Annotated in this window: 51 protein-coding genes, 7 tRNA genes, 2 other RNA genes and 2 pseudogenes (1 of these 62 running past the window's edge); 36 read left to right on the top strand and 26 right to left on the bottom strand. The window is 50.3% G+C overall.

What is annotated here, in order from left to right; all coding sequences use genetic code 11:
* The 5 genes from sucA to ACJHYR_RS11770 form a co-directional block, all read left to right on the top strand.
* Nucleotides 1-2,579, top strand: partial view of a 2-oxoglutarate dehydrogenase E1 component gene (gene sucA / locus ACJHYR_RS11790; RefSeq protein ID WP_001181473.1) — the 3' portion only. It extends 223 nt beyond the left edge of the window; only the last 2,579 of its 2,802 coding nucleotides appear in the window; its start codon lies beyond the left edge, outside the window; its stop codon occupies nt 2,577-2,579.
* A gap of 14 nt (nt 2,580-2,593) precedes the next feature.
* On the top strand, nt 2,594-3,811 hold the full coding sequence (gene odhB / locus ACJHYR_RS11785; protein WP_000099823.1) for a 2-oxoglutarate dehydrogenase complex dihydrolipoyllysine-residue succinyltransferase: 1,218 nt from the start codon (nt 2,594-2,596) through the stop codon (nt 3,809-3,811).
* A gap of 93 nt (nt 3,812-3,904) precedes the next feature.
* Nucleotides 3,905-5,071: an ADP-forming succinate--CoA ligase subunit beta gene (gene sucC, locus ACJHYR_RS11780; RefSeq protein WP_001048602.1), complete on the top strand. Its 1,167-nt coding sequence runs from the start codon at nt 3,905-3,907 to the stop codon at nt 5,069-5,071.
* The gene (sucD, locus tag ACJHYR_RS11775; RefSeq protein ID WP_000025458.1) at nt 5,071-5,940 is read left to right on the top strand and encodes a succinate--CoA ligase subunit alpha; all 870 of its coding nucleotides are present in this window, start codon (nt 5,071-5,073) and stop codon (nt 5,938-5,940) included. The genes sucC and sucD overlap by 1 nt, the downstream gene beginning before the upstream one ends.
* Before the next feature lie 664 nt (nt 5,941-6,604).
* The gene (locus tag ACJHYR_RS11770) at nt 6,605-7,510 is read left to right on the top strand and encodes a LysR substrate-binding domain-containing protein (protein ID WP_001214258.1); all 906 of its coding nucleotides are present in this window, start codon (nt 6,605-6,607) and stop codon (nt 7,508-7,510) included.
* A gap of 33 nt (nt 7,511-7,543) precedes the next feature.
* Here ACJHYR_RS11770 and cobO read toward each other — a convergent pair whose 3' ends face one another.
* From cobO to ACJHYR_RS11715, 11 genes and pseudogenes are all read right to left on the bottom strand, one after another.
* Nucleotides 7,544-8,146 carry a cob(I)yrinic acid a,c-diamide adenosyltransferase gene (gene cobO / locus ACJHYR_RS11765; RefSeq protein WP_000388202.1) on the bottom strand — a complete coding sequence of 201 codons (603 nt, stop codon included), beginning with the start codon at nt 8,144-8,146 and terminating at the stop codon, nt 7,544-7,546.
* A 9-nt stretch (nt 8,147-8,155) separates the two neighbouring features.
* On the bottom strand, nt 8,156-9,808 hold the full coding sequence (locus ACJHYR_RS11760; protein ID WP_000042476.1) for a class I fumarate hydratase: 1,653 nt from the start codon (nt 9,806-9,808) through the stop codon (nt 8,156-8,158).
* 107 nt (nt 9,809-9,915) lie between these two features.
* Nucleotides 9,916-11,196, bottom strand: coding sequence for a dicarboxylate/amino acid:cation symporter (locus tag ACJHYR_RS11755; protein ID WP_000724204.1), 1,281 nt, complete (start codon nt 11,194-11,196; stop codon nt 9,916-9,918).
* Nucleotides 11,197-11,356: 160 nt separating this feature from the next.
* On the bottom strand, nt 11,357-11,674 hold the full coding sequence (locus ACJHYR_RS11750) for a DUF4387 domain-containing protein (RefSeq protein WP_000813947.1): 318 nt from the start codon (nt 11,672-11,674) through the stop codon (nt 11,357-11,359).
* Nucleotides 11,671-13,041: pseudogene (locus ACJHYR_RS11745) on the bottom strand (acyclic terpene utilization AtuA family protein). The gene ACJHYR_RS11750 and the pseudogene ACJHYR_RS11745 overlap by 4 nt, the downstream one beginning before the upstream one ends.
* Nucleotides 13,042-13,044: 3 nt before the next feature.
* The gene (locus tag ACJHYR_RS11740) at nt 13,045-14,286 is read right to left on the bottom strand and encodes a methylaspartate ammonia-lyase (protein WP_000695027.1); all 1,242 of its coding nucleotides are present in this window, start codon (nt 14,284-14,286) and stop codon (nt 13,045-13,047) included.
* Entirely contained in the window at nt 14,286-15,731 is a 1,446-nt protein-coding gene (locus ACJHYR_RS11735; protein WP_000423334.1) for a methylaspartate mutase subunit E, read from the bottom strand. The genes ACJHYR_RS11740 and ACJHYR_RS11735 overlap by 1 nt, the downstream gene beginning before the upstream one ends.
* A gap of 18 nt (nt 15,732-15,749) precedes the next feature.
* Nucleotides 15,750-17,138, bottom strand: coding sequence for a methylaspartate mutase accessory protein GlmL (gene glmL / locus ACJHYR_RS11730; RefSeq protein ID WP_410233112.1), 1,389 nt, complete (start codon nt 17,136-17,138; stop codon nt 15,750-15,752).
* Nucleotides 17,138-17,587 (bottom strand): methylaspartate mutase subunit S, encoded by a 450-nt coding sequence (glmS, locus tag ACJHYR_RS11725; RefSeq protein ID WP_000710394.1) that lies wholly within the window; start codon nt 17,585-17,587, stop codon nt 17,138-17,140. Before glmS ends, glmL begins: the two co-directional genes overlap by 1 nt.
* 546 nt (nt 17,588-18,133) lie before the next feature.
* Nucleotides 18,134-18,556 (bottom strand): hypothetical protein, encoded by a 423-nt coding sequence (locus ACJHYR_RS11720; protein ID WP_000613122.1) that lies wholly within the window; start codon nt 18,554-18,556, stop codon nt 18,134-18,136.
* Nucleotides 18,557-18,636: 80 nt separating this feature from the next.
* Complete coding sequence (locus tag ACJHYR_RS11715; protein WP_059328162.1) at nt 18,637-19,581, bottom strand: hypothetical protein; 945 nt, start codon at nt 19,579-19,581, stop codon at nt 18,637-18,639.
* 805 nt (nt 19,582-20,386) lie between these two features.
* Here ACJHYR_RS11715 and cydA point away from each other — a divergent pair.
* The 22 genes from cydA (at nt 20,387) to pnuC (ending at nt 32,744) form a co-directional block, all read left to right on the top strand.
* Complete coding sequence (gene cydA, locus ACJHYR_RS11710) at nt 20,387-21,955, top strand: cytochrome ubiquinol oxidase subunit I (protein WP_000884361.1); 1,569 nt, start codon at nt 20,387-20,389, stop codon at nt 21,953-21,955.
* Nucleotides 21,956-21,970: 15 nt separating this feature from the next.
* Entirely contained in the window at nt 21,971-23,110 is a 1,140-nt protein-coding gene (gene cydB, locus ACJHYR_RS11705; protein WP_000568275.1) for a cytochrome d ubiquinol oxidase subunit II, read from the top strand.
* Nucleotides 23,111-23,124: 14 nt separating this feature from the next.
* Nucleotides 23,125-23,238 carry a cytochrome bd-I oxidase subunit CydX gene (cydX, locus tag ACJHYR_RS11700; protein WP_000270282.1) on the top strand — a complete coding sequence of 38 codons (114 nt, stop codon included), beginning with the start codon at nt 23,125-23,127 and terminating at the stop codon, nt 23,236-23,238.
* Nucleotides 23,238-23,531: a cyd operon protein YbgE gene (ybgE, locus tag ACJHYR_RS11695; RefSeq protein WP_000034602.1), complete on the top strand. Its 294-nt coding sequence runs from the start codon at nt 23,238-23,240 to the stop codon at nt 23,529-23,531. Before cydX ends, ybgE begins: the two co-directional genes overlap by 1 nt.
* A gap of 149 nt (nt 23,532-23,680) precedes the next feature.
* Entirely contained in the window at nt 23,681-24,085 is a 405-nt protein-coding gene (gene ybgC, locus ACJHYR_RS11690) for a tol-pal system-associated acyl-CoA thioesterase (protein ID WP_001098384.1), read from the top strand.
* A complete protein-coding gene (tolQ, locus tag ACJHYR_RS11685; RefSeq protein ID WP_000131314.1) occupies nt 24,082-24,774 on the top strand; it encodes a Tol-Pal system protein TolQ in 693 nt (230 codons plus the stop codon). The genes ybgC and tolQ overlap by 4 nt, the downstream gene beginning before the upstream one ends.
* Before the next feature lie 3 nt (nt 24,775-24,777).
* Nucleotides 24,778-25,206 (top strand): colicin uptake protein TolR, encoded by a 429-nt coding sequence (gene tolR / locus ACJHYR_RS11680; RefSeq protein WP_000090097.1) that lies wholly within the window; start codon nt 24,778-24,780, stop codon nt 25,204-25,206.
* 64 nt (nt 25,207-25,270) lie between these two features.
* A complete protein-coding gene (gene tolA / locus ACJHYR_RS11675) occupies nt 25,271-26,536 on the top strand; it encodes a cell envelope integrity protein TolA (RefSeq protein ID WP_000030637.1) in 1,266 nt (421 codons plus the stop codon).
* Nucleotides 26,537-26,668: 132 nt separating this feature from the next.
* The gene (tolB, locus tag ACJHYR_RS11670) at nt 26,669-27,961 is read left to right on the top strand and encodes a Tol-Pal system beta propeller repeat protein TolB (protein WP_001295307.1); all 1,293 of its coding nucleotides are present in this window, start codon (nt 26,669-26,671) and stop codon (nt 27,959-27,961) included.
* A 34-nt stretch (nt 27,962-27,995) separates the two neighbouring features.
* A complete protein-coding gene (gene pal / locus ACJHYR_RS11665) occupies nt 27,996-28,517 on the top strand; it encodes a peptidoglycan-associated lipoprotein Pal (protein WP_001295306.1) in 522 nt (173 codons plus the stop codon).
* 9 nt (nt 28,518-28,526) lie between these two features.
* Complete coding sequence (gene cpoB / locus ACJHYR_RS11660) at nt 28,527-29,318, top strand: cell division protein CpoB (protein ID WP_000097567.1); 792 nt, start codon at nt 28,527-28,529, stop codon at nt 29,316-29,318.
* A gap of 164 nt (nt 29,319-29,482) precedes the next feature.
* Nucleotides 29,483-29,558: transfer RNA gene (locus ACJHYR_RS11655), tRNA-Lys, on the top strand.
* Between the two features lie 135 nt (nt 29,559-29,693).
* A tRNA-Val gene (locus tag ACJHYR_RS11650) sits at nt 29,694-29,769 on the top strand.
* Nucleotides 29,770-29,771: 2 nt separating this feature from the next.
* A tRNA-Lys gene (locus ACJHYR_RS11645) sits at nt 29,772-29,847 on the top strand.
* Nucleotides 29,848-29,898: 51 nt separating this feature from the next.
* Nucleotides 29,899-29,974, top strand: a tRNA-Val gene (locus tag ACJHYR_RS11640).
* A 3-nt stretch (nt 29,975-29,977) separates the two neighbouring features.
* Nucleotides 29,978-30,053 (top strand) — tRNA-Lys (locus ACJHYR_RS11635).
* A 146-nt stretch (nt 30,054-30,199) separates the two neighbouring features.
* Nucleotides 30,200-30,275 (top strand) — tRNA-Lys (locus ACJHYR_RS11630).
* Between the two features lie 33 nt (nt 30,276-30,308).
* Nucleotides 30,309-30,384, top strand: a tRNA-Lys gene (locus ACJHYR_RS11625).
* A 30-nt stretch (nt 30,385-30,414) separates the two neighbouring features.
* Nucleotides 30,415-30,540: non-coding RNA, RtT sRNA (locus tag ACJHYR_RS11620), on the top strand.
* A 30-nt stretch (nt 30,541-30,570) separates the two neighbouring features.
* Nucleotides 30,571-30,696, top strand: a non-coding RNA gene (locus tag ACJHYR_RS11615) — RtT sRNA.
* A gap of 247 nt (nt 30,697-30,943) precedes the next feature.
* A complete protein-coding gene (gene nadA / locus ACJHYR_RS11610; RefSeq protein ID WP_000115314.1) occupies nt 30,944-31,987 on the top strand; it encodes a quinolinate synthase NadA in 1,044 nt (347 codons plus the stop codon).
* A 37-nt stretch (nt 31,988-32,024) separates the two neighbouring features.
* Nucleotides 32,025-32,744, top strand: coding sequence for a nicotinamide riboside transporter PnuC (gene pnuC, locus ACJHYR_RS11605; protein WP_000345406.1), 720 nt, complete (start codon nt 32,025-32,027; stop codon nt 32,742-32,744).
* Here pnuC and zitB read toward each other — a convergent pair.
* Both zitB and ACJHYR_RS11595 read right to left on the bottom strand, forming a co-directional pair.
* Nucleotides 32,741-33,682 carry a CDF family zinc transporter ZitB gene (gene zitB / locus ACJHYR_RS11600; RefSeq protein ID WP_000951268.1) on the bottom strand — a complete coding sequence of 314 codons (942 nt, stop codon included), beginning with the start codon at nt 33,680-33,682 and terminating at the stop codon, nt 32,741-32,743. The two genes, pnuC and zitB, sit on opposite strands and share 4 nt — an antisense overlap.
* Before the next feature lie 113 nt (nt 33,683-33,795).
* A complete protein-coding gene (locus ACJHYR_RS11595; RefSeq protein ID WP_000784342.1) occupies nt 33,796-34,176 on the bottom strand; it encodes a YbgS-like family protein in 381 nt (126 codons plus the stop codon).
* A 315-nt stretch (nt 34,177-34,491) separates the two neighbouring features.
* Here ACJHYR_RS11595 and aroG point away from each other — a divergent pair, with 315 nt between their 5' ends.
* Complete coding sequence (aroG, locus tag ACJHYR_RS11590; protein WP_001109184.1) at nt 34,492-35,544, top strand: 3-deoxy-7-phosphoheptulonate synthase AroG; 1,053 nt, start codon at nt 34,492-34,494, stop codon at nt 35,542-35,544.
* Between the two features lie 165 nt (nt 35,545-35,709).
* Here aroG and gpmA read toward each other — a convergent pair whose 3' ends face one another.
* The 7 genes from gpmA to modE form a co-directional block, all read right to left on the bottom strand.
* Complete coding sequence (gene gpmA / locus ACJHYR_RS11585) at nt 35,710-36,462, bottom strand: 2,3-diphosphoglycerate-dependent phosphoglycerate mutase (protein WP_001295305.1); 753 nt, start codon at nt 36,460-36,462, stop codon at nt 35,710-35,712.
* Nucleotides 36,463-36,664: 202 nt separating this feature from the next.
* Nucleotides 36,665-37,705 (bottom strand): galactose-1-epimerase, encoded by a 1,041-nt coding sequence (gene galM, locus ACJHYR_RS11580; RefSeq protein WP_000931391.1) that lies wholly within the window; start codon nt 37,703-37,705, stop codon nt 36,665-36,667.
* Complete coding sequence (gene galK, locus ACJHYR_RS11575) at nt 37,699-38,847, bottom strand: galactokinase (protein ID WP_000053415.1); 1,149 nt, start codon at nt 38,845-38,847, stop codon at nt 37,699-37,701. Before galK ends, galM begins: the two co-directional genes overlap by 7 nt.
* 3 nt (nt 38,848-38,850) lie before the next feature.
* Nucleotides 38,851-39,897 (bottom strand): galactose-1-phosphate uridylyltransferase, encoded by a 1,047-nt coding sequence (gene galT / locus ACJHYR_RS11570; RefSeq protein ID WP_000191508.1) that lies wholly within the window; start codon nt 39,895-39,897, stop codon nt 38,851-38,853.
* Nucleotides 39,898-39,906: 9 nt separating this feature from the next.
* The gene (gene galE, locus ACJHYR_RS11565; protein WP_001265453.1) at nt 39,907-40,923 is read right to left on the bottom strand and encodes a UDP-glucose 4-epimerase GalE; all 1,017 of its coding nucleotides are present in this window, start codon (nt 40,921-40,923) and stop codon (nt 39,907-39,909) included.
* A gap of 262 nt (nt 40,924-41,185) precedes the next feature.
* On the bottom strand, nt 41,186-42,658 hold the full coding sequence (modF, locus tag ACJHYR_RS11560; protein ID WP_000096837.1) for a molybdate ABC transporter ATP-binding protein ModF: 1,473 nt from the start codon (nt 42,656-42,658) through the stop codon (nt 41,186-41,188).
* Between the two features lie 67 nt (nt 42,659-42,725).
* Nucleotides 42,726-43,514: a molybdenum-dependent transcriptional regulator gene (modE, locus tag ACJHYR_RS11555; RefSeq protein WP_001147439.1), complete on the bottom strand. Its 789-nt coding sequence runs from the start codon at nt 43,512-43,514 to the stop codon at nt 42,726-42,728.
* Nucleotides 43,515-43,642: 128 nt separating this feature from the next.
* Here modE and acrZ point away from each other — a divergent pair, with 128 nt between their 5' ends.
* The 4 genes from acrZ to modC all read left to right on the top strand — a co-directional run bounded on the left by acrZ (nt 43,643) and on the right by modC (nt 46,481).
* Nucleotides 43,643-43,792 (top strand): multidrug efflux pump accessory protein AcrZ, encoded by a 150-nt coding sequence (gene acrZ, locus ACJHYR_RS11550; RefSeq protein ID WP_000891515.1) that lies wholly within the window; start codon nt 43,643-43,645, stop codon nt 43,790-43,792.
* 165 nt (nt 43,793-43,957) lie between these two features.
* Nucleotides 43,958-44,731, top strand: a complete 774-nt coding sequence (modA, locus tag ACJHYR_RS11545) for a molybdate ABC transporter substrate-binding protein (protein WP_000101994.1) — start codon at nt 43,958-43,960, stop codon at nt 44,729-44,731.
* Nucleotides 44,731-45,420 (top strand): molybdate ABC transporter permease subunit, encoded by a 690-nt coding sequence (gene modB, locus ACJHYR_RS11540; protein ID WP_000604037.1) that lies wholly within the window; start codon nt 44,731-44,733, stop codon nt 45,418-45,420. The genes modA and modB overlap by 1 nt, the downstream gene beginning before the upstream one ends.
* 2 nt (nt 45,421-45,422) lie before the next feature.
* Nucleotides 45,423-46,481 carry a molybdenum ABC transporter ATP-binding protein ModC gene (modC, locus tag ACJHYR_RS11535; RefSeq protein ID WP_000891692.1) on the top strand — a complete coding sequence of 353 codons (1,059 nt, stop codon included), beginning with the start codon at nt 45,423-45,425 and terminating at the stop codon, nt 46,479-46,481.
* Here modC and ybhA read toward each other — a convergent pair whose 3' ends face one another.
* Nucleotides 46,482-47,300 (bottom strand): bifunctional pyridoxal phosphate/fructose-1,6-bisphosphate phosphatase, encoded by an 819-nt coding sequence (gene ybhA, locus ACJHYR_RS11530; RefSeq protein ID WP_001305595.1) that lies wholly within the window; start codon nt 47,298-47,300, stop codon nt 46,482-46,484.
* Nucleotides 47,301-47,454: 154 nt separating this feature from the next.
* On the opposite strand from ybhA, the gene pgl reads away from it, so the two are divergent.
* Nucleotides 47,455-48,450, top strand: a complete 996-nt coding sequence (gene pgl, locus ACJHYR_RS11525) for a 6-phosphogluconolactonase (RefSeq protein WP_000815435.1) — start codon at nt 47,455-47,457, stop codon at nt 48,448-48,450.
* A 40-nt stretch (nt 48,451-48,490) separates the two neighbouring features.
* Here pgl and ACJHYR_RS11520 read toward each other — a convergent pair whose 3' ends face one another.
* Complete coding sequence (locus tag ACJHYR_RS11520) at nt 48,491-49,444, bottom strand: LysR family transcriptional regulator (RefSeq protein ID WP_000679972.1); 954 nt, start codon at nt 49,442-49,444, stop codon at nt 48,491-48,493.
* 183 nt (nt 49,445-49,627) lie between these two features.
* Here ACJHYR_RS11520 and ACJHYR_RS11515 point away from each other — a divergent pair, with 183 nt between their 5' ends.
* From ACJHYR_RS11515 to ACJHYR_RS11505, 3 genes are all read left to right on the top strand, one after another.
* Entirely contained in the window at nt 49,628-50,680 is a 1,053-nt protein-coding gene (locus ACJHYR_RS11515; RefSeq protein WP_000723651.1) for a 4-oxalomesaconate tautomerase, read from the top strand.
* A 75-nt stretch (nt 50,681-50,755) separates the two neighbouring features.
* Complete coding sequence (locus tag ACJHYR_RS11510) at nt 50,756-52,189, top strand: anion permease (protein ID WP_001036475.1); 1,434 nt, start codon at nt 50,756-50,758, stop codon at nt 52,187-52,189.
* A 182-nt stretch (nt 52,190-52,371) separates the two neighbouring features.
* Nucleotides 52,372-54,633, top strand: coding sequence for a hydratase (locus tag ACJHYR_RS11505; protein WP_000593894.1), 2,262 nt, complete (start codon nt 52,372-52,374; stop codon nt 54,631-54,633).
* A 68-nt stretch (nt 54,634-54,701) separates the two neighbouring features.
* On the opposite strand, the gene ACJHYR_RS11500 is transcribed toward ACJHYR_RS11505, so the two are convergent.
* The 4 genes and pseudogenes from ACJHYR_RS11500 to yfdT form a co-directional block, all read right to left on the bottom strand.
* Nucleotides 54,702-55,985 carry a putative acyl-CoA thioester hydrolase gene (locus ACJHYR_RS11500; protein WP_001091563.1) on the bottom strand — a complete coding sequence of 428 codons (1,284 nt, stop codon included), beginning with the start codon at nt 55,983-55,985 and terminating at the stop codon, nt 54,702-54,704.
* Between the two features lie 134 nt (nt 55,986-56,119).
* The gene (locus ACJHYR_RS11495) at nt 56,120-57,190 is read right to left on the bottom strand and encodes a tyrosine-type recombinase/integrase (RefSeq protein WP_000533656.1); all 1,071 of its coding nucleotides are present in this window, start codon (nt 57,188-57,190) and stop codon (nt 56,120-56,122) included.
* Nucleotides 57,168-57,386 (bottom strand): excisionase, encoded by a 219-nt coding sequence (locus tag ACJHYR_RS11490; RefSeq protein WP_001303849.1) that lies wholly within the window; start codon nt 57,384-57,386, stop codon nt 57,168-57,170. Before ACJHYR_RS11490 ends, ACJHYR_RS11495 begins: the two co-directional genes overlap by 23 nt.
* 114 nt (nt 57,387-57,500) lie before the next feature.
* Nucleotides 57,501-57,671: pseudogene (yfdT, locus tag ACJHYR_RS11485) on the bottom strand (protein YfdT); the annotation flags it as partial.

Here is a 57,671-nt window from a genome sequence, read left to right as displayed (position 1 = left end):
GTTACTCTTCAACGATCTCCGACCCTGACACCAATGTGAAGCAGGTTAAAGTCCTGCAGCTCATTAACGCATACCGCTTCCGTGGTCACCAGCATGCGAATCTCGATCCGCTGGGACTGTGGCAGCAAGATAAAGTGGCCGATCTGGATCCGTCTTTCCACGATCTGACCGAAGCAGACTTCCAGGAGACCTTCAACGTCGGTTCATTTGCCAGCGGCAAAGAAACCATGAAACTCGGCGAACTGCTGGAAGCCCTCAAGCAAACCTACTGCGGCCCGATTGGTGCCGAGTATATGCATATTACCAGCACCGAAGAAAAACGCTGGATCCAACAGCGTATCGAGTCTGGTCGCGCGACTTTCAATAGCGAAGAGAAAAAACGCTTCTTAAGCGAACTGACCGCCGCTGAAGGCCTTGAACGTTACCTCGGCGCAAAATTCCCTGGCGCAAAACGCTTCTCGCTGGAAGGCGGTGACGCGTTAATCCCGATGCTTAAAGAGATGATCCGCCACGCTGGCAACAGCGGCACCCGCGAAGTGGTTCTCGGGATGGCGCACCGTGGTCGTCTGAACGTGCTGGTGAACGTGCTGGGTAAAAAACCGCAAGACTTGTTCGACGAGTTTGCCGGTAAACATAAAGAACACCTCGGCACGGGCGACGTGAAATACCACATGGGCTTCTCGTCTGACTTCCAGACCGATGGCGGCCTGGTGCACCTGGCGCTGGCGTTTAACCCGTCTCACCTTGAGATTGTAAGCCCGGTAGTTATCGGTTCTGTTCGTGCCCGTCTGGACAGACTTGATGAGCCGAGCAGCAACAAAGTGCTGCCAATTACCATCCACGGTGACGCCGCAGTGACCGGGCAGGGCGTGGTTCAGGAAACCCTGAACATGTCGAAAGCGCGTGGCTATGAAGTTGGCGGTACGGTACGTATCGTTATCAACAACCAGGTTGGCTTCACCACCTCTAACCCGCTGGATGCCCGTTCGACGCCGTACTGTACTGATATCGGTAAGATGGTTCAGGCACCGATTTTCCACGTTAACGCGGATGATCCGGAAGCCGTTGCCTTTGTGACCCGTCTGGCGCTCGATTTCCGTAACACCTTTAAACGTGATGTCTTCATCGACCTGGTGTGCTACCGCCGTCATGGCCACAACGAAGCCGACGAGCCGAGCGCAACCCAGCCGCTGATGTATCAGAAAATCAAAAAACATCCGACGCCGCGCAAAATCTACGCTGACAAGCTGGAGCAGGAAAAAGTCGCGACACTGGAAGATGCCACCGAGATGGTTAACCTGTACCGCGATGCGCTGGATGCTGGCGATTGCGTAGTGGCAGAGTGGCGTCCGATGAACATGCACTCTTTCACCTGGTCGCCATACCTCAACCACGAATGGGACGAAGAGTACCCGAACAAAGTTGAGATGAAGCGCCTGCAGGAACTGGCTAAACGCATCAGCACGGTGCCGGAAGCAGTTGAAATGCAGTCTCGCGTTGCCAAGATTTATGGCGATCGCCAGGCAATGGCAGCCGGTGAGAAACTGTTCGACTGGGGCGGCGCGGAAAACCTCGCTTACGCCACGCTGGTTGACGAAGGCATTCCGGTTCGCCTGTCGGGTGAAGACTCCGGTCGCGGTACCTTCTTCCACCGCCACGCGGTGATCCACAACCAGTCTAACGGTTCCACTTACACGCCGCTGCAACACATCCATAACGGCCAGGGCGCGTTCCGTGTCTGGGACTCCGTACTGTCTGAAGAAGCCGTGCTGGCGTTTGAATACGGTTATGCCACCGCAGAACCACGCACTCTGACTATCTGGGAAGCACAGTTCGGTGACTTCGCTAACGGTGCTCAGGTGGTTATCGACCAGTTCATCTCCTCTGGCGAGCAGAAATGGGGCCGGATGTGTGGTCTGGTGATGTTGCTGCCGCACGGTTACGAAGGGCAGGGGCCGGAGCACTCCTCCGCGCGTCTGGAACGTTATCTGCAACTTTGCGCTGAGCAAAACATGCAGGTTTGCGTACCTTCTACCCCGGCACAGGTTTACCACATGCTGCGTCGTCAGGCGTTGCGCGGGATGCGTCGTCCACTGGTCGTGATGTCGCCGAAATCCCTGCTGCGTCATCCGCTGGCGGTATCCAGCCTCGAAGAACTGGCGAACGGCACCTTCCTGCCAGCCATCGGTGAAATCGACGAGCTTGATCCGAAGGGTGTTAAGCGTGTAGTGATGTGTTCTGGTAAGGTTTATTACGACCTGTTGGAACAACGCCGTAAGAACAATCAACACGATGTCGCCATTGTGCGTATCGAGCAACTCTACCCGTTCCCGCATAAAGCGATGCAGGAAGTGTTGCAGCAGTTTGCTCACGTCAAGGATTTTGTCTGGTGCCAGGAAGAGCCGCTCAACCAGGGCGCATGGTACTGCAGCCAGCATCATTTCCGTGAAGTGATTCCGTTTGGGGCTTCTCTGCGTTATGCAGGCCGCCCGGCCTCCGCCTCTCCGGCGGTAGGGTATATGTCCGTTCACCAGAAACAGCAACAAGATCTGGTTAATGACGCGCTGAACGTCGAATAAATAAAGGATACACAATGAGTAGCGTAGATATTCTGGTCCCTGACCTGCCTGAATCCGTAGCCGATGCCACCGTCGCAACCTGGCATAAAAAACCCGGCGACGCAGTCGTACGTGATGAAGTGCTGGTAGAAATCGAAACTGACAAAGTGGTACTGGAAGTACCGGCATCAGCAGACGGCATTCTGGATGCGGTTCTGGAAGATGAAGGTACAACGGTAACGTCTCGTCAGATCCTTGGTCGCCTGCGTGAAGGCAACAGCGCGGGTAAAGAAACCAGCGCCAAATCTGAAGAGAAAGCGTCCACTCCGGCGCAACGCCAGCAGGCGTCTCTGGAAGAGCAAAACAACGATGCGTTAAGCCCGGCGATCCGTCGCCTGCTGGCTGAACACAACCTCGACGCCAGCGCCATTAAAGGCACCGGTGTGGGTGGTCGTCTGACCCGTGAAGATGTGGAAAAACATCTGGCGAAAGCCCCGGCGAAAGAGTCTGCTCCGGCAGCGGCTGCTCCGGCGGCGCAACCGGCCCTGGCTGCACGTAGCGAAAAACGTGTGCCGATGACTCGCCTGCGTAAGCGTGTGGCAGAGCGTCTGCTGGAAGCGAAAAACTCCACCGCCATGCTGACCACGTTCAACGAAGTCAACATGAAGCCGATTATGGATCTGCGTAAGCAGTACGGTGAAGCGTTTGAAAAACGCCACGGCATCCGTCTGGGCTTTATGTCCTTCTACGTGAAAGCGGTGGTTGAAGCCCTGAAACGTTACCCGGAAGTGAATGCTTCTATCGACGGCGATGATGTGGTTTACCACAACTATTTCGACGTCAGCATGGCGGTTTCTACGCCGCGCGGCCTGGTGACGCCGGTACTGCGTGATGTCGATACCCTCGGCATGGCAGACATCGAGAAGAAAATCAAAGAGCTGGCAGTTAAAGGCCGTGACGGCAAGCTGACGGTTGAAGATCTGACTGGTGGTAACTTCACCATCACCAACGGTGGTGTGTTCGGTTCCCTGATGTCTACGCCTATCATCAACCCGCCGCAGAGCGCAATTCTGGGTATGCACGCTATCAAAGATCGTCCGATGGCGGTGAATGGCCAGGTTGAGATCCTGCCGATGATGTACCTGGCGCTGTCCTACGATCACCGTCTGATCGATGGTCGCGAATCCGTGGGCTTCCTGGTAACGATCAAAGAGTTGCTGGAAGATCCGACGCGTCTGCTGCTGGACGTGTAGTAGTTTAAGTTTCACCTGCACTGTAGACCGACGTGGATAGGGTGTCGGTCTACGGTTTAAAAGATAACGATTACTGAAGGATGGACAGAACACATGAACTTACATGAATATCAGGCAAAACAACTTTTTGCCCGCTATGGCTTACCAGCACCGGTGGGTTATGCCTGTACTACTCCGCGCGAAGCAGAAGAAGCCGCTTCAAAAATCGGTGCCGGTCCGTGGGTAGTGAAATGTCAGGTTCACGCTGGTGGCCGCGGTAAAGCGGGCGGTGTGAAAGTTGTAAACAGCAAAGAAGACATCCGTGCTTTTGCAGAAAACTGGCTGGGCAAGCGTCTGGTAACGTATCAAACAGATGCCAATGGCCAACCGGTTAACCAGATTCTGGTTGAAGCAGCGACCGATATCGCTAAAGAGCTGTATCTCGGTGCCGTTGTAGACCGTAGTTCCCGTCGTGTGGTCTTTATGGCATCCACCGAAGGCGGCGTGGAAATCGAAAAAGTGGCGGAAGAAACTCCGCACCTGATCCATAAAGTTGCGCTTGATCCGCTGACTGGTCCGATGCCGTATCAGGGACGCGAGCTGGCGTTCAAACTGGGTCTGGAAGGTAAACTGGTTCAGCAGTTCACCAAAATCTTCATGGGCCTGGCGACCATTTTCCTGGAGCGCGACCTGGCGCTGATCGAAATCAACCCGCTGGTCATTACCAAACAGGGCGATCTGATTTGCCTCGACGGCAAACTGGGCGCTGATGGCAACGCACTCTTCCGCCAGCCTGATCTGCGTGAAATGCGTGACCAGTCGCAGGAAGATCCACGTGAAGCACAGGCTGCACAGTGGGAACTGAACTACGTTGCGCTGGACGGTAACATCGGTTGTATGGTTAACGGCGCAGGTCTGGCGATGGGTACGATGGACATCGTTAAACTGCACGGCGGCGAACCAGCTAACTTCCTGGACGTTGGCGGCGGCGCAACCAAAGAGCGCGTAACCGAAGCGTTCAAAATCATCCTCTCTGACGACAAAGTGAAAGCCGTTCTGGTTAACATCTTCGGCGGTATCGTTCGTTGCGACCTGATCGCTGACGGTATCATCGGCGCGGTAGCGGAAGTGGGTGTTAACGTACCGGTCGTGGTACGTCTGGAAGGTAACAACGCCGAACTCGGCGCGAAGAAACTGGCTGACAGCGGCCTGAATATTATTGCAGCAAAAGGTCTGACGGATGCAGCTCAGCAGGTTGTTGCCGCAGTGGAGGGGAAATAATGTCCATTTTAATTGATAAAAACACCAAGGTTATCTGCCAGGGCTTTACCGGTAGCCAGGGGACTTTCCACTCAGAACAGGCCATTGCATACGGCACTAAAATGGTTGGCGGCGTAACCCCAGGTAAAGGCGGCACCACCCACCTCGGCCTGCCAGTGTTCAACACCGTGCGTGAAGCTGTTGCTGCTACTGGCGCTACCGCTTCTGTTATCTACGTACCAGCACCGTTCTGCAAAGACTCCATTCTGGAAGCTATTGATGCAGGCATCAAACTGATTATCACCATCACTGAAGGCATCCCGACGCTGGATATGCTGACCGTGAAAGTGAAACTGGATGAAGCAGGCGTTCGTATGATCGGCCCGAACTGCCCGGGCGTTATCACTCCGGGTGAATGCAAAATCGGTATCCAGCCGGGTCACATTCACAAACCGGGTAAAGTGGGTATCGTTTCCCGTTCCGGTACACTGACCTATGAAGCGGTTAAACAGACCACGGATTACGGTTTCGGTCAGTCGACCTGTGTCGGTATCGGCGGTGACCCGATCCCTGGCTCTAACTTTATCGACATCCTCGAAATGTTCGAAAAAGATCCGCAGACCGAAGCGATCGTGATGATCGGTGAGATCGGCGGTAGCGCTGAAGAAGAAGCGGCTGCGTACATCAAAGAGCACGTTACCAAGCCTGTTGTGGGTTACATCGCTGGTGTGACTGCGCCGAAAGGCAAACGTATGGGCCACGCGGGTGCCATCATTGCCGGTGGTAAAGGGACTGCGGATGAGAAATTCGCTGCTCTGGAAGCCGCAGGCGTGAAAACCGTTCGCAGCCTGGCGGATATCGGTGAAGCACTGAAAACTGTTCTGAAATAAATATCTGTAATAAGAAATAGCCCTCGCCGCTTCCCTCTACAGGAATGGCGAAGGGCTGTCGGTTTCGACATGGTTGGCCATCGTATGATGGCCTTTTTTATGCCTTAAATGTTAACCACGGTCGAAATCTGACCGCTGGCTTGACTGCATGACCACAGCCACTGTGGATTGCCGCAACCGACCGCAAGCCACGAATAAGAACGACGGCGAATTTCGAATCGTTACCTGATGCACTGGCTTCCCAGCGTTTGACCGTAGCGTTAAGTAAATCAACAAAAGCGATGTTCACCGCTTATCGTCAAGTCGTGCCATTTGTCAGCCAGGATCGGGTCTTTACCCGGATATTGCAGCATCGCAAAAATTCTTAGAGGGATATGCTATAAATCAAAAATAAAATCTTTGTTGATTGTTTATCATAATATCCACAGATATGATAAATGATATCAATTTAATAATTTTCACTTAATGTGATTCCGGATAATTCGAAAGGCGCTGTGCTTTTCGGATTATTATTATCTGATTAAGATATTTGTCACGCCAGGCTTACTGGGTTATAAATGTCAATCATGATTCTTATAAATTATTTATTGCTGCTTTGGTTACCATTACTTCGTAATAAGTAATGTGTTTTTGATGGTTTAAACTATTTTTAAGGGACGGCATTATGCGAGGAAAAATACCTAAAACGGAGCTGCTGGTGACTTTTGAGGTCGTCGCACGTCATGAAAGTTATACCAGAGCGGCAGAGGAGTTAGCGTTAACCCAAAGTGCTGTATTCAGACAAGTGAGTGCGCTGGAGGAATTTTTACATACTCCGTTATTTTCACACTCTAAAAAACGTATTTTTCTTAATGATGCAGGGAAGTATTACCTGGGGATAGTAAAAGAAACATTAAATAAGCTGGAACGCGATACCAATACCATTATGACCTGGCAGCCTACGGTTCAGGTTATTGAACTTGCCGTTAATCCTACTTTTAGTACCCACTGGTTAATCCCAAATTTACATGAATTCACAAAGTTACATCCCGATATTATTGTTAATATTCATTCTTTAGCTAATAACGGCGATTTTCTTAATCGGGAGTACGATGCTGTCATTATGCGCGAAAATTTTTGCGCGCCCTGGGCGGAAGTAGAATATCTCTTTGATGAGGAGATTTTGCCGGTATGCAGCGGCAGTTTGCTTGCAATGTCCGATCAAAAACTGTCAGTGGCAGAACTGCTTACTGAGTTACCACTTCTGCATCAAAGTACCCGTATTACTGGCTGGGAAGAGTGGTTTGCCTTATCTGGCGTTAGCAGTCCGCTGGTCAACAACGGACCACGTTTCGATTTGCTTTCAATGCTGATTGCCGCCGTGCGCTCTAATCTCGGCGTGGCGCTGTTACCACGTTTCGCTATTCAACATGATTTGGATAGTGGCGATATGGTGATCCCCTGTGATGTGCCTATTCGTACCGGTAATCGTTTTATTATGACGTGGCAGGAAGAGAAGTCTGACTCACCGCACTTGCAGCAATTTCGTGAATGGTTGCTGGCGAAATCGGTTGTACCGCAGGAGATGTAAAACCTGCGCCTGGCGGGATGCCAGGCGCAGTTATTACCAGTCGATACCCGGCTGCGCCTGAATGCCGTTATCAAAAGCATGTTTGACGGGGCGGATTTCGCTGACCGTATCCGCCATTTTTAATATCTGACTGTGGCAACCGCGTCCGGTGACAATGACACTTTGTTGTGCCGGGCGGTTTTGCAGAGAAGCGATCACTTCTTCGGTGTCCAGATAATGGTAAGCCAGCATATAGGTCAGCTCATCAAGCACCACTAAGTCGTAACGCTTGTCAGCCAGCATCCGTTTGCTTTCCGACCAGACCTCTTTCGCCGCGTCGATATCCGCTTGCCGGTTCTGTGTCTCCCAGGTAAAACCGGTTCCCATAATATGAAACTCAACCCCGAGCGGCTGGAGAAGGTTGTATTCGCCGTTGTCCCATTGCCCCTTGATGTACTGCGCAACCCCCACCGTTTTGCCATGACCCACCGCGCGCGTCACAGTACCAAACGCGGCAGTGGATTTCCCTTTGCCATTGCCGGTGAAAACAATCAAAATCCCTTTTTTCTCTATCGCCGCCGCGATGCGCGTATCGACCTGTTCCTTCAATTTCTGCTGGCGTTGCACATGCCGTTCAGTTGAAATTCGCGCTTCCATTCATTTTCCTTAATGTCCCGCAGGGCAACTGGCGCAGCGGTGTTGCTGCTCAAACTGACTAAAGAAATTATTGCCTTTATCATCTACCAGGATGAATGCGGGCAGATTTTCCACTTCCATCATCCACACCGCTTCCATACCCAGCTCCGGGTATTCCAGGCAACGCAGACTTTTGACATATTCTTGCGCCAGTAACGCAGCTGCACCGCCAATACTACCCAGATTGAAGCCACCATGTTTGTGACAGGCATCGGTGACCTGCTGGCTGCGGTTACCTTTCGATAACATCACCAGACTGCCGCCAGCCGCCTGGAAGGTATCGACATAACCGTCCATTCGACCGCCCGTGGTTGGACCCAGTGAACCGCAGGCCATGTTTTCCGGTGTTTTCGCCGGGCCAGCGTAATAGACAATATGATGCTTCAGGTAATCCGGCATCGGTTCGGCGTTATCCAGCCGCGCTTTTATTTTGGCGTGGGCGATATCGCGTGCCACTACGATGGGACCACTTAACGACACGCGGGTGCCTACCGGTAATCTGGCGAGATCCTGCATCACGTCACGCAACGGACGGTTTAGATCCAGTTGTACATGTTGCGCGTGATTTTCTTCCCGCAGTGAGGCTGGAATATATTGCCCCGGATTGTGTTCGAGTTTTTCCAGCCAGATACCGTGCTTGTTAATTTTTGCTTTGATATTGCGATCGGCAGAACAGGAGAGCGCCATAGCTATCGGGCAAGAGCCACCGTGACGCGGCAGACGAATGACGCGAATATCATGAGCGAAATATTTACCCCCAAATTGCGCACCAATACCAAATTGCTGACTGACCTCGAGCAACACTTTTTCCAGCTCAATATCACGGAATGCTTGTCCCTGCTCGTTTCCGCTGGTGGGCAAATTGTCGTAATATTTCGTAGAGGCCAGCTTGGCAACTTTTAAGGTTTGATCGGCTGAAAGCCCTCCGACGACAAAGGCGATGTGGTAAGGCGGGCAGGCAGCGGTGCCCAGCGATTTCATTTTTTCGATTAAAAATGCGGTCAGTTTTTCTGGTTGCAATAAGGATTTGGTTTCCTGATAAAGTGCGGCTTTATTGGCGGAGCCGCCCCCTTTATTAACACAGAGAAAATGGTACTCATTACCAGCGACAGCGCTGATATCAATCTGCGCCGGGAGATTGGTTTGCGTATTGACTTCGGTATACATATCCAGCGGCGCATTTTGTGAAAAGCGCAGATTATTTTCCTGGAAAGTACTGTAAATGCCTTTGCTTAAGGCTTCAGCGTCGTTACCTCCCGTCCATATCTGTTGCCCTTTACTGGCAACAATAGTTGCGGTGCCGGTATCCTGACAGTTGGGTAATACCCCTTTTGCTGAGACTTCAGCATTACGTAATAACTGCAACGCAACGTATTTATCATTACTACTGGCCTGCGGATCGTTAAGAATGCTGGCGACCTGTTGCAAATGAGCGGAACGTAAGAAAAAAGAGGCTTCATAAAATGCCTGCCGGGCAAGCAGCGTTAATGCTTCAGGAGCGATTTTTATCACTTCTTCGCCGTCTAATTCCGTTACTGTAATATGTTGATCGCTAATTAATGTATATTCTGTACCGTCTTTATTTTGTAGAAACGGTTCTTGCCAGATAAATGGTTTGGACATATTTCACTTTTCACCTTAAACGTTAGTGTTACTTAATTGCCGTCTAACTTCATGATCCGGCTTATAAAAATGCGTAGTCATTGGCTTCTGATTGCTTAAGATCCCCCTCAGGGCAGAGCAACGTTCGATTCATTGGGTTTTAATGCTTTACCCCGACAACCCTCGCCGAAATGTTCGCCTTCCCACCGACTCACCATCGCAGCGCCCATTGCGTTGCTCATGACGTTTGTCGCGGAACGCCCCATATCAAGGAACGGATCAACGCCCATCAGCAAGATCAGCCCCGCTTCCGGAATATTGAACTGGTTGAGCGTGGCGGCGATAACCACCATTGAGGCGCGTGGTACGCCAGCCATTCCTTTCGAGGTCAACATCAGGATCAACAGCATGGTGATTTGCTCACCGATGGATAAATGGATATTGCAGGCCTGGGCGATGAAAACTGTGGCGAAGGAGCAGTAGGCCATTGATCCAACGAGATTAAATGAGTAGCCAATGGGTAAGACAAAGCTGGCAATTTTGGGGGAAACGCCAAATTGCTCCAGTTTTTCAAGCGTTCCCGGAAAAGCCGCTTCAGAACTGGATGTGGTAAATGCCAGCAGGGCGGGTTCCGAAAGGGCGCGGGTCAGGCGTCTGATGCAGGGGCCAACATAAACGATGGCCAGACCGATAAGCAGCACCCAAAGTAATAACATGGTGAAATAAAATTCACCCATAAAGATCCCGGCGCTCACCATAACTGCCAGTCCTCGTTCAGCAATCAATGCTGAAATAGCAGCGAATACGGTCAGGGGAGCGAAGAGCATGACGTAGCCAGTGAGCTTTAACATGGCATGTGCCAGCGAATCTAAGGCGTGAACGATGGCGCTGCCTTTCTCGCCAATCGCCGTCAGGCTACAGCCGAGGAAAATTGAGAACACCACGATTTGCAAAATTTCATTGTGCGCCATGGCATCGACAATGCTGGTGGGGAAAGCATGCGAAATAAATACTTTTAGCGTAAAGGGTTCTGACGCGACCACTCCGGTGGTTTCGGCTCCGTGTGCAACAAAATTAATTCCTGTGCCTGGCATGAAGAAATTTACTGTTATCAAGCCTAAGGCAATTGACAGCAATGAGGCGCAAATAAATAAAAAGAGTGTTTTAGAAAAAATACGACCAAGGGCTTTGGCATCTCCCATTTTAGCTATACCTACCACCAGGGTAGAGACCACTAACGGAGCGATAATCATTTTTATCAGTCGTAAGAAAATCGTCGTGAATATCGATATTTCTTGCGCATAGAGTTTTGCGGTTTCCGGTGAAGCAGTGTTATTGAGCACTACGCCGATAATCATTCCAAGTACCAGCGCCAAAAGAATCATCGTGGTTAAACTTATTTTCTTCATTTTTTCCTCCATCAGGTGCACCGCGATAAATCAGAATCAGGAGAAGTAGATGCCCGAATAGAGATTCAGGCATCTACCTGCTATTACAACCTTACAAATAGCTGAAGTGTTGAACTGCAATAAGTGACGGGATGTCAGTTGGCTAAAAGTGTTCGGATTTTTACAAATCGAAACTCATATTTAATAAAGGTGCATGTTGCTGTGCGCCATAGACATCATTGTCACCTACATTCCCGGAGATAATATCTCGTGGCATGACGATTTTTACTGCGTTAGAAGGATCAAACCAGACAATACGATGAATAAAGTCAGGTTCAACATGATATAAGCGCGCGATCAGTTCTGGGGTTAATTGCCCTGATGATTTAACTCGCTCATAGTTTTCTTTCGTTTTAAATAAAATATCTAAAACCAGTTCGTAAGGTCCGGCATTTTTCGAACGAATGACTTGCGCCAGTGAGACAATTGACTGTTTCATGCCTGAACTCCTTCTGGCGTCACCTGTTCAATATGGAAATCAAAACGCAGAGCGTCGTTGGCTTCAATCAGGTGATATATGGAAAATTCGTATACTGGCCCGCCCTGGATATCAGAAGGGGAGAACGGGAACGCCAGGTTGCCTGCGGTAGCGATGCGGTTTTCATAGCCGTAGTGCAGCATAGTAGAGCGCACCAGCGAGCAAACGCTGTTGGCAATCTCCTGGGTCGGCGCAACTACATCTAGGACAATCCCCAGCTCATGCCCGGCAGTTTGCATCGGTTCATGGTCGCCCATCACCCCGTTTTTGCCGTACAGGTGGAAATTGATGTGAATGCTGTCATCGTCGAGCGACAGGTTACGCGAAACGCTGGTTTTGACTTCATCGATGATTTTATCGATCCCGGCGATCATGATCGGGTCGCGCGTTCCGGCGATGGTCAGACAGCGGAAGCCCACCCGTCGCGCACCTTCCAGTTTCAGGGAATACGGCGTTTCTTCATGCTTAGAACCGCTGACGTACACTTCGCTGTCATTGACCGCTTAAAATGTGCAGCCTTTCAGGTTCAACACGCCGCCAGGTCCAGGCAGGAAGTAGGGATCGGATTTCTCATACAGTGTGTGTGCAGCCGCTGACGTTTCGGTAAATTTACGCTTCGGATTAAATGTCTTCAGCGTAAAGCCGTTGTCATCAATGATGCCCATCGCACAGTCAGAGCCTGAGCCGGGCGTTGCGGCGATTGCCGCGCATTCAAGGATTTTCCCACAATGCAGCGCCAGACCTTCATCAAAGCCTTGCATGATCGGAAGCGCAGCAAAGCAGGCCGGGTCGTAAGCGCGCCCGCCCAGCACCACTTGCGCGCCTTCTTTCAGCGCCCGCTGGAAGGGTTCGATGCCCATTTGCGCAACGATATACGTACTTTCGTCAATCGCGTCGTGGGTTAACGGCGGGACAAACTCCAGCGCCGTGATTTTGCCGTTATCCAGCGCCTGGTGGACGATGGCTTTGTCAACGTCTGCCGGGATCAGCGCCATTGAGAACGAGAGGTGCTCTTCCTGGGCAATCTCATGAATTATTTCTCGGCACCACTCCAGGTGTGGTGCGGCACCAGAACCGCCAGCCGTTCCGATCACCACCGGTATATTATTTTGCACGCCTGCGGTGATCATATAGCGCAGATCGCGCTTGACCCCTGCGCGATCGGTAAACGGTTTGCCTGCCCCGAGGTAGTGGGGGCCTGGATCGGAAGAGCCTGCATCAACGGCGATCAGATCGGGCGATTCTGCCATCGCTTTACGGAAGCTCTCTTCCGGGAATCCATACCCGAGGATTGCCGTTGGCGATAACACTTTAAAAGAACGAGCCATTTGTTAATCCTTAGCCTGCAACAGCGCGATAGTACGATTCATTTCGTTGAAGACGATATCGAGGCCTTCGTCAAAGCCCATCCCTGGCTTTACCAGCATACGCATAGGGCGAGCGGCAAGGGCGACGTGGACACAGGTGCGGGCACTGACATCAGTTTCATTGCAGGTGCCGCCCTGGTACGCTTCCATGCTGTGGCTATTGCAGTAAAGAACCGCATCGACGATGTTGTGAATACTGCCCAGATCCGGGGTTTTGATTTGCACCATGTGACAACTGGCGGCATCAGTAAAATCAACAATATCCTGGTAGGTGTTACACCATTCATCGGCCACAATTTTCACGCCGGAACCGAGGCGCGTCAGCTCTTTGGTAATCGCGGTCAGCAGGCGAATTTGATCGGGCTTGTTACCGGCATCGACCGGCCCTTCAATGTAGAGCGGCAGGCCTTGCGCTTCTTTTTCCAGGCTGGCGATGTATTGCGCACAGCGAAGCGGATCCATATCGAAGATCAGACCGATAGTGCCGTATACATCGATGTGCAGGGTAGGGTGGTAGCGTGCGCTGGTGCGCTTGCTCAGAATACGATCCGACAGCCAGCGGACATATTCGCGCAGTTTTTCACCTTTAAAGCCTAGTTTCTCTTCGACGTTATTAATCAGTGCATGGGGCAGCACGTCGATGCCCTTAAGGATCATCTTATCGACGGCGATATATCGATCGTCACCGCTCTGACCAAATAATGGAATGGATTCCGCCACGCGTGGCAACTGCCATTCATCGCAAACTACTTCAGTTTTCAGACGGCCGGTTGCCAGCGCGGTAGCATCAAGCAGCGCCTGTGATAATCCGTAGCGCACGGCGGTATGCAGCAAGTTGCCGTCAATACGCAATTTGTCGAAGAAACGGGCATTCGGCAGGAAAGCATCCACATCGCGGCCTACCAGTAATGGCTTGATATGGTCGTTGAGAAACGGAATAAAGTGCTCAGCGAGGAACAGTGGATCGCGACCACCTGCCCCGGAATACTGTACGGCAGCACAGTCACCTACGGCGACCGCGCCGTTTTCCAGAATCAACTGTACCGATACGCACTCCCCGGCCTGACGAACGGCGTTAAACCCCTGTGTTACCGGCTCCCCGGTATAAAAAAAGCCGTCATGACCCGCTCCGTTTTTTATCGCCTGCTGGTCATCGAAATAGAATGAGGAGTAGCCAGCGGTGAACAGGGCCTGTTTTATTTTCATTATGGTCTTCCTATTAATTTACTGTGGGATACAGCATTGATGTCATCTACAACCATCTGGAATGTCGGTTGGCGTCCTTCAAAGCGTGCGCGTTCAGCAACGTAATCGTGGTGGAGGTCGAGAATATCTTTTGGCAATGGAACGGCTCCAGCTTCCAGTACGCGTATCGCGCCGGTGTTGTCACGGACCGGAAGAATTTTGCCCGCGTTACACGCGGCTGGTGCAAACGGCACATCCAGTACGCCCGCTTCAAATGCCAGCACCGTACCGCGCGCAATATCACCATTACCCAGTTCGAACACTTTATTCAGTACTGCGCGAACCTCGCTCTTAATCAGTTCAATTTCCAGTTCAACCGCAGGGCACGGCGGGAATTTCTGCTCGTTGACCATGTTGAGCATCTGGCGGGAGGCTTTCAGCCCCTGAATGTTGGCAGCGGCAGTCGGGATACCCCAGGCTTCGTGCGGGCTTTTGGTGATGACTTTGGTGGCACCAGACATCCCCGCGACGGCTGCGCCCCAGGAGATAATAGCGAACGCTTTCGATTCGTCTTCCGGAAAGCCGCCCATCCACTGGTGAAACACGGTACTTAATTCATAGTCGGTATAGCCATAGCTCTGAAAATATTCGTGTGCAAGTTCACGCAGAGACTGGATCGCCGCAACATCCTGCGTCAGGCTGCCGACCTGTCCATAACCAACGGTGATAGATTTCACACCCTGTTCCAGCGCCAGCAAGCCTTCGATTATCGCGATAGAGTGCGAGATAAACGGCGGGATCAGCGTACCCGTTAGTGGGCCAAACGGTTCGCGGTTGATGCGGATCCCGTGTTCTTCATACATCCCCATTAAACGGTCGCAGTACTGCCAGTCGCGGATCGATTTTTCCAGCGTTACGCGTTTGGCATACGGAATATTGTAGGAAATGCCGCCGCCTTCATAACTGGTAAAGCCGCTGGCCATCGAGATTTCAGCCAGCAGACGCGCATCTGGCGTGCCGTGGCGGATCTGTAGCGGTTTTTGCAGAGTTTCGGTGAGGCGACGGCAAGCTGCGACGCCGTGGTTAACGACCGGTAAACCGTTCAGTTTAGAGGTTCCGGCTTCGATGGATTTTTTAATCCCTACAGCAGCTTCTTCGTACCGATTCAGACGGGTATATGCATCGATGGTGCTCGGCAGCAGATCGCACTCTTCTTGTAGTGTTTTCAGTAGTTCGATGTGTTCGTCCATCAGCGCCACGCCTGCGCGCGGTTGGCTAAGAGTTTTACCTTCCTTGTCTGCTTTCAGCAGGGCAAGAGAGAAGCGTTTATGCTCAGGAATGGTTTGTTGGTATTTAACGCCATCTTCAAAGTTTTCAACATCCTTGCCGGTTTCCCAGGTTTTCAATACCTGTTGCCGCTCGGTCATGAATTCGTTATGGGTTAATTTCTTATTTCGAAGTTCCATTGATTGCAGCCTTAATTGTTATAGGGTTAAGCATTGAATACTGGTGCGCGCGGCGGCCAGCGGATCGACTCTGGCGACGTTTGCCAGCAGTGGTAATAGCCCCCGGGAATCGCGGTAATATTCAAATTCGGTCGGTAAGAGAATGCGTTTACCGTAGTCGTTTAACTCGCGGTATTTCAACCAGTGATGCATATCGAACTGACTGGCACGCGAGAGCCATCCGCCGGATCCCACGACTTTACGCACGGTTGTCAGGTCTCGTCCCATCTGTAAATCGACATTGCCGACGCAGGTGCAGACCTCTTTTTTGGTGCCCGCATGTCTTTCGGTGGCATAACCCACACACAGTCCGGCCAGGACGGTATCGAAATATTTTTCTTCTGCATTCGCGGGTAAGTAGTCGGGATGAGCGACTAGATGGCGGAGGTAATGATAAAAAGCGTCCAGCTGTGCGGGTTGCTGAGCAAAATTCACATTGACTAACTCTTTCGCACTTTCACCAACCACCATTGCCGAGACGCGCATTCCCAGATCGCCTTCCACCGTCCGTTTTACGAAGGGTTCCGGTACGCCATGTAAAACAGTGTCGGGCGAGAGCGTGTTGGCACAGGCGGAATAGACATCGGTGGTTGCGCCGCCCATGTCGATCAGCATGAACTCTTTCCAGCTGTGATCGACGTTACTGATTGCCTTAACCAGTTCAAAGACCGTCCATGGTGTCGGCATTGGTTCTTCGCCTGTTTTATCAACAATGACATCCAGCCCTTTCCCTTTAACGATGCGTTTAAGGAATATGTCGCAGATAGCCTGGCGTGCAGCTAAAGGGTTCGGATGGTCAAGATCGGGCAGAACGTTGTCGACGATGGTCAGGTCTTTATGCCCGAGGATCTCCTGCACCTCGTCCTGAATATCCCGGTTTCCGGCATAAATAATGGCGCAGTCGAGTTTGGATTCTGCCAACACACGGGCGTTATTCAGTCCGTAGCTTTCTTCTCCGCCATCGGTGCCGCCGGTGAATAAGAGAATATCGGGCTGCGTTTCTTCCAGTGCCTGGATATCACGGCGGTTCAGCTTGTAGGCGTAATATTGCGCAATTTTAGCACCCGCAGAGTGAGCGGTTACTTTCGCGGTTTCCAGGGTGATAGAAGGCACCAATCCCATTGCGGCAACCGCCAGCCTACCTTTGGCAGAGGAGGAATACTTCAATGCAACCTCACCACTGTTTAACAGGGGGAGGGCATCATCTACGTTTAACACCTGGTCCAGGCTGGAGAAAAACCCCTTCGCCAGATGATGGGTGGTGGTTGGGGTCAGAACGTGGTTAACCAACGTTAACGCGTCCCCCTCCCGGGTGAAGAGGGCTGCTTTGGTCCACGTCGAACCAATATCGACAGAGACGATTTGCATCAGATTGCCTCTTCAAGAATGCGAGTATCAACGTTATGACGTTGGTTGATATCGTGGGCCATCAGCTGACAAACATCTTCTAAGTCATGACTTGGGGAAAAGACGCGATCAAATCCCATCTCTTTGAACTTGGTTTCCACGTCAGCGAAGTCATGTTTTCCGACCACCAGGTTACCGCCCACATAGAGCAGGATGTTACCCAGCCCACGCTCGATGCAGCGTTCGCGCATGCCCAGACAATCGATATCGCCATGCCCATAGATAGAGGAGACGACAATCGCGTCAGCACCAGTTTCAATGGCAGCATCAATATATTCGTCCTGGCTGACCATTACGCCCAGATTAATAACTCTGAAGTCATGGTTGCTAAAAACGCGGTCCAGAACTTTATTGCCTACTGCATGGCAGTCCGCGCCAATAACGCCAATCACAAGTGTTGCTTTCTTCATGGGTAATCCTTTGTAAGACAGAGAGTAAAATAAGTTACACACGTCGTATTTATGGCCGCTCATAACGGCACAGGTTTAATATCACAGGAGTGTCTTTATCTGACCGTAATGTTGCAATTGATCTATTTTCAAAATGTCTTTCGGGAAATGATTGTTTAAAGTGTGTTTTCAAATTCTCATTTTAATTCAGTGTGTTATGTCAACTAATGTCATGAATGTTAAATTTTTAAAATTAACTTGATTTGATGTATTGAGATAATTGTGATCAACTTCTAATTTGCATTTTTGTGACGTGGCTTTAGCCATGAGTAAATGCATTTCATAAAAGTTAAGTCGAATTTCACTGCAATTCATCTCTGCTTAATGTAAAAATAATGTTGAAAATAACAAATAATTAATGATTCATGCGAATTATGACCTTTGTTAGCTCTTTTGATTTTTCGTAAAAAAGAAAAGTACATGAAGGTGCTACCAGTACGAGTAACGTTAATCAAAAGTTTTATTACGTCTGGCAATAACGCAGGCCATTTTCGCGACTGGGTGGATTTAATCAGTATAATCCTCATACAATAGGTCAGGATTTACTGAACCGTTAACGGGGATTTGGTGTTGAAATTTAGAAATGGCGGAGTCAATTAATGAAGACAATATCGGAAAAATGACAGTGTCAGAATTAATTTCAATTAATCCTTCTCGTTGTTGACCAAAAAAGATATTTATCTTGATTTCATTTGTACTACGGCAATCAATATGCAGTAATTTTTGATCGCTGAGATTTTCTGTTTCATAAATGTTTTTGGCGATAGTCGGATGTATTGATGCCAGACATCTGCTCAGATAAGCCAGATCCTTTAGGGAATACCCCGCTGAGTAGAGGATGTCAGAGAATTTTTGTGTGTCAACTGTTGTCTCTGAAGCGTATGTTGCATTGACAGGAAGGGTGTTGAAAGAGATTTGAGATGGGATCATTATTTAAATCTTTCCGTGAGTAATAAAAATTAATCCCCGGGCATTGTTTAGCAATATTTGCCACAGGGAATATATAAAAATTAAAGTATTTGATTGGCATCGGTTAACTGATCAATAACCAGTGCCAGATTGGTAAACATTTTGAAAAAGCGATACTGGCTCGGAATATCTCTTTCAAAGACGAAACATTCAATGTCATTGTTTGAAAAATAAAGGACTAGTGTTGCTGATTCGTCAGGAAAAATATGGAAATATATCTGGTTACCAGAAGGAGGATAGTCCAGAAGAAGGGTATCTTTGCCCGTCACATACCTGTTGTGGTCGTGGATGCTGCGCTCACACTTCATCAGAGGTGTCATGATACTCATGTATTCATCTGATGTTAATATATTAAAATCACCATCCATTTTAAAGAAACGATAAAGTAACAGTACATCCTCTTGCGTAACCGGTTCGTTTGTTTTTAGAGGGAAATAAGTGGGAACCAGAAGATGAGGTTCTAATCTATTTTGTTGAGCGCTATAACTAAATTTGAACATAAATTCCGGATCGCTCATCAATTGAGCGACATAATTATGCCTGGCTTCAAAAGTTTTAACTTTTATCAGGTTAAATAAGTCTGTTTCGTCATCCTGTATTAAAAGACATTGACCATAGCAGCCAGGCTTTTTTTCATTATAAGCAGAAACGGTTATTCTGTCAGGAGTGTCAACGTTATATCCAAAAGCCAGATAGTGACCTTCCTCATCGAGATTTGTTTCCAGGTTATTTAAATTCATCACATGAAGTGTTTGCAATGCTGGTTCAATGAGCTGTTGACTCTCTGAGGTAAATGTTTCGCGCTGCGTTGTATAAAGTGTATCGATTCCAACGACTATCCGATGTGGGTCAAGGATGGCGGCAATCATCTTTATTACCTGCACAGTCATGGGTGATGTCATTGATTCTTTATCTGTTTTTAGAGGATCATTAGATGGCCAACCTGAGAAGCGATTGACAGCAGAACTGATATTATCAGGACTCATAGCAGCAACCTCATTGTAATCAAGCGAGGCGCTGAGCGTACTCGGCTATAGAAAAACTAACTTGCAAAAATCGCTCATTTTTCATTTATCAGGCGAAAGTGGTCTCTGTTCACTCAGAAACAATCACTCCCGCTAAGTCATACCTGTTTCATCGATACATTTAAGTGATTATTACTAATGAAACAATAACATAACGGGCTTACGGCCGGTGCTCATAAACGCAACAATCAATTAACTTTGATAAAAATATGTTATGTAAAATAGCAACAAATTGGCTAATCTAATCAATTGGTATTATAAAAAGTGGATAAGGCGGTTCTGTTAAATAAAACACTGGTTTTTTATCTATACCTTTTCATTGTAATAATTGTGTTGCATAAATATTTCACAATAAATTAACAATAAAATCACCAATGATCTATGGTTTATACATAATTAACATATTTGGTTGGTTTTGATATAAATCAATTTTTAATTCTTGAAAAAAATCTGCAAAACACGATAAATTGTCGTAGATCAAATTGGTGAGATCGTGACAATTTCGCTATAAATTGATCACTGTCGAAAAATGCAAATTTGCTCAATAAAAACCTGTTTATTGTAAGGATTTTGCGGCGTAATATAATTACGGGATCAATTTGGTTTATTCATTAACATATTTGTAACTTTTTTATCATTGTCTTTTCCTCTTTTGATGAAATGGCAACGATAGAGGCGAGCAAATAATTTTGTATTGGGGCATGCGTGTGACCCTTTCTAACGGGGTTCACTCTCGGAGTCTTCATGCGATGAGCAAGGAGTCATGATGTTAGATATAGTCGAACTGTCGCGCTTACAGTTTGCCTTGACCGCGATGTACCACTTCCTTTTTGTGCCACTGACGCTCGGTATGGCGTTCCTGCTGGCCATTATGGAAACGGTCTACGTCCTTTCCGGCAAACAGATTTATAAAGATATGACCAAGTTCTGGGGCAAGTTGTTTGGTATCAACTTCGCTCTGGGTGTGGCTACCGGTCTGACCATGGAGTTCCAGTTCGGGACTAACTGGTCTTACTATTCCCACTATGTAGGGGATATCTTCGGTGCGCCGCTGGCAATCGAAGGTCTGATGGCCTTCTTCCTCGAATCCACCTTTGTAGGTCTGTTCTTCTTCGGTTGGGATCGTCTGGGTAAAGTTCAGCATATGTGTGTCACCTGGCTGGTGGCGCTCGGTTCAAACCTGTCCGCACTGTGGATTCTGGTTGCGAACGGCTGGATGCAAAACCCAATCGCGTCCGATTTCAACTTTGAAACTATGCGTATGGAGATGGTGAGCTTCTCCGAGCTGGTGCTTAACCCGGTTGCTCAGGTGAAATTCGTTCACACTGTAGCGTCTGGTTATGTGACTGGCGCGATGTTCATCCTCGGTATCAGCGCATGGTATATGCTGAAAGGTCGTGACTTCGCCTTCGCTAAACGCTCCTTTGCTATCGCTGCCAGCTTCGGTATGGCTGCCGTTCTGTCTGTTATTGTTCTGGGTGATGAATCTGGTTACGAAATGGGCGACGTGCAGAAAACCAAACTGGCTGCTATTGAAGCCGAGTGGGAAACGCAACCTGCGCCTGCTGCCTTTACTCTGTTCGGCATTCCTGATCAGGAAGAGGAGACGAACAAATTTGCGATCCAGATCCCTTACGCGCTGGGCATCATTGCAACGCGTTCCGTGGATACTCCAGTTATCGGCCTGAAAGAACTGATGGTGCAGCATGAAGAACGCATTCGTAACGGGATGAAGGCGTACTCTCTGCTCGAGCAACTGCGTTCTGGTTCTACCGACCAGGCGGTTCGTGACCAGTTCAATAGCATGAAGAAAGACCTCGGTTACGGTCTGCTGCTGAAACGCTATACGCCAAACGTGGCTGATGCGACTGAAGCGCAGATTCAACAGGCAACCAAAGACTCCATTCCGCGTGTAGCGCCGCTGTACTTCGCGTTCCGTATCATGGTGGCGTGTGGCTTCCTGCTGCTGGCAATCATCGCGCTCTCTTTCTGGAGTGTCATCCGCAACCGCATTGGCGAGAAAAAATGGCTGCTGCGCGCCGCGCTGTACGGTATTCCGCTGCCGTGGATTGCTGTAGAAGCGGGCTGGTTCGTGGCTGAATATGGCCGCCAACCGTGGGCTATCGGTGAAGTGCTGCCGACAGCTGTGGCGAACTCGTCACTGACCGCAGGCGATCTCATCTTCTCAATGGTGCTGATTTGCGGCCTGTATACCCTGTTCCTGGTGGCAGAATTGTTCTTAATGTTCAAGTTTGCACGCCTCGGCCCAAGCAGCCTGAAAACCGGTCGCTATCACTTTGAGCAGTCTTCCACGACTACTCAGCCGGCACGCTAAGACAGGAGTCGTCAAATGATCGATTATGAAGTATTGCGTTTTATCTGGTGGCTGCTGGTTGGCGTTCTGCTGATTGGTTTTGCAGTCACTGACGGTTTCGACATGGGGGTGGGCATGCTCACCCGTTTCCTCGGTCGTAACGACACCGAGCGTCGAATTATGATTAACTCCATTGCACCACACTGGGACGGTAACCAGGTTTGGCTGATCACCGCAGGCGGCGCACTCTTTGCTGCCTGGCCGATGGTCTATGCCGCTGCGTTCTCCGGCTTCTATGTGGCGATGATCCTCGTGCTGGCGTCTTTGTTCTTCCGTCCGGTCGGTTTTGACTACCGCTCCAAGATTGAAGAAACCCGCTGGCGTAACATGTGGGACTGGGGCATCTTCATTGGTAGCTTCGTTCCGCCGTTGGTGATTGGTGTAGCGTTCGGTAACCTGTTGCAGGGCGTACCGTTCAACGTTGATGAATATCTGCGTCTGTACTACACCGGTAACTTCTTCCAGCTGCTTAACCCGTTCGGCCTGCTGGCAGGCGTGGTGAGCGTAGGGATGATCATTACTCAGGGCGCAACCTATCTGCAAATGCGTACCGTGGGCGAACTGCACCTGCGTACCCGTGCAACGGCTCAGGTGGCGGCACTGGTGACACTGGTCTGCTTCGCACTGGCTGGCGTATGGGTGATGTACGGTATCGATGGTTATGTCGTGAAATCGACAATGGACCATTACGCAGCCTCTAACCCGCTGAATAAAGAAGTGGTTCGTGAAGCTGGCGCATGGCTGGTAAACTTCAACAACACGCCAATTCTGTGGGCTATTCCGGCACTGGGTGTGGTTCTGCCGCTGCTGACCATCCTGACTGCACGTATGGATAAAGCCGCGTGGGCGTTTGTGTTCTCCTCCCTGACGCTGGCCTGCATCATCCTGACTGCCGGTATCGCAATGTTCCCGTTTGTGATGCCGTCCAGCACCATGATGAACGCAAGTCTGACAATGTGGGATGCAACTTCCAGCCAGCTGACACTTAACGTCATGACCTGGGTTGCGGTGGTTCTGGTACCGATCATTCTGCTCTACACCGCCTGGTGTTACTGGAAAATGTTCGGTCGTATCACCAAAGAAGATATTGAACGTAACACCCACTCTCTGTACTAAGTAAGGAGCTAAAAATGTGGTATTTCGCATGGATTCTGGGAACGCTTCTTGCCTGTTCGTTTGGGGTAATCACCGCGCTGGCGCTTGAGCACGTCGAATCAGGCAAAGCCGGTCAAGAAGACATCTGATGAGTAAGATTATCGCAACCTTGTATGCGGTAATGGACAAGCGCCCCCTGCGGGCGCTTTCCTTCGTGATGGCGCTTCTGTTAGCAGGATGTATGTTTTGGGACCCGTCACGTTTCGCCGCGAAGACCAGTGAACTGGAAATCTGGCATGGTTTATTGCTGATGTGGGCCGTCTGTGCTGGTGTTATTCACGGCGTGGGCTTTCGTCCGCAGAAGGTTCTCTGGCAAGGGATTTTTTGCCCTTTGCTTGCCGATATTGTTCTCATTGTCGGGCTGATTTTCTTCTTCTTTTAAATCAGAATTCTCTTTAAAAATTTATGGGCCGCTTCAGGCCCATAAATTTTTACGCTCCCTTAACTTGCCCTCATTCCCAAACCTCAATCGCGCGCGTATAGTAGCAGCGTTTAAAAGCTCTAACTTTTGTTGCATTACCGGGATGTAAAGTGAATACAACGCTGTTTCGATGGCCGGTTCGCGTCTACTATGAAGATACCGATGCCGGTGGTGTGGTGTACCACGCCAGTTACGTCGCTTTTTATGAAAGAGCACGCACAGAGATGCTGCGTCATCATCACTTCAGTCAACAGGCGCTGATGGCTGAACGCGTTGCCTTTGTGGTACGTAAAATGACGGTGGAATATTACGCACCTGCGCGGCTCGACGATATGCTCGAAATACAGACTGAAATAACATCAATGCGTGGCACCTCTTTGGTTTTCACGCAACGTATTGTCAACGCCGAGAATACTTTGCTGAATGAAGCAGAGGTTCTGGTTGTTTGCGTTGACCCACTCAAAATGAAGCCTCGTGCGCTTCCCAAGTCTATTGTCGCGGAGTTTAAGCAGTGACTGACATGAATATCCTTGATTTGTTCCTGAAGGCTAGCCTTCTGGTTAAACTTATCATGTTGATTTTGATTGGTTTTTCAATCGCATCCTGGGCCATTATTATCCAGCGGACCCGTATTCTTAACGCAGCGGCGCGTGAAGCCGAAGCGTTTGAAGATAAATTCTGGTCTGGAATCGAACTCTCTCGCCTCTATCAAGAGAGTCAGGGGAAACGGGATAATCTGACTGGTTCGGAACAAATCTTTTACAGCGGGTTCAAAGAGTTTGTGCGCCTGCATCGTGCCAATAGCCATGCGCCGGAAGCCGTAGTGGAAGGGGCGTCGCGTGCTATGCGTATCTCCATGAACCGTGAACTTGAAAATCTGGAAACGCACATTCCGTTCCTCGGTACGGTTGGCTCCATCAGCCCGTATATTGGTCTGTTTGGTACGGTCTGGGGGATCATGCACGCCTTTATCGCCCTCGGGGCGGTAAAACAAGCAACACTGCAAATGGTTGCGCCCGGTATCGCAGAAGCGTTGATTGCGACGGCAATTGGTCTGTTCGCCGCAATTCCGGCGGTTATGGCCTACAACCGCCTCAACCAGCGCGTAAACAAACTGGAACTGAATTACGACAACTTTATGGAAGAGTTTACCGCGATTCTGCACCGCCAGGCGTTTACCGTTAGCGAGAGCAACAAGGGGTAAGCCATGGCCAGAGCGCGTGGACGAGGTCGTCGCGATCTCAAGTCCGAAATCAACATTGTACCGTTGCTGGACGTACTGCTGGTGCTGTTGCTGATCTTTATGGCGACAGCGCCCATCATCACCCAGAGCGTGGAGGTCGATCTGCCAGACGCTACTGAATCACAGGCGGTGAGCAGTAACGATAATCCGCCAGTGATTGTTGAAGTGTCTGGTATTGGTCAGTACACCGTGGTGGTTGAGAAAGATCGCCTGGAGCGTTTGCCACCAGAGCAGGTGGTGGCGGAAGTGTCCAGCCGTTTCAAGGCCAACCCGAAAACGGTCTTTCTGATCGGTGGCGCAAAAGATGTGCCTTACGATGAAATAATTAAAGCACTGAACTTGTTACATAGTGCGGGTGTGAAATCGGTTGGTTTAATGACGCAGCCTATCTAAACATCTGCGTTTCCCTTGCTTGAAAGAGAGCGGGTAACAGGCGAACAGTTTTTGGAAACCGAGAGTGTCAAAGGCAACCGAACAAAACGACAAGCTCAAGCGGGCGATAATTATTTCAGCAGTGCTGCATGTCATCTTATTTGCGGCGCTGATCTGGAGTTCGTTCGATGAGAATATAGAAGCTTCAGCCGGAGGCGGCGGTGGTTCGTCCATCGACGCTGTCATGGTTGATTCAGGTGCGGTAGTTGAGCAGTACAAACGCATGCAAAGCCAGGAATCAAGCGCGAAGCGTTCTGATGAGCAGCGCAAGATGAAGGAACAGCAGGCTGCTGAAGAACTGCGTGAGAAACAAGCGGCTGAACAGGAACGCCTGAAGCAACTTGAGAAAGAGCGGTTAGCGGCTCAGGAGCAGAAAAAGCAGGCTGAAGAAGCCGCAAAACAGGCCGAGTTAAAGCAGAAGCAAGCGGAAGAGGCGGCAGCGAAAGCGGCGGCAGATGCTAAAGCGAAGGCCGAAGCGGATGCTAAAGCTGCGGAAGAAGCTGCGAAGAAAGCGGCTGCAGACGCGAAGAAAAAAGCAGAAGCAGAAGCCGCCAAAGCCGCAGCCGAAGCGCAGAAAAAAGCCGAGGCAGCCGCGGCGGCACTGAAGAAGAAAGCGGAAGCGGCAGAAGCAGCTGCAGCTGAAGCAAGAAAGAAAGCGGCAACTGAAGCTGCTGAAAAAGCCAAGGCAGAAGCTGAGAAGAAAGCGGCTGCTGAAAAGGCTGCAGCTGATAAGAAAGCGGCAGCAGAGAAAGCTGCAGCCGACAAAAAAGCAGCAGAAAAAGCGGCTGCTGAAAAGGCAGCAGCTGATAAGAAAGCAGCGGCAGAAAAAGCCGCCGCAGACAAAAAAGCGGCAGCTGCAAAAGCAGCAGCTGAAAAAGCCGCTGCAGCAAAAGCGGCCGCAGAGGCAGATGATATTTTCGGTGAGCTAAGCTCTGGTAAGAATGCACCGAAAACGGGGGGAGGGGCGAAAGGGAACAATGCTTCGCCAGCCGGGAGTGGTAATACTAAAAACAATGGCGCATCAGGGGCCGATATCAATAACTATGCCGGGCAGATTAAATCTGCTATCGAAAGTAAGTTCTATGACGCATCGTCCTATGCAGGCAAAACCTGTACGCTGCGCATAAAACTGGCACCCGATGGTATGTTACTGGATATCAAACCTGAAGGTGGCGATCCCGCACTTTGTCAGGCTGCGTTGGCAGCAGCTAAACTTGCGAAGATCCCGAAACCACCAAGCCAGGCAGTATATGAAGTGTTCAAAAACGCACCATTGGACTTCAAACCGTAATCGCGATGTTGACTGTTCCGACGGTCAACATCAGGCACCGGTTGCCACGGGGTTCTGGTAGTTTTGTGTATTTTAGTTTGTTAACATTCTGCTAAATTATCGTGGGCCATCGGTCCAGATAAGGGAGATATGATGAAGCAGGCATTACGAGTAGCATTTGGTTTTCTCATACTGTGGGCATCAGTTCTGCATGCTGAAGTCCGCATTGTGATCGACAGCGGTGTAGATTCCGGTCGTCCTATTGGCGTTGTTCCTTTCCAGTGGGCGGGTCCTGGTGCGGCACCTGAAGATATTGGCGGTATCGTTGCTGCTGACTTGCGTAACAGCGGTAAATTTAATCCGTTAGATCGCGCTCGTCTGCCACAGCAGCCGGGTAGTGCGCAGGAAGTACAACCAGCTGCATGGTCTGCGCTGGGGATCGACGCAGTGGTTGTCGGCCAGGTCACTCCGAATCCGGACGGTTCTTACAATGTTGCTTATCAACTTGTTGACACTGGCGGCGCACCGGGTACTGTACTTGCTCAGAACTCGTACAAAGTGAACAAGCAGTGGCTGCGTTATGCTGGTCATACCGCCAGTGATGAAGTGTTTGAAAAACTGACCGGCATTAAAGGTGCGTTCCGTACCCGTATTGCCTACGTTGTTCAGACCAACGGCGGTCAGTTCCCGTATGAACTGCGCGTATCTGACTATGACGGTTACAACCAGTTTGTCGTTCACCGTTCACCGCAGCCGCTGATGTCTCCGGCGTGGTCACCAGACGGTTCTAAACTGGCTTATGTGACCTTCGAAAGCGGTCGTTCCGCGCTGGTCATCCAAACGCTGGCAAATGGCGCAGTACGTCAGGTGGCTTCGTTCCCGCGTCACAACGGTGCACCTGCATTCTCGCCAGACGGCAGCAAACTGGCATTCGCCTTGTCGAAAACCGGTAGTCTGAACCTGTACGTAATGGATTTGGCTTCTGGTCAGATCCGCCAGGTGACGGATGGTCGCAGTAACAATACCGAACCGACCTGGTTCCCGGACAGCCAGAACCTGGCATTTACTTCTGACCAGGCCGGTCGTCCACAGGTTTATAAAGTGAATATCAACGGCGGTGCGCCACAACGTATTACCTGGGAAGGTTCGCAGAACCAGGATGCGGATGTCAGCAGCGACGGTAAATTTATGGTAATGGTCAGCTCCAATGGTGGGCAGCAGCACATTGCCAAACAAGATCTGGCAACGGGAGGCGTACAAGTTCTGTCGTCCACGTTCCTGGATGAAACGCCAAGTCTGGCACCTAACGGCACTATGGTAATCTACAGCTCTTCTCAGGGGATGGGATCCGTGCTGAATTTGGTTTCTACAGATGGGCGTTTCAAAGCGCGTCTTCCGGCAACTGATGGACAGGTCAAATTCCCTGCCTGGTCGCCGTATCTGTGATAATAATTAATTGAATAGTAAAGGAATCATTGAAATGCAACTGAACAAAGTGCTGAAAGGGCTGATGATTGCTCTGCCTGTTATGGCAATTGCGGCATGTTCTTCCAACAAGAACGCCAGCAATGACGGCAGCGAAGGCATGCTGGGTGCCGGCACTGGTATGGATGCGAACGGCGGCAACGGCAACATGTCTTCCGAAGAGCAGGCTCGTCTGCAAATGCAACAGCTGCAGCAGAACAACATCGTTTACTTCGATCTGGACAAGTACGATATCCGTTCTGACTTCGCTCAAATGCTGGATGCACATGCAAACTTCCTGCGTAGCAACCCGTCTTACAAAGTCACCGTAGAAGGTCACGCGGACGAACGTGGTACTCCGGAATACAACATCTCCCTGGGTGAACGTCGTGCGAACGCCGTTAAGATGTACCTGCAGGGTAAAGGCGTTTCTGCAGACCAGATCTCCATCGTTTCTTACGGTAAAGAAAAACCTGCAGTACTGGGTCATGACGAAGCGGCATACTCCAAAAACCGTCGTGCGGTACTGGTTTACTAAGAGAATTGCATGAGCAGTAACTTCAGACATCAACTATTGAGTCTGTCGTTACTGGTTGGTATAGCGGCCCCCTGGGCCGCTTTTGCTCAGGCACCAATCAGTAGTGTCGGCTCAGGCTCGGTCGAAGACCGCGTCACTCAACTTGAGCGTATTTCAAATGCTCACAGCCAGCTTTTAACCCAACTCCAGCAACAACTCTCTGATAATCAATCCGATATTGATTCCCTGCGTGGTCAGATTCAGGAAAATCAGTATCAACTGAATCAGGTCGTGGAGCGGCAAAAGCAGATCCTGTTGCAGATCGATAGCCTCAGCAGCGGTGGTGCAGCGGCGCAATCAACCAGCGGCGATCAAAGCGGTGCGGCGGCATCAATGACGCCGACAGCTGATGCTGGTACTGCGAATGCTGGCGCGCCGGTGAAAAGCGGTGATGCAAACACGGATTACAATGCAGCTATTGCGCTGGTGCAGGATAAATCCCGCCAGGATGACGCAATGGTGGCATTTCAGAATTTCATCAAAAATTACCCTGATTCAACTTACCTGCCAAACGCCAATTATTGGCTGGGTCAGTTAAACTACAACAAGGGTAAAAAAGATGATGCGGCGTACTATTTTGCTTCGGTAGTAAAAAACTATCCGAAGTCGCCAAAGGCTGCAGATGCGATGTTTAAAGTCGGCGTCATCATGCAGGACAAAGGTGACACCGCAAAAGCGAAAGCCGTATACCAGCAGGTTATCAGTAAATACCCTGGTACTGATGGCGCTAAACAGGCGCAAAAACGTCTGAACGCGATGTAATGCATAACACACGACCAGAAGTCGCATTATTTCTGGTCGTGTCGTGCGAATCATAAGCAGTTGAGTGATCTGCATCGAAATTTTTGTTGCGCTCAAGTCTGAAATCAGTAATATATGCCGCCGTTGCCACGGGATATCAAACAAACCGAAAGCAACGAAAAAGTGGGTCGTTAGCTCAGTTGGTAGAGCAGTTGACTTTTAATCAATTGGTCGCAGGTTCGAATCCTGCACGACCCACCAATCGCTAAGGTGGAAGCGGTAGTAAAACGTGAAGGATAACGTTGCGTCAGCAACGGCCCGAAGGGCGAGACGAAGTCGAGTCATCCTGCACGACCCACCACTAACATAGTTAGTTGTAGTATCCAGCGTAGTATTGGGTGATTAGCTCAGCTGGGAGAGCACCTCCCTTACAAGGAGGGGGTCGGCGGTTCGATCCCGTCATCACCCACCACCGGGTCGTTAGCTCAGTTGGTAGAGCAGTTGACTTTTAATCAATTGGTCGCAGGTTCGAATCCTGCACGACCCACCACTAATTACGGTGGGTTCGGTGGAAGTAGTTTGTAGTATCCAGCGCAGTATCGGGTGATTAGCTCAGCTGGGAGAGCACCTCCCTTACAAGGAGGGGGTCGGCGGTTCGATCCCGTCATCACCCACCACTCGGGTCGTTAGCTCAGTTGGTAGAGCAGTTGACTTTTAATCAATTGGTCGCAGGTTCGAATCCTGCACGACCCACCAATTTTAACATCAAACTCAGATGTTAAGCGTGAAGGATAACGTTGCGCCAGCAACGGCCCGTAGGGCGAGCGAAGCGAGTCATCCTGCACGACCCACCAATTTTAAAGATTGGTTCCGAGTAGAAATCTTTCAGGTAACACCCGTATGGGTCGTTAGCTCAGTTGGTAGAGCAGTTGACTTTTAATCAATTGGTCGCAGGTTCGAATCCTGCACGACCCACCATCCTGAATGATTAAAGCAGCATAATCCCGCAAGGGGTCGTTAGCTCAGTTGGTAGAGCAGTTGACTTTTAATCAATTGGTCGCAGGTTCGAATCCTGCACGACCCACCAATGTAAAAAAGCGCCCTAAAGGCGCTTTTTTGCTATCTGCGATACTCAAAGATTCGAACCTGCAGCAGGTTCGAGTTGAGCGCAGCGAAACAACGGAGCAGCTCGCGGCGACGGCCCGAAGGGCGAGCGAAGCGAGTCATCCTGCACGACCCACCAATGTAAAAAAGCGCCCTAAAGGCGCTTTTTTGCTATCTGCGATACTCAAAGATTCGAACCTGCAGCAGGTTCGAGTTGAGCGCAGCGAAACAACGGAGCCGCTCGCGGCGACGGCCCGTAGGGCGAGCGAAGCGAGTCATCTTGCACGACCCACCAATGTAAAAAAGCGCCCTAAAGGCGCTTTTTTGCTATTCAGGCATCCTCAATTTCACTTTGTAACCTGATGACATCTTCAGAGCTTACTTTGCAAGCAACTCTACGTCGGTGGAATTAGGCGTAATTCGAGTGACTTTTCCCCACCATTCGACTATCTTGTTTAGCATATAAAACAAATTTCACCGATAACAGCGAATATTACGCTCATGTCGGTTTTAACGTTAAGCCTGTAAAACGAGATAGTAAGATGAGCGTGATGTTTGATCCAGACACGGCGATTTATCCTTTCCCCCCGAAGCCGACGCCGTTAAGCATTGATGAAAAAGTGTATTACCGCGAGAAGATAAAACGTCTGCTAAAAGAACGTAATGCGGTGATGGTTGCCCACTACTATACCGATCCCGAAATTCAACAACTGGCAGAAGAAACCGGTGGCTGTATTTCTGATTCTCTGGAAATGGCGCGCTTCGGTGCAAAGCATCCCGCTTCTACGTTGTTAGTCGCTGGGGTGAGATTTATGGGAGAAACCGCCAAAATTCTCAGTCCGGAAAAAACAATTCTGATGCCGACACTTCAGGCTGAATGTTCACTGGATCTCGGCTGCCCAGTTGAAGAATTTAACGCATTTTGCGATGCCCATCCCGATCATACTGTCGTCGTCTACGCCAACACTTCTGCTGCGGTAAAAGCGCGGGCAGATTGGGTGATAACTTCAAGCATTGCCGTCGAACTTATTGATCATCTGGATAGTTTGGGTGAAAAAATCATCTGGGCACCCGACAAACATCTGGGGCGTTACGTGCAAAAACAGACGGGCGCAGACATTTTATGCTGGCAGGGTGCCTGCATTGTGCATGATGAGTTTAAGACTCAGGCGTTAACCCGCTTGCAAGAAGAATACCCGGATGCTGCCATACTGGTGCATCCAGAATCACCGCAAGCTATTGTAGAGATGGCGGATGCGGTCGGTTCCACCAGTCAACTGATTGCTGCTGCGAAAACATTGCCACATCAGCGACTTATCGTGGCAACCGATCGGGGTATTTTCTACAAAATGCAGCAGGCGGTACCAGATAAAGAGTTACTGGAAGCACCAACCGCGGGTGAGGGCGCAACCTGCCGCAGCTGCGCGCATTGTCCGTGGATGGCCATGAATGGCCTTCAGGCCATCGCAGAGGCATTAGAACAGGAAGGAAGCAATCACGAGGTTCATGTTGAGGAAAGGCTGCGAGAGAGGGCGCTGGTGCCGCTCAATCGTATGCTGGATTTTGCGGCTACACTACGTGGATAACGAATAATAAGGCGTAACGTTACGCTTTGGGGGAAAGATGGATTTTTTTAGTGTGCAGAATATCCTGGTACATATACCAATAGGAGCAGGCGGTTATGATCTCTCATGGATCGAAGCGGTAGGCACGATCGCCGGGTTGCTGTGTATTGGCCTTGCCAGTCTGGAGAAGATCAGCAACTACTTCTTTGGCCTGATCAACGTCACATTGTTTGGCATTATTTTCTTTCAGATTCAGCTGTATGCCAGCCTGCTATTACAGGTGTTTTTCTTTGCCGCGAATATTTACGGCTGGTATGCGTGGTCGCGACAAACCAGTCAGAACGAGGCGGAGTTGAAAATTCGCTGGTTGCCATTGCCGAAGGCGCTAAGCTGGTTGGCGGTTTGCGTTGTTTCGATTGGTCTGATGACGGTATTTATCAATCCGGTGTTTGCATTTTTGACCCGCGTGGCAGTCATGATCATGCAAGCATTAGGATTACAGGTTGCGATGCCTGAACTACAGCCGGACGCTTTCCCGTTCTGGGATTCCTGCATGATGGTGTTATCTATCGTGGCAATGATTCTGATGACGCGTAAGTATGTGGAAAACTGGCTGTTGTGGGTGATTATTAACGTGATTAGCGTCGTTATTTTTGCACTTCAGGGCGTTTACGCCATGTCTCTGGAGTACATCATCCTGACCTTTATTGCCCTCAACGGCAGCCGGATGTGGATCAACAGCGCACGCGAAAGAGGTTCACGCGCGCTGTCCCATTAATGGTGATGATGTGAATGGCCAGACACCCCTTCATTCAGGTGGCAGTCTGGCCCATGACAAGGTTGATATTCCATCTGAATAGTGGCGTGTTCAATCTGATAGTGATCCATCAGGTAGTGTTGGATCTGATCTAACAAGGCATCGTGATCGTGTGGCGGGATCACCTGCACATGCAGCGTCATCACCGGCTTCTCGCCTACCATCCATACATGTACATGGTGCACATTGCGGACTTCCGGGATTTCCCGGCACATACGACGCTTCAGTTCGGCGATATCCAGCGATACCGGTGCACCTTCAAGTAATTCATTCACGCTATCTTTCAACAGTCGCCACGCGCTACGCAGAACCAGAAGCGACACCAGTATTGAGAGAATGGGGTCAGCAGGTGTCCAGCCGGTCCAGATAATAATCAACGCGGCAATAATAGCCCCAACCGAACCCAGCAGGTCCCCGAGCACATGCAGTGCCGCTGCTCGCACGTTGAGGTTTTTCTCTTCGCTGCCGTGATGAAGTAACCAGAAAGAAAGTATATTTGCCAGCAGCCCAGCCACGGCAATTGCCATCATCATGCCGCCCTCGACCGGAAGCGGAGTGCGGAAGCGTTCTATCGCCTCCCAGACAATCAAAATAGTAATCACCACCAGGGCGATGGCATTCACAAACGCCGCGAGCGTGGTCAATCTTAGCCAACCGAAAGTGTGGCGAATGGTGGGAGGACGACGGGAAAATTGCACTGCGAGTAGGGCGAAAAGCAGGGCGGCAGTATCGGTCAACATATGACCCGCATCGGCCAGCAATGCCAGAGAACCGGAAAGAAAACCACCAATGACTTCTACGAGCATAAACCCGGCAGTCACGCCGAAAGCATACAACAAGCGACGAGCATTATTATCTTCTGGCAGGTGTGAGGAAGTGTGTGAGTGTGAGTGCGCCATGACGAGTCATCCCTTAATTATTCTCACTTAACTTTATGACATCATACTGCTTTTAGAAGGGAAAAATTAAAAGGGAGAGACTCCGCTCTCCCATTATTGGCTATTTCGCAGGGTTACTGCGTGGTACCGTCGGTTTTGGTATCGACATCATTGTTGATGCCATCACCAGTTTGTACCTTTTTATTGATATCCGGACAGCGACCATCTTTGCACATGGTGTTCTTGTGCTCTTCATCTTTGGTCATGCCGTCATTGTTCATTGAAGAACCATCCGGATGCAGCATTGTGCCGCCAGAACCGGTATTTACCCCGTTATTGTCGACGTTATTTGGCGCGACATTTTCACGGGCATCAGGGGCTACCTGGCCCGCATCAGCTGCGGCGTTTGCCTGGCCGTTATTGCTTTGCGCTCCGCTATCGGCAGCCAGTGCGGCACCGCTGGCAAGGCTTAGAGTGGCAGTCAAAAATAGTGTGGCCAGTTTTGTCATTTTCATAGGATGCTCCTGTTATGGTCGTTATGTCGGATAACCTCTTCCAACAGTGCATTTGCAGGTGAATATAAGGCAATGGTTTAAGATTTCAGCCAGGCTAAGATACCCAGCAGAGAATCTTGAAATAATTAACAAACAAAGGAGTTACAGTTAGAAATTGTAGGAGAGATCTCGTTTTTCGCGACAATCTGGCGTTTTTCTTGCTAATTCCAGGATTAATCCGTTCATAGTGTAAAACCCCGTTTACACATTCTGACGGAAGATATAGATTGGAAGTATTGCATTCACTAAGATAAGTATGGCAACACTGGAACAGACATGAATTATCAGAACGACGATTTACGCATCAAAGAAATCAAGGAGTTACTTCCTCCTGTCGCATTGCTGGAAAAATTCCCCGCTACTGAAAATGCCGCGAATACGGTCGCCCATGCCCGAAAAGCGATCCATAAAATCCTGAAAGGTAATGATGATCGCCTGTTGGTGGTGATTGGTCCGTGCTCAATTCATGATCCTGTCGCGGCTAAAGAGTATGCCGCTCGCTTGCTGACGCTGCGTGAAGAGCTGCAAGATGAGCTGGAAATCGTGATGCGCGTCTATTTTGAAAAGCCGCGTACTACGGTGGGCTGGAAAGGGCTGATTAACGATCCGCATATGGATAACAGCTTCCAGATCAACGATGGTCTGCGTATTGCCCGCAAATTGCTGCTCGATATTAACGACAGCGGTCTGCCAGCAGCAGGTGAATTTCTCGATATGATCACCCCGCAATATCTCGCTGACCTGATGAGCTGGGGCGCAATTGGCGCACGTACTACGGAATCGCAGGTGCACCGCGAACTGGCATCAGGGCTTTCTTGCCCGGTAGGCTTCAAAAATGGCACTGATGGTACGATTAAAGTGGCTATCGATGCCATTAATGCCGCCGGTGCGCCGCACTGCTTCCTGTCTGTGACCAAATGGGGGCATTCGGCGATTGTGAATACCAGCGGTAACGGCGATTGCCATATCATTCTGCGCGGCGGTAAAGAGCCTAACTACAGCGCGAAGCACGTTGCTGAAGTGAAAGAAGGGCTGAACAAAGCAGGCCTGCCAGCACAGGTGATGATCGATTTCAGCCATGCTAATTCGTCCAAACAATTCAAAAAGCAGATGGATGTTTGTACTGACGTTTGCCAGCAGATTGCCGGTGGCGAAAAGGCCATTATTGGCGTGATGGTGGAAAGCCATCTGGTGGAAGGCAATCAGAGCCTCGAGAGTGGGGAACCGCTGGCCTATGGCAAGAGCATCACCGATGCCTGCATTGGCTGGGATGATACCGATGCTCTGTTACGTCAACTGGCGAATGCAGTAAAAGCGCGTCGCGGGTAAGGTTTAATTGTCGGATGCGCCGTCAGAGTGGCGTATCCGATGAATCACCGTAGCCCTGGCAAGACGCGCAGCGTCGCATCAGGCAATGTGCTCCATTGTTAGCAACGACAAACAAAAAAGCCGACTCACTTGCAGTCGGCTTTCTCATTTTTAAACGAATGACGTTTACTTCGCTTTACCCTGGTTCGCAACGGCTGCTGCTTTCGCCGCGATCTCGTCAGCATTACCCAGATAATAGCGTTTCAGCGGTTTGAAGTTCTCGTCAAACTCATAAACCAGCGGCACGCCGGTCGGGATATTCAGCTCAAGAATCTCTTCTTCGCTCATGTTATCAAGATATTTCACCAGCGCACGTAACGAGTTACCGTGTGCAGCGATGATTACGCGCTCACCGCTCTTCATACGCGGTAGAATAGTTTCATTCCAGTAAGGGATCACGCGGTCAATGGTCAGCGCCAGGCTTTCCGTCAGCGGCAGTTCTTTCTCGCTCAGTTTCGCGTAACGTGGATCGTGACCCGGATAACGCTCATCATCTTTAGTCAGTTCCGGCGGAGTCACTGCAAAACCACGACGCCACTGTTTCACCTGCTCGTCGCCATACTTTTCAGCAGTTTCCGCTTTGTTCAGACCCTGCAACGCACCGTAGTGACGTTCGTTCAGTTTCCAGGATTTCTCAACGGGCAGCCATGCCTGATCCAGTTCGTCCAGCACATTCCACAGGGTATGGATAGCGCGTTTCAGCACAGAGGTGTAAGCAAAGTCAAAGCTGTAACCTTCCTCTTTCAGCAGCTTACCTGCTGCTTTTGCTTCGCTTACGCCTTTCTCAGACAGATCCACGTCGTACCAACCGGTGAAACGGTTTTCTTTGTTCCACTGACTTTCGCCATGACGAACCAGAACCAGCTTAGTTACAGCCATATACTTACTCCTCAAATCATCTTTTAATGATAATAATTCTCATTATATTGCCGTGACGAAGCAACAGCAATGCTTACGCATAACCATAGCGAAAATAGTGTCGCAGTGTAAGGTTGTTGTGAATATTGAGTTGCAAATATGTCGGTGTTTGCTGGTGATTTGAACAATATGAAGATAAAGCCCTCATGACGAGGGCTTAACATTACTCAGCAATAAACTGATATTCCGTCAGGCTGGAATACTCTTCGCCAGGACGCAGGAAGCAGTCCGGTTGCGGCCATTCAGGGTGGTTCGGGCTGTCCGGCAGAAACTCGCTTTCCAGAGCCAGCCCTTGCCAGTCGGCGTAAGGTTCGGTTCCCCGCGACGGTGTGCCGCCGAGGAAGTTGCCGGAGTAGAATTGCAGAGCCGGAGCGGTGGTGTAGACCTTCAGCTGCAATTTTTCATCTGCTGACCAGACATGCGCCGCCACTTTCTTGCCATCGCCTTTGGCCTGTAACAAGAACGCGTGATCGTAACCTTTCACTTTGCGCTGATCGTCGTCGGCAAGAAACTCACTGGTGATGATTTTGGCGCTGCGGAAATCAAAAGACGTTCCGGCGACAGATTTCAGGCCGTCGTGGGGAATGCCGCCTTCATCAACCGGCAGATATTCGTCCGCCAGAATCTGCAACTTGTGATTGCGCACGTCAGACTGCTCGCCGTCAAGATTGAAATAGACGTGATTAGTCATATTCACCGGGCAAGGTTTATCAACTGTGGCGCGATAAGTAATGGAGATACGGTTATCGTCGGTCAGACGATATTGCACCGTCGCACCGAGATTACCCGGGAAGCCCTGATCGCCATCATCTGAACTCAGGGCAAACAGTACCTGACGATCGTTCTGGTTCACAATCTGCCAGCGACGTTTGTCGAACCCTTCCGGGCCGCCGTGCAGCTGGTTAACGCCCTGACTTGGCGAAAGCGTCACGGTTTCACCGTCAAAGGTATAACGGCTATTGGCGATACGGTTGGCATAACGACCAATAGAGGCCCCCAGAAACGCGGCCTGATCCTGATAGCATTCCGGGCTGGCACAGCCGAGCAGCGCCTCGCGGACGCTGCCATCGGAAAGCGGAATACGGGCTGAAAGTAAAGTCGCACCCCAGTCCATCAGCGTGACTACCATCCCTGCGTTGTTACGCAAAGTTAACAGTCGGTACGGCTGACCATCGGGTGCCAGTGCGGGAGTTTCGTTCAGCACTGTCCTGCTCCTTGTGATGGTTTACAAACGTAAAAAGTCTCTTTAATACCTGTTTTTGCTTCATATTGTTCAGCGACAGCTTGCTGTACGGCAGGCACCAGCTCTTCCGGGATCAGCGCGACGATACAGCCGCCAAATCCGCCGCCGGTCATGCGTACGCCACCTTTGTCGCCAATCACAGCTTTGACGATTTCTACCAGAGTGTCAATTTGCGGAACGGTGATTTCGAAATCATCGCGCATAGAGGCATGAGACTCCGCCATCAACTCGCCCATACGTTTCAGGTCGCCTTGCTCCAGCGCGCTGGCAGCTTCAACGGTGCGGGCGTTTTCAGTCAGTATATGACGCACGCGTTTTGCCACGATCGGGTCCAGTTCATGCGCAACAGCGTTGAACTCTTCAATGGTGACATCGCGCAGGGCTGGCTGCTGGAAGAAACGCGCACCGGTTTCGCACTGTTCACGACGGGTGTTGTATTCGCTGCCAACCAGGGTACGTTTGAAGTTACTGTTAATGATGACGACAGCCACACCTTTCGGCATGGAAACTGCTTTAGTCCCCAGTGAGCGGCAGTCAATCAGCAAGGCATGATCTTTCTTGCCGAGTGCGGAAATTAGCTGATCCATGATCCCGCAGTTACAGCCAACAAACTGGTTTTCTGCTTCCTGACCGTTAAGCGCGATTTGTGCGCCGTCCAGCGGCAAATGATAAAGCTGCTGCAATACGGTTCCGACCGCGACTTCCAGTGAAGCGGAAGAACTTAACCCGGCACCCTGCGGCACATTGCCGCTGATCACCATGTCCACACCGCCGAAGCTGTTGTTACGCAGTTGCAGATGTTTCACCACGCCACGAACGTAGTTCGCCCATTGATAGTTTTCATGCGCGACAATGGGCGCATCGAGGGAAAACTCGTCGAGCTGATTTTCATAATCGGCTGCCATTACGCGAACTTTACGGTCATCGCGTGGCGCACAGCTGATCACGGTTTGATAATCAATCGCGCAGGGCAGAACGAAACCGTCGTTGTAGTCGGTGTGTTCACCAATCAAATTCACGCGGCCAGGCGCCTGAATGGTGTGAGTGGCAGGGTAGCCAAATGCGTTGGCAAACAGAGATTGTGTTTTTTCTTTCAGACTCATTTCTTACACTCCGGATTCGCGAAAATGGATATCGCTGACTGCGCGCAAACGCTCTGCTGCCTGTTCTGCGGTCAGGTCTCGCTGGGTCTCTGCCAGCATTTCATAACCAACCATAAATTTACGTACGGTGGCGGAGCGCAACAGAGGCGGATAAAAGTGCGCGTGCAGCTGCCAGTGTTGATTCTCTTCGCCATTAAATGGCGCGCCGTGCCAGCCCATAGAGTAGGGGAAGGAGCACTGGAAGAGGTTGTCATAACGACTGGTCAGCTTTTTCAACGCCAGTGCCAAATCGCTGCGCTGGGCGTCGGTCAAATCGGTGATCCGTAAAACGTGGGCTTTGGGCAGCAGTAGCGTTTCGAACGGCCAGGCAGCCCAGTAAGGCACGACGGCTAACCAGTGTTCGGTTTCGACAACGGTACGGCTACCGTCTGCCAGCTCGCGCTGAACATAATCCACCAGCATTGGTGATTTCTGTTCGGCAAAATATTCTTTTTGCAGGCGGTCTTCGCGCTCAGCTTCGTTAGGCAGGAAGCTATTTGCCCAAATCTGTCCGTGCGGATGCGGGTTAGAGCAGCCCATCGCCGCACCTTTGTTTTCAAAGACCTGCACCCATGGGTATGTTTTCCCCAGTTCTGCGGTTTGCTCCTGCCAGGTTTTGACGATTTCCGTCAATGCCGCAACGCTGAGTTCTGGCAACGTTTTACTGTGATCCGGTGAAAAGCAGATCACCCGGCTGGTACCGCGCGCGCTCTGGCAACGCATCAGCGGATCGTTGCTTTCTGGCGCATCTGGCGTGTCAGACATCAAGGCCGCAAAGTCATTAGTGAAAACGTAAGTCCCGGTGTAATCGGGGTTTTTATCGCCTGTCACCCGCACATTACCTGCGCAGAGGAAGCAATCTGGATCGTGCGCAGGTAACACCTGTTTGGCTGGCGTTTCCTGCGCCCCCTGCCAGGGGCGCTTAGCGCGGTGCGGTGAAACCAGAATCCATTGCCCGGTGAGCGGGTTGTAGCGGCGATGTGGATGATCAACGGGATTAAATTGCGTCATGGTCGTTCCTTAATCGGGATATCCCTGTGGATGGCGTGACTGCCAGTGCCAGGTGTCCTGCGCCATTTCATCGAGTGTGCGCGTCACGCGCCAGTTCAGTTCACGGTCGGCTTTGCTGGCGTCCGCCCAGTAGGCCGGAAGGTCGCCCTCGCGACGCGGTGCAAAATGATAGTTAACTGGTTTGCCGCAGGCTTTGCTGAAGGCATTAACCACGTCCAGCACGCTGCTGCCTACGCCAGCGCCGAGGTTGTAGATGTGTACGCCTGGCTTGTTCGCCAGTTTCTCCATCGCCACGACGTGACCGTCCGCCAGATCCATTACGTGGATGTAATCGCGTACGCCAGTACCGTCTTCGGTCGGATAATCGTTACCAAAAATCGCCAGCGAGTCGCGACGGCCTACAGCAACCTGGGCGATGTATGGCATCAGGTTATTCGGAATGCCTTGCGGATCTTCGCCCATATCGCCCGACGGATGTGCGCCAACCGGGTTGAAGTAGCGCAGCAGGGCAATGCTCCAGTCCGGCTGGGCTTTTTGCAGATCGGTGAGGATCTGTTCAACCATCAGTTTGCTTTTGCCGTAAGGGCTTTGCGGTGTGCCGGTCGGGAAGCTTTCAACGTATGGAATTTTGGGCTGATCGCCATAAACGGTGGCAGAGGAGCTAAAAATAAAGTTTTTGACGTTAGCGGCGCGCATGGCGCTAATCAGGCGCAGAGTACCGTTGACATTGTTGTCGTAATATTCCAGCGGTTTTTGTACCGATTCGCCAACGGCTTTCAGCCCGGCGAAGTGGATCACGGTGTCGATAGCGTGATGGTGCAGGATCTCGGTCATCAACGCTTCGTTACGAATATCGCCTTCAACAAACGTTGGATGTTTGCCGCCTAAACGCTCGATAACAGGCAGTACGCTGCGCTTACTGTTACAGAGGTTATCAAGAATGATGACATCATGACCGTTTTGCAGTAATTGCACACAGGTATGACTTCCAATGTAACCGCTACCACCGGTAACCAGAACTCTCATAATTCGCTCCATTAGGCTTATGGTATGAAATAACCATAGCATAACAAAGATGCGAAAAGTGTGACATGGAATAAATTAGTGGAATCGTTTACACGGGAATTTAGCCGTTTTTTATGCGCGATTAAGTGATTATAAAACAGCGGCTTTATGAATGATTGCGCTTTTTATCTGAAAAAAAAGACGCGGTTTCATGCCTGGATGCGTCGAACTGTAGGCCGGAGAGGGCGCTTAGGCCGCCTCCGGTACAGTCAGCATTACCGACTCAGTTTATTTTTGTCAGCACATAGCGATAGAGTTCACCGTCCGGCACGAACTCAAGACGATGGGTAATACAGGCAGGCGCATCTTCAGCGTGGTGCGAAACAAACAACAATTGCGTTTCACCTTCGCTAATCAGCACATCAACAAACCGGCGGATAAGCTGGCGATTGAGCGGGTCCAGCCCCTGTAGTGGTTCATCGAGAATAAGCAACGTCGGATGTTTCACCAGTGCACGGACGATCAGCGCCAGGCGTTGTTGCCCCCAGGAAAGACTATGGAAAGGAGCGTCAGCCGTGCGTTTATCAATGCCGAGAATATCCAGCCACTGCTGCACCAGTTTTTGCTGGCGATCCGAAACGGCCTGATAAATGCCAATCGAATCAAAATAGCCAGAAAGGATCACATTACGCACGGTAGTGCTGACCCGGTAATCCAGATGCAAACTACTGCTGACGTAACCGATATGCTTTTTGATATCCCAGATGGTTTCGCCGCTGCCGCGACGTCGTCCGAAAAGCGTCAAATCGTTGCTGTAACCTTGCGGATGATCGCCAGTAATCAGGCTTAATAACGTCGATTTTCCCGCGCCATTTGGCCCGACAATTTGCCAGTGTTCGCCTGGATTCACCTGCCAGCTAAGGTTATTAAGAATGGGGCGATCGTTATAAGAAACCACGCCATTGTTCAGCACAATGCGCGGTTCGTTGGCGGGTAAGGCGTGACGTGCTGAAGGTTCATCCGGCTCCGGCAGTTGTACACCTTCAAGCTGTTCGCTATGCGCCAGTTGCGCGACGAGTGCTTGCTGGAGCAGTTCCTCTTTAGCGCCAGTTTCCGCTAACGTACAATCCGCCAGCACGCCAGCAAACTGGACAAATTCTGGGATCTCATCGAAGCGATTGAGCACCAGTACCAGAGTAATACCGGACTGATGTAACGAGGCGAGTAGCTCAGCCAGCTGCTGACGTGAGGCAACATCCAGGCCATCGAACGGCTCATCAAGAATCAACAAGTCAGGCTCCGACATCAGCGCCTGACACAGCAGGGTTTTTCGCGTCTCGCCAGTGGAAAGGTATTTAAAGCGTCGGTCGAGGAGGGCGGTAATACCGAACTGCTGCGCCAGTTGCATGCAACGCGGAGTATCCTTTACTTCATCCTGAATGATCTCAGCCGTGGTACGCCCGGTGTCATCTTCGCCAGGACTAAGCATATCGGTATTATTCCGCTGCCATTCGTCGCTGACGAGCTTTTGCAATTGCTCGAAGGAGAGACGAGTGATGTGGGAAAACTGGCTTTGCCGTTCACCTTTCAAAAGCGGAAGTTCCCCCGCCAGCGCACGGGCCAGGGCCGATTTCCCGCTTCCATTCGAACCGACAAACGCCCAACTATCACCCGCGTTTAACGTTAGCTGAGGCAATTGCAGCGTTTTTGTGTCGCCAAGACGAAACGTGCCTTGCAAAATTTGCAACGATGACATTTTATATCCCATTTTGTGCAGCGATTACTGACAGGGATACGTGTTTCATAACAAATTGTCAACACGCTTAGCACAGCGTGGCGATAATCACGCTGTCGGCATTAAAGTAGGCCGTGACATTCTGTCCTTGCTGAAGAGAAGTCGCTTCATTTACCGGCACTGTGGCGCACAGTGTTTGCCCGTCGGGTAGCGCCATTAATACTTCGCACTGCTCTGCGCCGCGCTCAATATGACTAATAATACCCGGTAATTGGTTGTCGGCGTTTTGTGCGACAGCTTCGTCCTGAGTAATGCCTACCCACGGCGCTTTTAGCAATATCAACACTTCTTTGCCTTCATCCAGCCCCAGACGCGCGCCGCTTTGTGCGGTAATTGCGACTTTCAGGCGTGTTTTTCCATCAGCCAGTAAGACATCAACATGCTGTTGAACGTCATCATGATCGCGGGCGGTGATGGTACCGAACCACTGGTTACGGGCGCTGGTTTGCAGTGAAAAACGTGAGATCGCGGCCAGCAGGCTGTTCAGCGGCAGGGCGTCATCGTCACTTAACACATCAAAGGCTTTTTGCTGGATTTGCGCCAGTAAGTCATAGAGCTGAATCAGTCGCTGACCATAGCGGGTCAGTACTGCGCCGCCGCCACCTTTACCGCCTGTTGCGCGCTCGACCAGAATATGCTCACTTAACTGATTCATCTCGTTAATGGCATCCCAGGCGCTTTTATAGCTGATACCGGCATCTTTCGCTCCCTGGCTAATGGAACCGGAAAGCGCAATGTGTTTTAGTAGCGAAATGCGGCGCGGGTCGGCGAATAATTTTTGTTGGAGCTTAAGGGTGAGAAGGATTTCGGCCTGCATAACAATGTCCTGGCAAAAGTCTTATTGTGACGGAAAACGAACGCCACGCAAAGCTGACCGCACAAAAGGGGAGTGCTTTTCTGTGCTTAGCGGTTAGAATAGTCTCATGACTATATCTGGAGTTGACCATGTTAGAGTTATTAAAAAGTCTGGTATTCGCCGTAATCATGGTACCTGTCGTGATGGCCATCATCCTGGGTCTGATTTACGGTCTTGGTGAAGTATTCAACATCTTTTCTGGTGTTGGTAAAAAAGACCAGCCCGGACAAAATCATTGATTCCCTGAATGCCCGCTTAGTCGGGCATTTCTTTTGCTCAACTTCCTGCTTTTCCTGCCGATATTTTTTCTCATCTACCTCACAAAGGTTAGCAATAACTGCTGGGAAAATTCTGAGTTAGCCGTTATATTGACGCCTACATAACGTTACATTAAGGGGTTACCAATGGCTCGTAAATGGTTGAACTTGTTTGCCGGGGCGGCACTCTCTTTCGCTGTTGCTGGCAATGCACTGGCAGATGAAGGGAAAATCACGGTGTTCGCCGCCGCATCACTGACTAACGCAATGCAGGACATTGCTACGCAGTATAAAAAAGAGAAAGGCGTGGATGTGGTTTCTTCTTTCGCTTCGTCATCTACTTTGGCCCGTCAGATTGAAGCGGGTGCGCCTGCGGATCTGTTTATTTCTGCCGATCAGAAATGGATGGATTATGCGGTTGATAAAAAAGCGATCGATACAGCTACACGTCAGACACTGCTCGGCAATAGCCTGGTCGTTGTAGCACCGAAAGCCAGCGAGCAGAAAGATTTCACCATCGACAGCAAAACCAATTGGACTTCACTGCTGAATGGCGGTCGCCTGGCGGTTGGCGATCCGGAACATGTTCCCGCTGGCATTTATGCAAAAGAAGCACTGCAAAAACTGGGCGCATGGGATACGCTCTCCCCGAAACTGGCTCCGGCGGAAGATGTTCGTGGCGCGCTGGCGTTGGTCGAACGCAATGAAGCGCCGTTGGGCATTGTTTACGGTTCTGACGCAGTTGCCAGCAAAGGGGTAAAAGTGGTTGCCACCTTCCCGGAAGATTCACATAAAAAAGTGGAATATCCGGTTGCTGTTGTGGAAGGGCATAACAATGCGACAGTGAAAGCATTTTATGATTATTTGAAAGGGCCGCAGGCTGCGGAAATCTTTAAACGTTACGGATTTACAACCAAGTAATGATACTGACCGATCCAGAATGGCAGGCAGTTTTATTAAGCCTGAAAGTTTCTTCCCTGGCTGTGCTGTTTAGCCTGCCGTTTGGGATCTTTTTTGCCTGGTTACTGGTGCGTTGCACGTTTCCGGGCAAAGCTCTGCTCGACAGCGTACTGCATCTACCGCTGGTGTTACCGCCCGTGGTCGTCGGTTACTTATTATTAGTTTCGATGGGACGGCGCGGATTTATCGGTGAACGTCTGTATGACTGGTTTGGTCTTTCTTTCGCGTTTAGCTGGCGCGGTGCGGTTCTCGCTGCCGCTGTCATGTCTTTTCCGCTGATGGTGCGGGCGATTCGTCTGGCGCTGGAAGGTGTTGATATCAAACTGGAGCAGGCCGCAAGAACACTGGGGGCCGGGCGCTGGCGAGTTTTCTTTACTATCACGTTACCGCTGACCTTACCGGGCATTATTGTTGGTACGGTACTGGCTTTTGCTCGTTCTCTCGGTGAGTTTGGTGCAACCATCACCTTTGTGTCGAACATTCCTGGCGAAACGCGAACTATTCCCTCTGCCATGTATACCCTGATCCAGACCCCCGGCGGGGAAAGTGGCGCGGCGAGACTGTGCATTATTTCTATTGCGCTGGCGATGATCTCCCTGTTGATTTCAGAATGGCTGGCCAGAATCAGCCGTGAACGGGCGGGGCGCTAATCATGCTGGAACTGAATTTTTCCCAGACGTTGGGCAACCATTGCCTGACCATTAATGAAACGCTGCCCGCCAATGGCATCACTGCTATCTTTGGCGTCTCCGGTGCCGGAAAAACTTCGCTGATTAACGCCATCAGTGGACTGACGCGCCCGCAAAAAGGGCGGATTGTCCTCAATGGGCGGGTACTAAATGATGCCGAAAAAGGTATATGCCTGACGCCGGAAAAGCGTCGCGTTGGCTATGTTTTTCAGGATGCGCGGCTGTTCCCGCATTACAAAGTGCGTGGCAATCTGCGCTACGGCATGTCGAAAAGTATGGTCGATCAGTTCGATAAGCTGGTGGCGCTTTTAGGCATTGAACCGTTGCTTGACCGTTTACCAGGCAGCCTGTCCGGAGGCGAAAAACAGCGCGTGGCGATTGGTCGGGCTTTGCTGACAGCACCGGAATTGCTGTTGCTGGATGAACCGCTGGCGTCACTGGATATTCCGCGTAAACGCGAACTGTTGCCTTATCTGCAACGGCTGACACGGGAAATCAACATTCCGATGTTGTATGTCAGCCATTCGCTGGATGAGATCCTCCATCTGGCAGACAGAGTGATGGTACTGGAAAACGGTCAGGTGAAAGCCTTTGGCGCGCTGGAGGAAGTGTGGGGCAGTAGCGTGATGAATCCGTGGCTGCCGAAAGAGCAACAAAGTAGCATTCTGAAAGTGACGGTGCTTGAGCATCATCCGCATTACGCGATGACCGCGCTGGCGCTGGGCGATCAGCATTTGTGGGTCAATAAGCTGGACGAACCGCTGCAAGCTGCGCTACGTATCCGCATTCAGGCTTCCGATGTTTCTCTGGTTTTACAACCGCCGCAGCAAACCAGCATTCGTAACGTATTGCGGGCAAAAGTTGTTAATAGTTATGACGACAACGGCCAGGTGGAAGTGGAGCTGGAAGTCGGCGGTAAAACGCTGTGGGCGCGTATCAGCCCGTGGGCCAGGGATGAACTGGCGATCAAACCAGGCCTGTGGCTGTACGCGCAAATTAAAAGTGTGTCGATAACCGCCTGATTAAATCAGGTGGCTATAAATGAACCGGGCAATGCTGTCGGTGGTGTTATCACCAATCACAATGTTGGCGCGCGCTTTTACCGCGTCATCGGCGTTGCCCATCGCCACGCCTGTACCAGCGGCTTCCAGCATACTGATATCATTAAAGTTATCGCCGAATGCCACGACGTTTTCCATCGACCAACCTTGTGCCTCAACCCATTTCGTCAAACGTTTACCTTTGCTGTTGCCGCCGCGTGCAATATCAACCTGATCGTGCCAGGACCATTCACACTCCAGTCCCAGTTCATGTTCGACATGCTTACCAAAATGCTGCAATTGCGGCAGGTCATCGTGCGTCAGGGCGAACTTCCATACGGCGTTAACTTGTTGCGCCGTTTCAGCCAGAGAAGCGACTTGTGTGAAAGTCGGACGCTGTTCCGGCGGCAGGGTTTGCGCCCAGTTAGACGTGCGAATGACATGCCCGGTCGGGTGCTCATAGACCATTGCATCATCGACATACATCAGACCGTGAATGTGGTGTTCATTCAGCATCTCAATGAGTTGCAGGGCTTTATTAACGGGCATTGGGTCCGCTTCCAGCACGGTTTTTGCATGATAATCATACAAATAGGTGCCATTACAGCAAATAGCAGGTGTATCCAGCGCCAGCGCCTGATAAAAAGGATGAATAGCGACGTGATGGCGACCTGTGACGATGATTAATTGATAGCCTGCTTCGCGAGCGCGGGCCAGGGCTTCTATCGATGATGGAAGCAAGGTCTTTTTCGGGGTCAATAAGGTGCCGTCTAAGTCGAGAGCAATCACGCGTGTGGTCATGGCGTATTCCAGATTAAGGTTAAGAATTTTCTTCTGCGCGAATGGTACACCGATACCACTATCGGACAAAATTCTGCGTTTTAATTCAGCATTCACCGCCAAAAGCGACTAATTTTAGCTGTTACAGTCAGTTGCTAAATGCAAAGGAGCATTCATGAAGCAAACAGTTTATATCGCCAGCCCTGAGAGCCAGCAAATTCACGTCTGGAACCTGAATCATGAAGGCGCACTGACGCTGACACAGGTTGTCGATGTGCCGGGGCAGGTGCAGCCGATGGTGGTCAGCCCGGACAAACGTTATCTCTATGTTGGTGTGCGCCCTGAGTTTCGCGTCCTGGCGTATCGTATCGCCCCGGACGATGGCGCATTGACCTTTGCCGCAGAGTCTGCGCTGCCGGGAAGTCCGACGCATATTTCCACCGATCACCAGGGGCAGTTTGTCTTTGTCGGTTCTTACAATGCGGGTAACGTGAGCGTAACGCGTCTGGAAGATGGCCTGCCAGTGGGCGTCGTCGATGTGGTCGAGGGGCTGGACGGTTGCCATTCCGCCAATATCTCACCGGACAACCGTACGTTGTGGGTTCCGGCATTAAAGCAGGATCGCATTTGCCTGTTTACGGTCAGCGATGATGGTCATCTGGTGGCGCAGGACCCTGCAGAAGTGACTACCGTTGAAGGGGCCGGCCCGCGTCATATGGTATTCCATCCAAACGAACAATATGCGTATTGCGTCAATGAGTTAAACAGCTCAGTGGATGTCTGGGAACTGAAAGATCCGCACGGCAATATCGAATGTGTCCAGACGCTGGATATGATGCCGGAAAACTTCTCCGACACCCGTTGGGCGGCTGATATTCATATCACCCCAGATGGTCGTCATTTATACGCCTGCGACCGTACCGCCAGTCTGATTACTGTTTTCAGCGTTTCGGAAGATGGCAGCGTGTTGAGTAAAGAAGGCTTCCAGCCAACGGAAACCCAGCCGCGCGGCTTCAATGTTGATCACAGCGGCAAGTATCTGATTGCCGCCGGGCAAAAATCTCACCACATCTCGGTATACGAAATTGTTGGCGAGCAGGGGCTACTGCATGAAAAAGGCCGCTATGCGGTCGGGCAGGGACCAATGTGGGTGGTGGTTAACGCACACTAACCGCTGATTTACCCGGCGCAGTCTCTTCTGCGCCGGTGTATTAACCTATCTCCTGTAACGCATGTCTCTGGCGTTCGACGATATTGGTCCACAAATTGTCTTTATCGTCAGTCCACAAATTAATCAGCAAGGCAAAAAAGCGTTCAGCTGCCGGAGAAAGCACGGCATCTTTGCGGCGAATAATCCCCAATGTCCGACGTATAACCGGTTCCACCAGCGGGATACCAATAATCGAAGAGTAGGGCGCATGAGGCATTGCCAGGCCTGGAAGCGCCGAAATCCCTAGTCCTGCCTCCACCAGTCCTAATGACGTCGAAAGATGACGCACTTCGTAAAACCAGTCCAGCTTCCAGGGCTTGTCGGCTAGCTGTTGTTCTATCAACAGTCGGTTGCCGCTGGAGGAGCGTACGCCAATCATTTTGTAACCCACTAACTCCTGCCATTCTACAAGCTGCTTTTTGGCCAATGGATGGTCACGCCGACAGGCCAGCACGAACGGCTCGTTGACCAGGGGGGTAAAATCAATGGATGAATTTGTGACGTTGTTCATGTTTATGCCAAAGTCTGATTCGTTACACAGCACCGATTCCATGCAATTATTCGTGCCTTGTTCCAGAATCCGCACTTTAATATTGGGATACAGCTCATTAAATTTACCAATTGCCAGTGGTAAAAAATAAAATACTGCGGTCGGAATACACGCTAACGTCACCATACCACGATGATAAGCATTCATATCACGAATATTAAAAAGCGTTTCATCGAATTTCTTTATTAATTCCCGCGCCTCCGGGAGCAACCTTTTTCCTGCTTTTGTTAACGTAACCTTGCGAGTTGTACGCTCAAATAGTTGAATATGTAAATCCTCCTCCATCTTTTTTATTCTTCGCGTTAATGCAGGTTGCGTAATATTGAGTAATTTAGCGGCATTGTTAAATGAACTGGACTCTGCCAGTATGACAAATGCCTTCATACTTGATAATTCATGCTTCATTATTACTCCGGAAAATGGAAGCGTCGATTTTGGGTGGCTGGCCGTTAAAAATTTTAACTGCATTTAGCCAACTTAAATTAATGAAAAAATGTTATTAATCGTTGAGCTAAAGTCATTAGAGATGCTTTGCCCTTAATGTAACCATATCGCAATAAGTTATGTTTTTAAATTGAGGGCATTATTATGAAAAAAATACCCTGCGTGATGATGCGAGGTGGAACCTCGAGGGGCGCGTTCCTGTTAGCGGAACATCTACCCGAAGATCAAACGCAGCGCGATAAAATATTGATGGCAATTATGGGTTCCGGTAACGATCTGGAAATTGACGGTATTGGCGGCGGTAATCCGCTGACCAGTAAAGTCGCCATTATTAGCCGCTCCAGCGATCCGCGTGCAGATGTCGATTATCTGTTTGCTCAAGTTATCGTCCATGAGCAACGTGTCGATACCACGCCTAACTGCGGCAATATGCTGTCTGGCGTTGGGGCATTCGCCATTGAAAATGGTTTGATTGCAGCGACTTCGCCAGTTACCCGCGTACGTATCCGCAACGTCAATACGGGTACGTTCATCGAAGCTGATGTGCAAACGCCAAATGGTGTTGTCGAGTACGAGGGTAGCGCCAGAATTGACGGCGTACCGGGTACTGCCGCACCGGTTGCGCTCACTTTCCTGAATGCCGCCGGAACCAAAACCGGAAAAGTCTTCCCGACGGATAATCAGATTGATTATTTTGACGATGTCCCGGTGACCTGTATCGATATGGCGATGCCAGTTGTCATTATTCCTGCTGAATATCTGGGAAAAACAGGCTATGAATTACCGGCGGAGCTGGATGCCGACAAAGCATTATTAGCCCGCATTGAATCTATCCGTCTACAAGCGGGTAAAGCAATGGGCTTAGGCGATGTCAGTAATATGGTTATCCCTAAACCTGTGCTTATTTCTCCAGCGCAGAAAGGCGGAGCAATTAATGTGCGTTATTTTATGCCGCATTCTTGCCATCGCGCGCTGGCGATAACCGGTGCTATTGCCATTTCCAGTAGTTGTGCATTGGAAGGCACCGTCACCCGACAAATCGTCCCTTCTGTAGGATACGGCAATATCAATATTGAACACCCCAGTGGTGCGCTCGACGTTCATTTAAGTAATGAAGGTCAGGATGCCACGACGTTACGCGCATCTGTTATTCGGACAACCAGAAAAATATTTTCCGGTGAAGTTTTTCTTCCCTGAAAAAATTCGTTGTCAGGATAAGGACAATCAATAAAGGACTTCTGTATGAGTCATACAGAAAGAACAGGATTTTAAATGAATAAAAAATCGTTATGGAAGCTAATTCTGATATTAGCGATCCCATGTATTATTGGCTTTATGCCAGCTCCGGCAGGATTAAGCGAACTGGCGTGGGTGCTTTTTGGTATTTACCTGGCGGCCATTGTGGGGCTGGTTATCAAGCCTTTCCCGGAACCTGTCGTACTGTTAATTGCCGTTGCTGCCTCAATGGTGGTGGTCGGTAACTTATCCGACGGTGCGTTTAAGACCACCGCCGTATTAAGTGGTTACTCTTCAGGTACCACCTGGCTGGTGTTCTCGGCGTTTACCTTAAGCGCCGCATTTGTGACCACCGGCTTAGGTAAACGTATAGCCTATCTGCTGATTGGTAAAATCGGTAACACCACGCTGGGTCTGGGTTACGTTACGGTATTCCTCGATCTGGTACTGGCTCCGGCAACACCGTCTAACACCGCGCGTGCGGGCGGCATTGTGTTACCGATCATCAACAGCGTGGCGGTGGCTTTGGGGTCAGAACCGGAAAAAAGCCCGCGTCGTGTTGGACATTACCTGATGATGTCCATTTACATGGTCACCAAAACCACCAGCTATATGTTCTTTACCGCAATGGCGGGGAACATTCTGGCGCTGAAAATGATCAACGATATTCTGCACCTGCAAATTAGCTGGGGTGGATGGGCGCTGGCCGCCGGATTGCCGGGTATCATTATGCTGCTGGTCACCCCGCTGGTGATTTACACCATGTATCCGCCAGAAATTAAGAAGGTGGATAACAAAACCATCGCCAAAGCGGGCCTTGCCGAACTGGGACCGATGAAAATCCGCGAAAAAATGCTGCTCGGTGTCTTCGTGCTGGCGCTGCTGGGCTGGATTTTCAGTAAGTCACTGGGGGTTGATGAATCCACCGTGGCAATCGTTGTTATGGCGACTATGCTGCTGCTGGGTATCGTTACCTGGGAAGACGTGGTTAAAAATAAAGGCGGCTGGAATACCTTAATCTGGTACGGCGGTATTATCGGCTTAAGCTCCTTATTATCGAAAGTTAAATTCTTCGAATGGTTAGCTGAAGTCTTTAAAAATAACCTGGCATTTGATGGTCACGGTAACGTTGCTTTCTTCGTTATTATTTTCCTCAGCATTATCGTGCGTTATTTCTTCGCTTCCGGTAGTGCCTATATCGTTGCCATGTTACCGGTATTTGCCATGCTGGCGAACGTCTCCGGCGCACCGTTAATGTTAACCGCGCTGGCACTGTTGTTCTCCAACTCCTATGGCGGCATGGTTACTCACTATGGCGGCGCGGCAGGTCCGGTCATCTTTGGCGTGGGTTATAACGATATTAAATCCTGGTGGTTGGTCGGTGCGGTACTGACGATATTAACCTTCCTGGTGCATATCACCCTTGGCGTGTGGTGGTGGAATATGCTGATCGGCTGGAACATGCTGTAAATATACTCGTCATACTTCAAGTTGCATGTGCTGCGTCTGCGTTCGCTCACCCCAGTCACTTACTTATGTAAGCTCCTGGGGATTCACTCGATTGTCGCCTTCCTGCAACTCGAATTATTTAGAGTATATCCATTTATTATCTTTCTGCGCACTTCTCGGTGCGCAGATATCTGGAGCATTTGATGATCAAGTTATCTGAAAAAGGCGTGTTTCTCGCCAGTAATAACGAAATAATTGCCGAAGAACATTTCACCGGCGAAATTAAAAAAGAAGAAGCAAAAAAAGGCACTATTGCCTGGTCTATTCTCTCTTCTCATAATACGTCCGGAAATATGGATAAACTTAAAATTAAGTTTGATTCATTAGCCTCTCACGATATTACCTTTGTTGGTATTGTACAGACCGCTAAAGCGTCCGGTATGGAACGTTTCCCGCTGCCGTATGTGCTGACCAACTGCCATAACTCACTTTGCGCCGTCGGCGGCACCATTAACGGTGATGACCATGTTTTTGGTTTATCGGCGGCTCAGCGTTATGGCGGTATTTTTGTGCCTCCGCATATTGCGGTCATCCATCAATATATGCGTGAGATGATGGCAGGCGGCGGCAAAATGATCCTCGGGTCAGACAGCCACACCCGTTACGGTGCATTAGGGACAATGGCAGTCGGTGAGGGCGGCGGCGAGTTGGTAAAACAGCTGCTTAATGACACCTGGGATATCGACTATCCGGGAGTTGTTGCGGTGCATCTGACCGGAAAACCAGCGCCGTATGTGGGGCCACAGGATGTGGCGCTGGCTATCATCGGTGCCGTGTTCAAAAACGGCTACGTCAAAAACAAAGTGATGGAATTCGTAGGTCCCGGTGTTGCTGCGCTCTCTACCGATTTCCGTAACAGCGTTGACGTTATGACCACGGAAACGACCTGTTTAAGTTCTGTCTGGCAAACCGATGAAGAAGTCCATAACTGGCTGGCGCTGCACGGTCGCGGCCAGGATTACTGCCAGCTTAACCCTCAACCGATGGCGTACTACGATGGCTGCATCAGCGTTGATTTAAGCGCCATCAAACCAATGATTGCGCTGCCGTTCCACCCGAGCAACGTGTATGAAATCGACATGCTGAACCAGAACCTGACCGACATTCTGCGTGAGATTGAAATTGAGTCCGAACGCGTGGCGCACGGTAAAGCCAAACTCTCGCTGCTGGATAAAGTGGAAAATGGTCGCCTGAAAGTGCATCAGGGGATTATCGCGGGCTGTTCTGGCGGTAACTACGAAAACGTCATCGCGGCGGCGAATGCACTGCGCGGTCAATCCTGTGGCAATGACACCTTCTCGTTAGCGGTTTACCCGTCATCACAGCCGGTGTTTATGGATTTAGCCAAAAAAGGCGTGGTAGCAGATTTGATTGGCGCAGGCGCAATCATCAGAACCGCGTTCTGCGGCCCATGCTTTGGCGCGGGCGATACGCCAATCAACAACGGTTTGAGTATTCGCCACACCACGCGTAACTTCCCGAACCGCGAAGGCTCTAAGCCAGCCAATGGGCAGATGTCAGCGGTGGCGTTGATGGACGCTCGTTCTATCGCTGCGACTGCGGCAAACGGTGGCTATTTAACCTCTGCCAGCGAACTTGATTGCTGGGACAACGTACCGGAGTACGCCTTCGATGTAACTCCGTATAAAAACCGTGTTTATCAGGGCTTTGTGAAAGGGGCGACCCAGCAACCATTGATTTACGGACCGAACATAAAAGACTGGCCAGAATTGGGGGCGCTAACTGACAATATCGTCCTCAAAGTGTGCTCGAAGATCCTCGACGAAGTGACCACCACCGACGAACTGATCCCTTCCGGTGAAACCTCTTCTTATCGTTCAAATCCGATTGGTCTGGCGGAGTTTACCCTGTCACGCCGCGATCCAGGTTATGTTGGCAGAAGTAAAGCGACTGCTGAGCTGGAAAATCAGCGTCTGGCGGGGAATGTCAGCGAGCTGACAGAGGTGTTTGCGCGCATTAAGCAGATTGCTGGTCAGGAGCATATTGATCCGCTGCAAACTGAAATTGGCAGCATGGTCTATGCGGTGAAACCAGGCGATGGTTCAGCGCGTGAGCAGGCGGCGAGCTGCCAGCGTGTGATTGGCGGTCTGGCGAATATTGCCGAGGAGTACGCGACTAAACGCTACCGTTCTAACGTCATCAACTGGGGGATGTTACCGCTGCAGATGGCGGAAGCACCAACGTTTGAAGTGGGGGATTACATTTACATCCCTGGCATTAAAGCAGCGCTGGATAATCCGGGTACGACGTTTAAAGGTTATGTGATCCATGAAGATGCGCCGGTAACGGAAATTACGCTTTACATGGAAAGCCTGACGGCCGAAGAGCGCGAGATTATCAAGGCGGGTAGTTTGATTAACTTCAATAAAAACCGTCAGATGTAAAAAAGGCGCTATGAAATATAGCGCCCTGTTTCATTAACCCGATGGTTCAGACTATCGGGTTTTCTTTTTTACTTCTTCGCCTCTGCAACCACTTTACTACCCACGCCGCGGTTATTGTATTCCCACATGCGGTTGTAGTTAGTGTCATTCAGATTGCGTTGTATTTCGTCGCTATCGTCAACGCTGCCGGTGTTACCTGCGAATGGACGATTGGAAATCACCGCATCGGCCCACGGTTTCGCCGTGTTAAAACCTTCGTTGATGGCGCTATCACGGATCACCACCTGACCGTTGGTATTGGCATCAACATCCAGCGAGCGACCCAGTTGCGCCACGCCATCACCGGAAGCATTGAAACGGCTGTTTACGGCGAGGAAACCGTAATAGATGTTAGACAGCGTAGCCGGTGCAAACACATACGCTTCTTGCTGAGTACGTGAGTTCACCACGCGGAATTCGGTGTTATCGAACACCACTGCGCCGCGACCAGAAACGATATCCACATCCCCTTCAATGTAACTGTTGGTCACCAGAGTACGCGGCTGACGGTTGGTTTCCAGACGGTTTTGCACACCACTGTTGGTGACAAAGAAGGTATTTTGACGACCGAGAATGTTGACGTTATTGATCTGCACTTTGTCGCCATCAGTACGCAGTGCCACCGCCGGATGGTTACCTGCATCTACGCTATCGCCCAGCGTGTTTTCGATGGTCAGGTTTTGCAGTTGCAGGCCATTGTTTTGTGACCAGAAGACCGCAGAGCAGAGAACGCCGATACTGTCGCTGCGTTTGCTCTGGCAGCTATCGTACATATACCACGCTGGTTTACCTGGCATATATTTGCCGCGCGGGTTGACGTCATGACGCCAGTCGGCAGGGCTCATGCCCCCATCAAGGGAAAGCCCAATCTTCACATCAATCGGTTTTTCACCTGTACCGTACAGAGTAATTCCACCCGGAGCGGCAGGGACATATACCGTTCCCTGATACTCACCAGGCATCACGGCAATATACTGGCGCTTGTTGGTGCGCTTGATAATTGCCGCATCTACCGCCGCCTGAATCGTGGTATGCGTTACACCTTGAGTACCCGCCGGGCCGACAACAAAGTCAGGTTGCGCAGGCAGGGTAATCGGGGAAGGATTCCACGCTGCCGCACCTGGTGTCAGGGATGCAAAATAGTGTTGAGCATCGAAATTCTGCGCTTCTTTTGCCGACAGAATCGGGCGAGAAGAGGTACCAGGCGCGGTTTGATCAGAAGGACGTTGATCGGGCGGTGTTGAGCTACAGGCGGTCAGCGTCACGCCAAAAGCCAATGCCAGCGCCAGACGGGAAACTGAAAATGTGTTCACAGGTTGCTCCGGGCTATGAAATAGAAAAATGAATCCGTTGAAGCCTGCTTTTTTATACTAAGTTGGCATTATAAAAAAGCATTGCTTATCAATTTGTTGCAACGAACAGGTCACTATCAGTCAAAATAAAATCATTATTTGATTTCAATTTTGTCCCACTCCCTGCCTCTGTCATCACGATACTGTGATGCCATGGTGTCCGACTTATGCCCGAGAAGATGTTGAGCAAACTTATCGCTTATCTGCTTCTCATAGAGTCTTGCAGACAAACTGCGCAACTCGTGAAAGGTAGGCGGATCCCCTTCGAAGGAAAGACCTGATGCTTTTCGTGCGCGCATAAAATACCTTGATACTGTGCCGGATGAAAGCGGTTCGCGACGAGTAGATGCAATTATGGTTTCTCCGCCAAGAATCTCTTTGCATTTATCAAGTGTTTCCTTCATTGATATTCCGAGAGCATCAACATGCAATGCTGTTGGGATGGCAATTTTTACGCCTGTTTTGCTTTGCTCGACATAAAGATATCCATCTACGATATCAGACCACTTCATTTCGCATAAATCACCAACTCGCTGCCCGGTAACAACAGCCAGTTCCATTGCAAGTCTAAGCCAACATGGTGATGATTCTGCTGCTTGATAAATTTTCAGGTATTCGTCAGCCGTAAGTCTTGATCTCCTTACCTCTGATTTTGCTGCGCGAGTGGCAGCGACCGGGTTTGTTGTTATATGGCCTTCAGCTATTGCCTCTCGGAATGCATCGCTCAGTGTTGATCTGATTAACTTGGCTGACGCCGCCTTGCCCTCGTCTATGTATCCATTGAGCATTGCTGCAATTTCTTTTGTGGTGATGTCTTCAAGTGGAACATCAGGTAGCCCCCTCCTTATTGCTTTAATTTTGCTCATGTAATTTATAAGTGTCTTCTGCTTGATTCCTCTGCTGGCGAGGATTTTTTCGTAGCGATCAAGCCATGAATGTAACGTAACAGAATTATCACTGTTGATTCTCGCTGTCAGAGGCTTGTGTTTGTGTCCTGAAAATAACTCAATGTTTGCCTGTATTGCTTCAGTAATTGCTATCCTCCTGTCTCTGCCTAATCCGAACTCTTTACCCGTCCTTGGGTCCCTGTAGCAGTAATATCCATTGTTTCTTATATAAAGGTTAGGGGGTAAATCCCGGCGCTCATGACTTCGCCTTCTTCCCATTTCTGATCCTCTTCAAAAGGCTACCTGTTACTGGTCGATTTAAGTCAACCTTTACCGCTGATTCGTGGAACAGATACTCTCTTCCATCCTTAACCGGAGGAGGGAATATCCTGCATTCGCGCACCCATCGACGAACTGTTTCAAGGCTTCTTGGGCGTCGCTGGCGAGCGTTCCACTCCTGAAGTGTCAAGTACATCGCAAAGTCTCCGCAATTACACGCAAGAAAAAGCCGCATTGATGCGGCGATGGTAGGTCTGGATATCATTGAGCAATGAACAGGCCTCATCGAGTGTGAGGCTGTATGGCTCTATTATTTCACCTCTTGTTGTGACATTGTTGAAAAATGGATACCAGCTCGTTGCTGCCAGATGATCCAACCGAGAGTCATATCCCATGCCATGTATTCGTTATCGCCGTTTTTTGCTCTCCGACGATCGACTGTTTTACCGAAACGCTTTTCCATAAATAATTCATAGGCTGC

The sequence above is a fragment of the Escherichia sp. WS1450 genome (assembly GCF_046487395.1).
GTDB lineage: Bacteria > Pseudomonadota > Gammaproteobacteria > Enterobacterales > Enterobacteriaceae > Escherichia > Escherichia coli.
Note: the sequence above shows the minus strand (reverse complement) of the source record. Positions and strands in the feature narration are given on the sequence as shown.

Bases quoted from the DNA above. Each gene is read 5' to 3' on its own strand.
- odhB (WP_000099823.1), top strand. From the start codon at position 2,594: ATGAGTAGCGTAGATATTCTGGTCCCTGACCTGCCTGAATCCGTAGCC.
- sucC (WP_001048602.1), top strand. From the start codon at position 3,905: ATGAACTTACATGAATATCAGGCAAAACAACTTTTTGCCCGCTATGGC.
- sucD (WP_000025458.1), top strand. From the start codon at position 5,071: ATGTCCATTTTAATTGATAAAAACACCAAGGTTATCTGCCAGGGCTTT.
- ACJHYR_RS11770 (WP_001214258.1), top strand. From the start codon at position 6,605: ATGCGAGGAAAAATACCTAAAACGGAGCTGCTGGTGACTTTTGAGGTC.
- cobO (WP_000388202.1), bottom strand. From the start codon at position 8,146: ATGGAAGCGCGAATTTCAACTGAACGGCATGTGCAACGCCAGCAGAAA.
- ACJHYR_RS11760 (WP_000042476.1), bottom strand. From the start codon at position 9,808: ATGTCCAAACCATTTATCTGGCAAGAACCGTTTCTACAAAATAAAGAC.
- ACJHYR_RS11755 (WP_000724204.1), bottom strand. From the start codon at position 11,196: ATGAAGAAAATAAGTTTAACCACGATGATTCTTTTGGCGCTGGTACTT.
- ACJHYR_RS11750 (WP_000813947.1), bottom strand. From the start codon at position 11,674: ATGAAACAGTCAATTGTCTCACTGGCGCAAGTCATTCGTTCGAAAAAT.
- ACJHYR_RS11740 (WP_000695027.1), bottom strand. From the start codon at position 14,286: ATGAAAATAAAACAGGCCCTGTTCACCGCTGGCTACTCCTCATTCTAT.
- ACJHYR_RS11735 (WP_000423334.1), bottom strand. From the start codon at position 15,731: ATGGAACTTCGAAATAAGAAATTAACCCATAACGAATTCATGACCGAG.
- glmL (WP_410233112.1), bottom strand. From the start codon at position 17,138: ATGCAAATCGTCTCTGTCGATATTGGTTCGACGTGGACCAAAGCAGCC.
- glmS (WP_000710394.1), bottom strand. From the start codon at position 17,587: ATGAAGAAAGCAACACTTGTGATTGGCGTTATTGGCGCGGACTGCCAT.
- ACJHYR_RS11720 (WP_000613122.1), bottom strand. From the start codon at position 18,556: ATGATCCCATCTCAAATCTCTTTCAACACCCTTCCTGTCAATGCAACA.
- ACJHYR_RS11715 (WP_059328162.1), bottom strand. From the start codon at position 19,581: ATGAGTCCTGATAATATCAGTTCTGCTGTCAATCGCTTCTCAGGTTGG.
- cydA (WP_000884361.1), top strand. From the start codon at position 20,387: ATGTTAGATATAGTCGAACTGTCGCGCTTACAGTTTGCCTTGACCGCG.
- cydB (WP_000568275.1), top strand. From the start codon at position 21,971: ATGATCGATTATGAAGTATTGCGTTTTATCTGGTGGCTGCTGGTTGGC.
- cydX (WP_000270282.1), top strand. From the start codon at position 23,125: ATGTGGTATTTCGCATGGATTCTGGGAACGCTTCTTGCCTGTTCGTTT.
- ybgE (WP_000034602.1), top strand. From the start codon at position 23,238: ATGAGTAAGATTATCGCAACCTTGTATGCGGTAATGGACAAGCGCCCC.
- tolR (WP_000090097.1), top strand. From the start codon at position 24,778: ATGGCCAGAGCGCGTGGACGAGGTCGTCGCGATCTCAAGTCCGAAATC.
- tolB (WP_001295307.1), top strand. From the start codon at position 26,669: ATGAAGCAGGCATTACGAGTAGCATTTGGTTTTCTCATACTGTGGGCA.
- pal (WP_001295306.1), top strand. From the start codon at position 27,996: ATGCAACTGAACAAAGTGCTGAAAGGGCTGATGATTGCTCTGCCTGTT.
- cpoB (WP_000097567.1), top strand. From the start codon at position 28,527: ATGAGCAGTAACTTCAGACATCAACTATTGAGTCTGTCGTTACTGGTT.
- nadA (WP_000115314.1), top strand. From the start codon at position 30,944: ATGAGCGTGATGTTTGATCCAGACACGGCGATTTATCCTTTCCCCCCG.
- pnuC (WP_000345406.1), top strand. From the start codon at position 32,025: ATGGATTTTTTTAGTGTGCAGAATATCCTGGTACATATACCAATAGGA.
- zitB (WP_000951268.1), bottom strand. From the start codon at position 33,682: ATGGCGCACTCACACTCACACACTTCCTCACACCTGCCAGAAGATAAT.
- ACJHYR_RS11595 (WP_000784342.1), bottom strand. From the start codon at position 34,176: ATGAAAATGACAAAACTGGCCACACTATTTTTGACTGCCACTCTAAGC.
- aroG (WP_001109184.1), top strand. From the start codon at position 34,492: ATGAATTATCAGAACGACGATTTACGCATCAAAGAAATCAAGGAGTTA.
- gpmA (WP_001295305.1), bottom strand. From the start codon at position 36,462: ATGGCTGTAACTAAGCTGGTTCTGGTTCGTCATGGCGAAAGTCAGTGG.
- galK (WP_000053415.1), bottom strand. From the start codon at position 38,847: ATGAGTCTGAAAGAAAAAACACAATCTCTGTTTGCCAACGCATTTGGC.
- galT (WP_000191508.1), bottom strand. From the start codon at position 39,897: ATGACGCAATTTAATCCCGTTGATCATCCACATCGCCGCTACAACCCG.
- galE (WP_001265453.1), bottom strand. From the start codon at position 40,923: ATGAGAGTTCTGGTTACCGGTGGTAGCGGTTACATTGGAAGTCATACC.
- modF (WP_000096837.1), bottom strand. From the start codon at position 42,658: ATGTCATCGTTGCAAATTTTGCAAGGCACGTTTCGTCTTGGCGACACA.
- modE (WP_001147439.1), bottom strand. From the start codon at position 43,514: ATGCAGGCCGAAATCCTTCTCACCCTTAAGCTCCAACAAAAATTATTC.
- acrZ (WP_000891515.1), top strand. From the start codon at position 43,643: ATGTTAGAGTTATTAAAAAGTCTGGTATTCGCCGTAATCATGGTACCT.
- modA (WP_000101994.1), top strand. From the start codon at position 43,958: ATGGCTCGTAAATGGTTGAACTTGTTTGCCGGGGCGGCACTCTCTTTC.
- modB (WP_000604037.1), top strand. From the start codon at position 44,731: ATGATACTGACCGATCCAGAATGGCAGGCAGTTTTATTAAGCCTGAAA.
- modC (WP_000891692.1), top strand. From the start codon at position 45,423: ATGCTGGAACTGAATTTTTCCCAGACGTTGGGCAACCATTGCCTGACC.
- ybhA (WP_001305595.1), bottom strand. From the start codon at position 47,300: ATGACCACACGCGTGATTGCTCTCGACTTAGACGGCACCTTATTGACC.
- pgl (WP_000815435.1), top strand. From the start codon at position 47,455: ATGAAGCAAACAGTTTATATCGCCAGCCCTGAGAGCCAGCAAATTCAC.
- ACJHYR_RS11520 (WP_000679972.1), bottom strand. From the start codon at position 49,444: ATGAAGCATGAATTATCAAGTATGAAGGCATTTGTCATACTGGCAGAG.
- ACJHYR_RS11515 (WP_000723651.1), top strand. From the start codon at position 49,628: ATGAAAAAAATACCCTGCGTGATGATGCGAGGTGGAACCTCGAGGGGC.
- ACJHYR_RS11510 (WP_001036475.1), top strand. From the start codon at position 50,756: ATGAATAAAAAATCGTTATGGAAGCTAATTCTGATATTAGCGATCCCA.
- ACJHYR_RS11505 (WP_000593894.1), top strand. From the start codon at position 52,372: ATGATCAAGTTATCTGAAAAAGGCGTGTTTCTCGCCAGTAATAACGAA.
- ACJHYR_RS11495 (WP_000533656.1), bottom strand. From the start codon at position 57,190: ATGGGAAGAAGGCGAAGTCATGAGCGCCGGGATTTACCCCCTAACCTT.
- ACJHYR_RS11490 (WP_001303849.1), bottom strand. From the start codon at position 57,386: ATGTACTTGACACTTCAGGAGTGGAACGCTCGCCAGCGACGCCCAAGA.